Raw genomic sequence first — 54007 nt, 5'->3', positions numbered from 1 at the left:
ATTTATGTTTAAATTACATTTTGCGGAAACTCAAGAAACAACTGCTGTATCCAGACAGCTTTAAAATTTCAAGTCAGCTGTATCCAGACAACTGAAATGAAATTTTAGGATTTACACAGATATGCAAAACTTTCTCGACTTTTTGCTTCGCGGCAAGTATAATTGGCTCATACCTGATACAAAAAATATACAGAAACAGAGGTGATTCCCATATGAATCCAAAACAGATTTAAAAAAATGTACACTGCCTGCTGGACTGGAAGCAAAAAATAACTTTTTTGTTTATTATGCTGATTATGATCCTGTCCTCTGTCTTAACGCAGATCACACCTAAAGCAATCGGCTGGCTGACAGATGATATCCTTTCCCAGGCTCAAATTCATTTTTCCGCAATTTTACCCATCCCGTTTTTTATTCTGATCGTCAATGTTGCCAATGAGATCATAAAAATTATAAGAAGAATCCTTGTGGAAGATATTGCAACAAAAACTGAGAAAAAAGCGCGGGGACTTGTGATCTCTTCCCTGCTGAAAGCTCCTCTGGCATACTTTAAGGAGCATATGACAGGAAATATCCATGGAAGATTAAACCGCTGTCTGGAGGGTACTGTCAAACTGGAAAAGCTTATTTTTATGGACTTCGCTCCAGCCATCTTTAACAGTATCGCAGCTATTGTTGTGATCTTCACCACCCTTCCGGTGAAGCTTGCCGTTCTGATGCTCCTTGTTGTCCCCATTGGAATTGCAATTGTTTTCCGGCAAATTCATACACAAAAAGGAATCCGTGTAGAACTTCTGGAATCAAAAGCCCAAATGGACGGAGCCATTGTTGAACTTTTGAACGGCATAGAAGTGATTCGAATCACAGACAGCAATACCCTGGAGGAAAAAAGATTTACGGATAAATCAGAATATTTAAGAAGCAAAGAAATGAGGCACCATTTACAAATGGCAAAATATGACTGTCTCAAATTTATCAACGAAGTGTTTTTTACTGTTCTGATGATCGGTACTTCCGCCTGGCTGGCAGCACAGGGAAAAATCAGTGTGGGAGCTGTTCTGACCTCCTATCTTTGTTTTTCGCAGCTTATCAAACCTCTGGAAGAGCTTCACAGGATTCTGGACGAACTTTCCGAAAGTCTGATTCTGGCAGAAGACTTTTTCAAAATGGCAGATATTCCTCATGATTTTTCCTATACTGAAATTTCAGAGGTATCTTCTCCCAAAAAGGACAGCCCCTATATGATAGATATCCATAACCTGAATTTTTCCTATCATCATGATGAGAAAAATATTATAAAAAATATGGATCTGTGTATCGAAAAAGGCTCCTTCTGGGGAATTGCCGGCCCCAGCGGCTGCGGAAAATCCTCGCTGATAAAAGCAATCTGCAAGCTGGAAAACTGCAGCGGCTCTGTTTTTATCAACAATACAGACATTGGCACTCTGTCAAGAAAACAGCTGTCTCAGATCATTGCTCTGGTTCCCCAGAATCCATTTTTGATTGCCGGAACTATACTGGAAAATATCTGCTATGGACTGGAACAGCAACCCTCTGATAAAGAAGTGGAAGAGGCCCTTCGCAAGGCAAATCTATACGATTTTGTCAACAGTCTGCCAGAGGGTATAAACACCGTGATCAGCGAAGGCGGAGGCAATCTTTCCGGCGGCCAGAAACAACGGATCGCCATTGCCCGTATTTTTTTAAGGAAACCGAAAATCCTGATTTTGGATGAAGCAACCTCAGCTCTGGACAACACCTCTGAACGTTTTATACAAAACGAAATCGAGCAGCTGAAAAAAGAAAACAACATGACCATCCTATCCATTGCCCACAGACTTACCACCCTGAAAAACTGCGACAACATCATTGTTATGGATCATGGACAGGTGGTACAGTCCGGCAAATATGATACCCTGATAAACCAGGAGGGTATTTTCAGCGATATGTATTATGGAAAATTAAAATAAGATTGTGCTGCTGACTTTTTGTTCTTTCATCTATTGTGTATAACAGAATTGCCCTCACCGCAAAGCAGGTAGATTATGTGAAATAAATGCTGTCCCCATGAAAAACATGCAGACAGCATTTATTTATATATCACATATAATACATGATTGCTTCATAGGGTCTGAGCTGCATGATTTCTTCCACAGAATCTCTGTCATAATTGGAAAGAAGAACTCTGCCCTCTTTAAAAGTAATTTCTTCCGTACAGTCACAGGCAACACTATCTCCGGTAAAATTGGCAAGTACCACTAAGGTTCGGTCTTCTGCCTGTCTCTTATATGCAAAAAATCTCCTGTCCTCTTCAAAGAAAAGCTCAAAATCCCCGGTGCTGATAATCTCATACTCTTTTCTCAGACGAATCAGTTTCTGATAAAAATGAAACACAGAATTCTCGTCCTTCAGCGCTTCTTCCACGTTGATTTCTTTATAGTTGGGATTTACTCCAATCCACGGCTCATGATCCGAAAATCCGGCATTGTCTCCTTCATTCCACTGAATCGGTGTTCTGGCATTGTCTCTGCCTTTTGCATAAATGCCTTTCATAATCTTTTCCATGGACCAGCCTGCTTCCTGCTTTTCCTTCACCATATTGATGGTTTCTACATCTTTATATTCCTCCAAAGCGAACTTTACATTGGTCATTCCGATTTCCTCGCCCTGATAAATATAAGGCGTTCCCTGCATTCCATGAAGGATCATTCCCAGCATTTTTGCACTTTCCTTCCGGTAAACCGTGTCATTGCCCATACGGGAAACAATTCTGGGCTGGTCATGATTAGACCAGAACAAGCTGTTCCATCCTTTTTCATGAAGAGCTTTCTGCCATACAAGAAATACCTGTTTCAGTTCATTGACATCCAACGGCTTCAGATCCCACTTGCCGTTACCCTTTACTTCCTCCAGGCCCAAATGTTCAAATCCAAATACCATTGTCAGCTCTTTTCTTTCCTTATCGGAATACAAAGGAGCACTGACCGGAGTTGCAAAAGATGTTTCTCCTACCGTAAATGCTTCTCTTCCTTCAAAGCATTCTCTGTACATTTCCTGCAGGTATTTATGGGATTTTTCACCGTACATGATGCTTTCTTCCGGTATCTTTCCGATCAGGTCAATCACATCCATACGGAATCCGTCGATTCCCTTATCCAGCCACCAGTTGATCAGCCTGTAAACCTCTTTCCTGACCTCTGGATTATCCCAGTTCAGATCCGGCTGTCTTCTGCTGAACAGGTGGTAATAATATTCCTCTGTTTCCTCATTATATTCCCATACAGAACCGCTGAAGAAAGACTGCTGGTCTGTGATTGGACGTTCCTTCCAGATATAATAATCGTGGTATTTACTGTTTTTGTCTTTTCGGGCCTGACGGAACCATTCATGCTCGTCACTGGTATGATTCACTACCAGATCCATAATCAGACGGATTCCTCTTTCATGAAGAGCATCCAGAAGCTGGTCAAACTGCTCCATAGTGCCAAACAGCGGATTAATCTTATAATAATTGCTGATATCGTAGCCATTGTCATCCATAGGAGACTCATAGATGGGGGTCATCCAGACAATGTCTACTCCCAGTTCCTTCAGATAATCTACCTTTTCCAAAACGCCGCCAAGATCCCCCATTCCGTCTCCATTGCTGTCCTTAAAACTCATAGGATAGATCTGGTATACAACTGCTTTTTTCCACCATTCCATAATCTTATCTCCTCGTCAGCTGAAATTCACCATTTTCGTCTCTTGTCATTTCCCACCGGGCTTCTTTTTTCTGAAGCACGATGATCTCATTTATTTCTGCTTTCAGGGTTACAGTCCGTGCGCCTTCAAATTCCTCGCCTGTGAACAGATGCTTCCAGGAACCCCTTGGAATATAGACTTCCCTCTCTGTTTTACCCTCTTCTACCACAGGCGCTACCAGAAGATCATCTCCGAACAGGTACTCGTCATAAATAGTCCCTGCTTTTTTATCCTCCGGATATTCCAACCACAGAGCACGCATCAGCGGCACACCTGTTTTCACAGATTTTTCTGCCTCTTCCATGATATAAGGAAGCAGTGCCATACGAAGCTTCGCGTAATAACGGTAAACATCCAATACCCAGGGAGCATTTCTCCTCTCTGCGATATTCCAGGGCGTACGATCCTGGTTAAATTCCGCCTTACTCTCTGCATGATACTGCATGATCGGGCAAAATGCCGCCATTGCTGCAGACCGGGCAAACAGTTCCGCACTTGGAATCTCACCACTGAAGCCTGCCAGATCCCATCCCCAGAAAGGTACTCCGGAAATTCCGGCATTCAGACCTGCACACAGATTTCTCTTAAAGGCAGAGAAGGTTGATTTTTCATCTCCGGCCCAGTGAGCAGGCATCCGGGAAGCCCCGGTAAATCCAGCCCTGCTGAAAACAATTCCATTCCGTTTTTCGTGAATATACTGATAATGCTCCCTGATATAAAGATTGGGATACTCGTTCCGCATCTCTTTTCCGGTCCTTCCGTCTGCAAACTGTACCTCATCCCCAAAGACAAACTCTCCACCATCTGTCTTAAAGCCGTCAATCTGTACCTCGTCCACCAGATATTTTCTCTTGTCCATCCACCAGGATGCTGCTTCCGAACTGGTGTAGTCCATCAGAAGACTGTCGGTAAACCATCCCTCCGGCATACGGTAGGGAGTTCCGTCTTTCTTTTTAGCGCAGTAGCCATGTTCCAGTGCATAACCCTCATCTCTGTCTTTCTGAATGTGATGAAGCGAATTGATATATTTAATGATCGGAATCTGCCACAAAATACATTTCAAACCATTCTCATGAAGGTATTTCACCATTCCCTTCGGATCCGGCCATTTTCCCCATTCCGGGAACTGGAAATCACTGTAGGAAAATCCGTCTTTTCCGCTGTTTTCCTCATACACCGCATCATTAAAGATATAATAGGTGGCCTCATCGCTCCATGCCTCGATCACAAGCACAGTTGCCGGAATATCGTATTTCTTTGTCAGCTCTACCTGTCTGCGTACTTCAGCCTCACTGTCCCAGTTGTTGCTGGACATCCAGGGACCGAAAGCCCATTCCGGAAGCATTGCTGGTCTTCCTGTAATACCCGTAAACTGTCCGATCATTTCCTTAGGTGTTCCATTGAATCGGTACCAGCAGATTCCTTCTGTCTCTGCTTCCATCTTCCAGCTGTCCTCTTCTGTACTGCACAGGTCAAACTCTGTGTAATGATCTGTAGGAAGAAAAATGCCGTAGCCTTCTGAGCTTAAGAAATACGGCATGGGCATGTATGTGCGGATCCCCTGATCTTTATACTGGTTATACACATACACATCTACCAGATTTCCTCTCTGATTGATATGGTTATAACGCTCTCCAAAGCCATAGAAGCCTTCTCCTTTTTCTGCTTCTGTACAGATACCTGTGGAAAAGATCCTGTCCTTTTCTTTCCAGAAATAAATCTCCCGGATTTCGGAAAGCCCGGTTTCCTCCAGCTCTTCCAACGGTTTCCATTCTGTTTCCCCTACAGCTTTTTCACAGGGACCCGGCAGGATCTGAAACATAGAAACCCCATTGACAACTGTTTTTTTCAGGAGGTATATATTATCCTCTTCGGAACACAGTTCCAGTTCAAAACCATTTTCATTTTCTCTTTTTTCTCCAAATAAACGGATACTGTCTTTTTTCTGTACGGTAAACTGATATTCCTCAGAGGTACAGGTTCCTGCCTGGAAATAATAAGTTACCTGTTCCCCTCCTTTAAAGCTTCCCACCTCAAATCGGTAATTTTCATATTCCGGCTGATAAATTCCCTGTTCGCTTCCGGATCTGCCTTTGTCTGTTTTCCAGTAAACAAAAATCTCTTCCGGATACTTTACCGGCCAGGCGGCAACGTTTAAAGCAACCTTTTCTCCTGCTTTTGGAAACCATGGATCACGCTCGTAATTCTGATGTTCATATCGGTTAAAATTACCAGTCGGCACATGAATTAAAGGTTCTTCGCTGAGCATACCTGCAATCTTAAGCTTTGCCTCTATAATCTCCTCTATGACTTCAGAGATCTCATCTTTCCCTTCGGCCTCTTTCAGCATTCCCAGATATTTTCTTGCTTTCCTGTAGTCTGCCTTTTCTGCATAATACCATCCCAGCATTCCTAAATCTGCAGGGTCTGTTGTTTCCTTCATAGACTGGACTGCTGCCACAATCACCAGGTCTTCCGGAGTAAAAAGTCCAAAGGGAACACAGACCCAGAGCAGCTGCGGCGTTGCCAGATCTCCGTGTTTTTCATCCGCAAGCCTTCCTGCACAGGTATAATGATCATAGGCATAATTTTTCATCTGATGAATTGCCTCTGCCGTTTTTTCTCTCTTTCCAAACAGATTACTGTTATAAAGAGCGCCGTAAGCCATTCCGAAATTTTCTGCAAAAAATCCATCTTTCTCTCCTGAAATCCGCGCACATGGCTGATATGCTGCCTCTTCTATGTGATCCTGAAGCTTCGCAATCCTCTGCAGCTTTTCCTTATAAAAAAAGTGGTCCCCGGAAATCCTTGTATATTCTCCCACAAGAAATAAAATCAGACACTGGTCATGAAAATCTGTATTTTTTTCTTCCAGAAATTGCTCTAACGGTTCTTTTAAATCCTGTACTTTTTCCTGTATACAGGATTTCAGCATGTTTAATAATTCCAGTTTCCATTTTTTATTTCTCATGAACAAAACCTCCTTTACTGAAATAAGCTGCAGCAAATTCTCCACAAGCCCAGCTTAACGGATTGATCACACATACACCTTCATCATTTGCATCTACCGCTTCCGGCAAAAGCCCGTATGCGTTGCTGTGTTCAGATGCCCACTTCATCTTTCTAATGTATTCTTCTCTGTTTTCTGCCCGTTTGCAGTATTCCGCACAGGCCAGTGTGTTAAAAAGCCACGGTCCATGATGATATTCCTGCTCCGAGTAACCGATCCCGTCCTCAAAGAAAGAAGCGTATTGTCTCAGATAAATGTGAGTATTCTGCATTTTTTCATCGTTGGGATATCCGTACAAAGGTCCAAAATACTGAGGTGTATCATATTTGCGTACTGTATGGTCATGATAGGTCACATAGCCATAGTCAAATCTTCCCAGTTCCTCATTATAGGCAGACTGAATCCCCTCATAAAGCCGATCACAGATCTTCCGGCATTTTTCCGCATATTCCTTATTTCCCAGAATCGCAAAGATCTGTTTTGCTGCCAGGATGCCTCCATAAATAAACATATTGGAAGAGGTGATAAAGGCCGGGCCGAATACACCTTCATTCACTCCGCCTTCCGGCCCCACCATCCCATGTTTTTTTTCCGCTCCGTCTATTACGTCAGTCACTTCCATCAGAAGCGTCTCGTCCGCCAGAAGTTCTCCGGTCTTTTTATAATATTCATAAACGATTCTGCAGAAATAACCAATGGAATCAATCTGATGAAACACACTGTTATTTGCTCCCTCATTTGGCTCACCGTATCCGTCATATCGCTGGAAAAACTCTCCGTTTTCTTTTCGTTTTCTTCCGATCAGGTAGGCAATGATATCCCTGCATTCTCTGAGATGCCCGGAAAGCAGGAAAGCTCTTGCTACCATAATGGAATCCCGGGCATAATAGCAGGGCATTTTGTTGCAGAAATAGTGTCCGGTAAGATCTGCGGGTATATATCCCCCCACACATACTGCTTTAAGCGCAGTCAGGTTCACCAGTGCCTGTTCCTGAAAGTCCGGTTCTTCTAACTTTTCCCCTTCTGCCAGCCAGTTTTTCCAGTACTCTTCAGCTTCAAAAGCTTCCTCCCCAGAAAAACCAAGTTCTTTTTCCAGTTCTTCATAGCTGTCTCCGAATATCAGAGACCAGCACATATGCAGCTTGTCCCCCGGCTTCAGTGTCTTTGTCCTTCCCTGCACATAACCAAGCCTGCAGCTTGTCTTTGTTCTTTGACTGTTCTCTCTTTTTTCCAGTATATCCAGAAAAACCTGGTAGGCAAAGTCTGTCGGAGAGTCTTCCACTGCATAGATTTCTTCTGCCCATGGTGTTTTCATAACCATATATGCATCGCCGGTATGGATTCCAAGGGTACCATTGTGCATTTTTTCCGTTTCAATCTCCATATCGTTACGCACTGCACAGTAGCCGTAGCACCCAATCTCCAGTTCTTCCTCTGAAACGTTTTCCAGTTCCATCTCAAAGCTCAGGCAGTGTTCTCCATAAGAATAGACCACATCTTTTCTTTTTAACCCATGTTCTTCCAGAAGAAATTCATCGCAGTACCTGTAGGTATCTTCCACATACGTCTTTACTGGCTTTATGTGTGTCGGATGGGTATATTTTTTCCAGACCTTATTTCCATAATAAATCGTATCTTTTACTCTGATCAGCGACACTGCCGACTGTATAAGATCATGGGCATAAGTTTTATAAAACAAATGGTAAATCCCAGTCCCGTTAATATCAACGATTCCATTATTCACTGCATAAATTGCAGCAATATTTTCATTTCCAATGAGTCCAATTCCGGTATATTTTCCTGTCTGCATGTTCTGTTTCCACCTGTTCCTTTTTTAAAGAGCCGCAAATTATATTTTACAATGTAGTTTGCGGCTCTGGTTCTAACTTATTTTAAAATATCTGTCACTTTTTTCTGGGCTGCCTGTAAGGCTTCTTCTCCGCTCTGCTCCCCAATGATCGCGCGGTTCAGTTCCTCATTGATCGCATTCTGTACTTCTGAGTAATGATCTACGACAGGAGGCATGATTCCTGTTTCCATTACATCAAAGATTACCTCTCTGCTTTCCGGTTTTTCCTGACTTGTGTATTTTTCCTGTACACTTTCATCATTTACTGCCGGAAGATCCCAGCTGGAATCCAGACGGATCTTTGCCGCTGTGCTGTCTGTGGACATGAATTTTATGAATTTCCATACAGCTTCTTTATTTTTTGCAGCTGCGCTTCCAACTACTGCATCAGCAAAAACATGGTGCGCTTTCTGTGTATTTCCAGGTTCCTGTACAATGTCCCATTCAAACGGTGTATCTGCAAAGGTAGTTACCATCCAGCTTCCGGTACGGATCATTGCGACCTCACCGTTTTTAAACATATCCTCAGGTGATTTTCCGCTCATCTGCTCCGGAGTAGGCTGTACATTATATTCCAGCATTTTATCAAGCATCCACTGGAAAGCTTCTATATTTTCCTCTGAATCAAGAGTCGGAGTTCCGTTTTCATCAAAAAGAGCGCCGCTGTTCTGAACTACGGTTTTATATAATTCATTATAAGTTACCGGTGCATACGTTCCATAGACGCCTTCCTTTGTAAGTGTCTGGGCTGCTTCCAGTTCTTCCTTCCAGGTCCAGTCTTCTGTTGGATAATCGAGGCCTGCTTCATCAAACAGATCTTTGTTATAATACATTACCACATCTGATATTTTCTCGGTAAGTCCGTATAATTTTCCGTCTTTCTGGAAATATTCATAAGAATTTCCGGAAAGCATATCCTCAGAAAACTCCTCGTCCTTTTCTGCCAGTTCTGTAAGATCCAGAAGCACGCCATTGCCTGCATAGGTATTAAAGTTTTCATAGTTCATCTCAAATACGTCCGGCAAAGTTTTGGAAGAAGCCTGGGTCTGCAGTTTGGTAAAATAATCGTCGTATCCGATCACTTCTGTTTCTACCTTGATGTCCGGATTCTGTTTTTCAAATTCTGCCACCATTTTATCCAGATCCTCCAGATGATCCGGGCCCGCTGAATACGTTGCATACTTAATAGTTGTTTTTCCGTCTTTTTTCTCTTCTGCGCCGCCGCATCCTGTCAGGACACCTGCTGCCATAACCGTACAGAGAACCATTGCTGCTGTTTTTTTGTTCATGATTTTTTCCTCTCTTTCATTAAACTTTTTCTTTCTATTTGATACCTGTATTCTGTACCCCTTCAATAAAATATTTCTGGGCAAATAAATATACTGCAAGAATAGGGAGAACACTGATCAGAGTTGCTCCCATCAGAACACTCCAGTCCACATACCAGCGGCCCTGCAACTGTGATAAAAACAGCGGCAGTGTTGTATGCGCCTCGTCAGACGCTACAAGCAGAGGCCACAGGAAATCGTTCCAGGCGCCCATAAAACTGGTCACTGCCAGAACAGCGATACCTGTTTTTGCAAGAGGCAGCATAATCTGGAAGAAAATGCGGACATATCCTGCTCCGTCCAGACAGGCGGCTTCCTCCAGCGCTTTGGGGATTCCCATAAAATACTGGCGCATCAGGAAAGTTCCAAATGCATTGAAAATCCCCGGAAGGAACAAACCTACATAAGTATTGATCAATCCCATTTTGTTGATCAGTATATACTGAGGAATTACGGTAGCCTGTACCGGGATCATCATGGTTGCAAGATACAGAATAAAAATCTTCTCTTTATGCTTAAAATCAATTCTTGCAAACACAAATCCGGACATGGCACAAAGAAGAATCTGCCCTGCTGTTGAGATTACAGAAACAATCACACTGTTCAGCACATATCTTGGCATGTTATATTCTGAAAATAAAGTTCTGAAATTATTCAGCGACAGGGAACTTATAATGTTCTCCAATGTCATCTGATAAGTGATATCCGGCTTTGTAAATGCAACGATCAGCATCCATCCAAATGGCACGATCATAATAAAAGCACCCAGCGCCAGCAAAATATATACAATTATTTTTTTGTTTCTTGTCATGATTCTTTCCTCCTCTCCTTATTCGTAATGCACCCATTTTTTCTGCATCACGTTCTGGAAAATTGTCACACCGATAATGATTGCAAACAGAATCCAGGATAATGCAGTGGCGTATCCCATTTTCTGATACTGGAAACTGTTTTTATAAATCTCGGTCACCATGACCGGAACAAGATCCGCTGTAGGTTCTCCTGCTGTCATGATCCAGATCTGATCAAATACCTGGAAAGAGTTAATAATCGTAATGATCAGAGCATAAAAAGTTGTTGGAGATAACAAAAGCAACGTAATTTTTCTGAACTGCTGCCATTTACTAGCACTGTCGATCTGCGCCGCCTCATAATACTCTGACGAAATTCCCTGAAGTCCCCCAAGAAAGATGATGGAAAGGAATCCCACGTCTTTCCACACACTTACCATAATAACGGAGGGAAGAACAAACGCAGGATTCTGGAGCCATGCCGGTCCTGTTCCTCCAAAAAATTCTATAATTGAATTAATAATTCCAAATTCCGGATTTAACAGTCCTTTCCAGATCATAGATACCGCAACCCAGGAAGTAATTACCGGAAGAAAGAACAGACCTCTGAAAATATTTACACGTTTTACCTTTGAATTCAGCAAAAGCGCAATCCCCATGGAAAGCACCAGCACCACAGGCAGATACCCTGCTATAAAAAGAAGGGTGTTCTTTAAGGATTCATAAAATCTGGGATCCCGAAAAATTGTGATATAATTTTTCAGGCCTACAAATTCCGGTGCGCCAAATAAATTCCATTCTGTAAAACTGATATAGAGAGAATACAGCATCGCTCCCACCTTGAATACCACAAGGCCTAATAAACTAGGAAACAAAAATGTAAAAATTATTTTTTTCTTTGACTTATACATAACATCCTCCGTTAGTTAAACGGTTAACTGACCGTTAAAAAAATATTGTTTCTTTGTTTTTTATTTTATTTTCATCTGGTAGTATCCCTCTCTATGATCTGAAAATCCATATAGTTTTCTTTTTCCACCTGCTGACCACCAATAATTTTCAGAATCAGTTCTCCTGCTTTTTCGCCTCTCTTCAGGATGTTCTGTCCCACGGTGGTGACACGGGGATACATATTTCTTGACTGATAGGTATCGTCAAATCCCATTACCTCATATTCTTCCGGAATCTTCCTGCCATGGTTCTGAAGCTGGTTCAGTATACCATAAGCCAAAATATCCGCTGTTGCCAGGATTTTGTTCACACCCTGTCGTTTCAGGATTTTTTCTGCAGCTTCCATTCCATATTCGTGAGTGATATCCCCCTGATAGATCAGAGACAGATCCACTTCACAGCCGGCTTCACAGAGAGCCCTCTTATAACCGTTTACACGCTGCTGCAAAAGCCTGCTCTTCTCATACTGACCTGTAACCAGTGCAATAGGCTCCTGTTCCCCATGAAGTAGAAATTTCGTCGCCTCATAGCAGGCTTCTTCATCACGGATGTTCATTCTGTGATATCCGGTTTTTGTAATATAGGAGTCTATCAATAAAACCGGAAATCTGTATTTACCAAGAGAATCCAGCATCTTGTCGTTATCAATCCCAAAGACCACGGCACCGTCCAAGTTCCATTTTTTGATCATCTCTTCAAATCCATTGTGCTTATTAATCACGCTTAAGACAACTCCGCATCCTGCTTTTCGCAGATAATACTCCAATCCGGACAAGAATTCGCTGTAAAAAGGATTATCAAATACCAGCTTTTCACCAACATCCATCTGCGGAATGATCACACCAATCAGGTTTGATTCTCTTCCTGCAAGAGATTTCGCACTGAGACTTGGAACATAACCCAGATCTTTTACCGCTTTTTCTACCTTTTCAACCATTTCCTGAGAAACCTTGTTATACCGTCCATTGATCACATAGGATACCGTCGCTTTTGAAGTCTGGCATTCTCTGGCAATATCATTGATTGTTACCCTTCTCACATTTTCCTCCTTCTCTTTAAGTTAACCGGTTAACTGTTAAACTGATAATAACACTTTGCCTGATAAAAGGCAACAGGTTTTTGTATAATTTCTGTAATTTGTGAATATTAAATAAAATCATCTTGGTAAACTTGTATAAAATCACTTAAATCTGTACTTATTCCCCCAACTAAATAATGTCCTCATTTTTTGTCATAACACAAGATTCCCGGTACGCATATCATAACATATAGCATTTTCAGATTTCATCTGAACTGCTGCAGTTATAGATATGGAGGTAATTTCATGAAACCACTTCTGGAAGTAAGAGATGTTTCTCTTTCCTACCATACGCCTTCCGGGGAAACTGCCGCCCTTTCTCATATATCCTTTGATCTGATTCCGGGAGAATTTCTCGCTGTTGTAGGGCCTTCCGGCTGCGGAAAATCCACTCTGCTCAATGTGATCTGCGGGCTTCTGGCTCCTGAGCAGGGTTCTGTTCTTATGAACGGCACATCGGTTTCCCGCGGTGATCCCCGTATGGGCTACATGCTTCAGAAGGATCACCTTCTGGAATGGCGGACCATTTACAAAAATGTACTCCTGGGACTGGAAGTACGCCGGGAGCTTACCCCTGAGAAGCTGTCCTATATTGAAAAAATGCTTCACACCTACGGTTTGGACAAATTCCGTTCTGCCCGTCCCTCTCAGTTATCCGGCGGAATGCGCCAGAGGGCAGCCCTGATACGCACCCTTGCGCTGAAACCGGAGCTTCTGCTTCTTGACGAGCCGTTTTCTGCCCTGGATTACCAGACACGACTGAATGTCAGCGATGATATCGGCAAAATCCTGAAAAAAGAAAACAAGCCCGCCATATTGGTAACTCATGACATTTCAGAGGCGATCAGTATGGCAGACCGGGTGATCATTCTGACAAAGCGCCCTGCATCTGTGGCAAAAATTGTTTCCATTCATCTTGATATAGAAAACCGCACGCCTCTTTCCTCGCGAAATGCGCCGGATTTCAAGTCTTATTTTAATCTGATCTGGAAGGAGCTGAACCAATATGCCTGACCTTTCCTCTGCCCAGACAAAATATCTGTCCCGGCTGAAACGGGAAAAATATTTTGTCAATATTTCCAGACTGGTTCTCTTCGCAGGCTTTCTGGCTCTGTGGGAAGTCTCTGCCCGTATCGGCTGGATCGACTCTTTTATTTTCAGCAGTCCTTCTGCCATAGGGTTAAATTTCCTTGACATGTGCAGAAACCAGTCTCTTTTTACTCATATCGGAATCACTCTTACTGAGACGCTGTTAAGCTTCTTTTTTGTAGTGATCCTTGGAATCGGAACTGCAGTGCTTCTGTGGATGTTTCCAAAGCTTGCAAAAATTCTGGAGCCCTATCTTGTGGTACTGAACAGCCTGCCGAAATCCGCCCTTGCGCCCCTTCTGATCGTATGGCTTGGCGCAAATGTAAGAACTATCATCGTTGCAGGTATGTCTGTGGCGATTTTCGGATCAGTGATCAATCTTTATACAGGCTTTCAGGATGCAGACCCTGATAAACGAAAGCTGATTGCCACCCTTGGAGGAAACAAAAAGGATGAGCTGACAAAAATTGTCCTTCCCTCCTCCGTGCCTTTGATCCTGAGCATCATGAAGGTTAATATCGGTCTTTGTCTTGTAGGTGTCATCATCGGTGAATTTATCGGAGCCAGACAGGGGCTTGGCTATCTGATTATTTATTCCAGCCAGACCTTTAAGCTTACTACTGTTCTGATGGCGATTCTTGTGCTGTGTATCATTGCAATGGGGCTTTACAGCATCCTGAATCTGATCGAGAAACGATATACGAAACAAAGATAGCAAAAAAACTGATCCCGCAAATAAAAAATGCTCCGCGAAAACGCCGCCAGATACATTTGGAATATGACTGCCTGTGGCAGTCTGCATCTGGCGCGCAAAGCGGAGCAAATCTCTTAAGTTTTCTTATATCAATGTGATTTTACCTGGTTCCACAGCTCCCCATAGGTCTGGTCTGCCTCAGTTCCAAGATACTGGAAGGTTTCCAGGTTATCATATTTGGAAAGATCCGGGAAAGCGATCTCGCTGTTTCGGATCGCTTCATCCTCGATCAGTTTCCGGGCTTCGCTATTCGGTGTTGAGTATGTAATATACTCAAAATTCATCAGGGCAATCTCCGGTCTGCAAAGGAAGTTAATAAATTTCTCTGCATTCTCCTTATTGTCGGCGTTTTTGGGGATCACCCAGGAATCGATCCAGATATTGCTTCCTTCTTCCGGGATCACATATTCCAGATCAGGATTTTCCATCTGCGTATAAATAGCCTCTCCGGAATAGATCACTCCGATAGCAGCCTCGTTTCCGATCATCTTATCGCGAACCTGATCGATCACATAAGCCTGCACCAGTGGTTTCTGTTTGATCAGAAGATCTCTTGCCTCAGTCAGCTCATCCAGATCTGTGGAATTCAGAGAATATCCCAGATACTTCAGAGTCACCCCAAAGGCATCTCTCACAGAATCCTGCATAAGGATATTGTCCTTATATTTTTCATCCCACAGAACAGACCAGCTTGTTATAGGTTCATCTACCATGGTTTTGTTGTAAAGAATACCAACGGTTCCCCAGCAGTATGGGACAGAATATTTATTTTCCGGGTCAAACTGTCTGGACTGCTCCATATAATCCTTTCCAATATTCTTCACATTTGGAATATTGTCAAAATTGATTTCTGCAAGAAGATCGTTTTCTATCATTCTCTGGATCATGTAATCACTTGGACAGATCACATCGTAGGCAATGGCGCCGGAGCTGATCTTTGGATAAAGAATCTCGTTTGTCTCGAATTCCTCATACACGACATCAATTCCCGTCTCTTCCTCAAACATGGTAAGAACCTCAGGATCAAGATATTCTCCCCAGTTGTAAACAACCACTTTTTCGGAATTCATCATATTGCTTTCCTGTGCGTAATAAAAGCCGCCGAACACAAAAACTGCGCAGATCACTGCCGGGATCACACGGCGGAACAGTACTTTCTTTACCTTTGACGGCTTTTTCACTCGCTTCTTTCTGGTCTCCTCTTTTTCCTTTGGAGAATAATTGATCAGGATCAGAAGCACAAGGACTGTCACAAACATAATAGTAGACAGCGCATAAATTTCCGGTTTGATTCCTTTTCTCACCTCTGTGTAAATTTTCGTAGAAAGGGTATCGATTCCCGGCCCCTTTGTAAAATGTGTAATTACAAAATCATCCAGAGACATGGTAAATGCCAGCATAAATCCGGAAAGCACCCCAGGTACAATATCCGGAAATACAACCTTAAAAAAAGCATTCAGAGGTGATGCTCCCAGATCCAGAGCCGCCTCATATACATGGCGGTTTGTCTGTTTCAGCTTGGGCGCCACACTGAGGATCACATACGGAATATTAAAGGTAATATGAGCGATCAGGATTGTTCCAAAGCCCAAAGTCATACGACAGGCAATAAAAAGCAGCATCAGGGACACGCCCATTACAATTTCCGCATTCATCATGGGAATATTTGTCACTCCCATATAAAGGGTGCGCCATCTGTTTTTCATTCCCTGAATGGCAATGGCCGCCGCAGTTCCTATAACGGTTGCCGCTGCCGCAGAAAGAAAGGCAATGATCAGCGTAGTATAAAACGCACTCATGATCTGTTCATTCTGAAACAGTTCCTTATACCATTTCAGGGTGAATCCGCCCCATTTTGACCTTGTTTTTGACTGATTAAAGGACAGGACCATCAAGGTGACAATAGGAGCATAAAGTATTATAAAAATCAGAGCCAGATACAGCTTCTGCAAAGATTTTTTTATCAAAACACCGTACCTCCTTCTCCTTTGTCATATTTTGCCACAAGAGCCATGCTGGCAATAATAAATACCATCAGAACCAGGGAAAGTCCGCTTCCCACATGCCAGTTGCTGTTCTGCTTAAAGGACTGCTCGATCACGTTTCCGATAAGAAGGATCTTTCCTCCTCCGAGAAGGTCAGAGATCACAAAGGTTGTCAGCGCCGGCACAAACACCATGGTGATTCCGCTGATCACCCCCGGAATACTTAAAGGAAAGGTTACTTTTACAAAGGTCTGCACCGGATTTGCCCCCAGATCTCTTGCTGCATTCAGCACATTGGAATCAATTTTGATCAGTACATTGTAAATGGGCAGCACCATAAAAGGCAGGAAATTATACACCATTCCAAGAACAATGGCATAAGGAGTATTGATGATCTCCAGAGCCGGCAGATGAAAAAAGCTCAGAATACTGTTTATGACACCATTCTTTTCCAGAAGAGTCTGCCAGGCCATTGTCCTTAAAAGAAAATTCATCCACATGGGCAGAATAAAAATCAATACAATAAAGCTTGTCTGGCTGACCTGCTTCTGGCTTAATATCATTGCCAGAGGATAAGCCAGCACCAGGCACACCAGAGTGCTTATCAGGGATAAAAGCACGGAAATCCCCAGAGCCTTCAGATTTTCCGGCGTTGTGATCTGCGCCAGATTGGCAAAGGTAAAGCCTCCCTCATCTGTAGTAAACGCATAATAAACAATCACCAGAAGAGGGATCACAACAAAGGACACAGACCAGAAAAGATACGGTCCTGCCAGAAGACGTTTATTCTTCAATGTTTACCGCCTCCTCATCCTCAGATTCCGGTTTTTTCATAATCTGGATATCAAAAGGATCTACATGAATGCTGACCTCTGTTCCCACAGGAAACATATCGGTGCTGTGAACCAGCCATTCATAATTATTTGCCATGACTTCCATCTCGTAATGAACACCCTTAAAGATCAGATGTGTCACAACTCCGTCCATGCTTCCCTGTCCGGGCTTGAGAAGATCAATATCCTCCGGTCGGATCACCACATCAACCGGCTTATTCTGTCCGAATCCCTCGTCCACACAGGCAAAATTCACACCCAGGATCTTAACCAGACGGTCTTCCACCATGGTGGCAGGAATGATGTTGCTCTCTCCGATGAAATCCGCAACAAAAGCATTTTCCGGTTCATTGTATATTTTTTCCGGCGTTCCGATCTGCTGGATATATCCCTGATTCATAACTACAATGGTATCAGACATGGTAAGAGCCTCTTCCTGATCGTGAGTTACATACAAAAAGGTAATGCCCAGCTCATTTTTCAGGCGGATCAGCTCATACTGCATATCCTGGCGCAGCTTCAGATCAAGGGCTCCCAGAGGCTCGTCCAGAAGAAGAACTTTTGGCTCATTTACGATTGCCCGGGCAATGGCGATCCTCTGCTGCTGTCCGCCGCTTAAAGAATCCGGCATACGGTTTTCAAAGCCGTCCAGATTTACCAGTTTTAATGCGTATTTTATTTTATCGTGAATATACTGCTTACTTTTATTTTTGATCTTCAGTCCAAAAGCAATGTTATCCGCAATCGTCATATGGGTAAAAAGCGCATATTTCTGAAACACCGTGTTCAGCTGTCTTTTATTTGGCGGCAGATCCGTAATATCCTTTCCGTCAAAGATCACACGGCCGGCATCCGGTGTTTCAAAGCCTCCCAGAATACGAAGTGTGGTTGTTTTTCCGCAGCCGCTGGGTCCCAGAAGTGTCAGGAATTCATTTTCTCTTATGTAAAGATTAAAATCATCCAGAACGGTCTGCATCCCATACGCCTTTGAGATATTCATAAAATCAATCAGTTTATTACTCATGACCATTCCTCCCTAAAAAAATCCCCCTGTTTTTATACAGGGCAACTCTACCTGTATATCACAAAAGCAGGGGGATTTCAATAACTTTTATACGATTTTTAAAATTAACAGAAATTCAGCGCTTTTATCCCTTACGGATGCAGCCAGCTGCTGTCAAGCCTGGCAAGAAGTCTTGCATTGTGATAAGCCATTTTAATGGTCAGGCATGTCCTGCCCAGATATTTTTTTCCGTCTGAGGTTTTTACACAGGCAAGAGCCAGATCTGCCTTTCCCGGATTCTGCAGACAGACAGGGATCAGAAGCTGGATCCCGTGATTGTAATACTGGGGCACTGCTGTGCGGTAATCAGCCTCCAGCATATGTCTGGTCTGGCGCAGGGCTCCGTCAAAAAGCTGTACCTTCATCCTGCTTGTCCTGACATTTTCCGGAAGTCTCTGAATATTTTCCTCATCTCCAAAAATATGCTCATACTGAGGGATGATCTCCAAACGGGAATCAAACACAAGATCCGCAGGATTTTTTACATATTCCGCCCTCTCCGGAAGACTGACGATTCCTGATTTTAATAAATAATACTCTGTGTAAAATCCTTCCAGAAACCACTTCTGCCGGTCCGGAACCAGATTTTTCACAAAAAACGCGTACACAGGCTGATAATAATAATTAAAAAGTCCTGTATTAAAAATCGCATAGCTGTCTTCTTCCAGTACCTTTCCCTCTTCATACACCCTCTGGAAGGTATGCTCCAGATAGCCTTTCAGGATTCCTCTGTCCTCATTCTCGCCAAAGCTCCACTTTTCGGGAACCATTCTGGAAAGATTCTGAATGTGCCGGTTATAATTTCCGCAGTAGGTAAAATCAAATAAATTCATAGCACTCTCCCGCCTCCTTATTTTTCTGTGCAAAAAGGCTTTATTATATTGTATTTTGATTTTTTCCGGACAGAACGTTTTTCTATGTTTTTGTAGTCATCTGTTCCTGAAAATGTTATAATAACACCTGAAACTGATAACGATTTTGTTATCAGAGGCATAAGCACCTTTTCGCAGGATATGCGGAGCTTGCACACAGGCTGCTTATAAAATAAAGCTTACAGAGGAGGCAGCTATTATGACAAAACAGGAATTTCAGAAATTAACAGAAAACCTTCTTTTTCTTGACGGAGCCACCGGTTCCAATCTTATGGCCCAGGGAATGCCCCGGGGCATCTGCACAGAACGTTGGGTGATCGAGCACAAGGATGTGATCCAGAAGCTTCAGAAAGCTTATATAGAAGCAGGAAGCCGGATCATTTATGCCCCCACCTTCGGAGGAAACCGGCTGAACCTGAGGCAGCACGGACTGGAAAATAAAATTCAGGAGATCAACAGTACTCTGGTTTCCTACTCCAGAGAAATTGCGGAAAACAAAGCCTTTGTGGCAGGAGACATTACCACCTCCGGCCAGTTTGTTACTGCTGACGGCGAATATACCTATGAAAATGCCTTTGAAATGTATAAAGAACAGATTACGATTCTGAAAAACGCAGGAGTGGATCTGATCGCAGCAGAAACCATGATCAATATTGAGGAAACTCTGGCCGCTGTGGATGCCGCCAATTCCGTCTGCGATCTTCCCGTTATGTGTACGGTTACGGTAGAAGCTGACGGAAGTATTTTCAGCGGCGGAAATGCCGTAGAAGCCGCTGTTGCCTTTGAGAGCGCAGGAGCCGCGGCTGTTGGGATCAACTGTTCTGTAGGACCGGATCAGCTTGTATCTGTCATCCGGAATATCCGGGAGGCTGTTTCCATTCCGGTTATTGCCAAGCCCAACGCCGGAATGCCTGTTATTGACGATCAGGGAAATGCGGTATACAGCATGAACCCGGCGGACTTTGCAAAACATATGCAGGTTCTTGTGAAAAACGGCGCAGGGATCATCGGAGGCTGCTGCGGAACCACTCCGGATTTCATACGGGAAATGAAAAAACTTCTGGGATAATTTTTTTCACTTTACTTTTATTGCTTTTTCCGGGCACATTTCCTGGCAGCAGAAACACCGGATACATTTTTTATAATTATAAACCGGAGGATGATCTCTTCCGTTTTTAAAATCCACTGCTTTTTCCGGTACCGGACAGCTGTTCACACAGATTCCGCAGCGGATGCATCTGGATTCCTCAATATACGGCTTTTTCTGGAAAAGATTCAAAGCCTTTGCCATTTTTTCCCAGATTCCATATTTTATTATTCTTCTGTCTACATTAAATTCCGGATTTCCGTATTTTTTTACAGCTTCTGCCATGGAGAGCTCTCCTTCCGGGGCCAGAAGCTGTATTTCCTCTTCTTTCCAGGTTCCAAGTCCCATCTTCTCTCCATGATAACAGGTGGGAACCATCTGAGGCTTCAGATGCACCAGACGGCAGAATACACTGTCCAGAGCCACCGGATCTGTAGACATCAGCATAACCTTCATATCAACAGGATCTCCTGAACCAGGGCCGTTTCCCTCCATGGCTGTAATACCGTCCATAATGTAAAGTCTGGGATTTACGCACTGGTTCAGATCGATCAGCATTCTGGCAAAGCTGTCTGCACTTGGAAAAAGAGTATGTCCTTTTGCTTTATGAAGGCCGTAAATAAAACCATAGCTGTTCTTCACCGCTCCCGTGATACGCTCCAGCGCATGGGTTTTCATTTTGCACAGAGAGATCACGCAGCTGCTTTCCAGAAGCTCTTTGCCAAGAATAAACTCTTTTGCCTGAACGCCTTCCTCATAGGGAGTCCGGATGCCTTCCGAAAAATCAACGGCCGGGATGCCAAGTTCCTGAAGATACGTGTCCATTCCTGTTCCGGCAATGACTTTTGTGGTATTTCCATGTCCGCAGGAATCTGCCAGTGTCACCTTTTCATAGCCCTCTTCTTTTAAAAGTTTCCCGAACATTCCCACCACTGCCGGATGAGTGATCACTGCCTTTTCTACCTCTGCCCGCTTCAGAAGGTTGGGCTTTAAAAGAATTTTTTCGTCTTTTAAGATAAGGGCTTCCAGTCCGCCCAGAAGCTTTAATCCCTTTTTTAAACTATCATAAACAAGTTCTTCCCTGTAGGAATTACAGGGAAGAAGAATTACTTTACTTTTATTTTTCATGAGCTGCCTTTCTTACTTAAATGCAATGCTGCGTTCTGCCTCCAAAGCCTTACCGACGCTTAGATCAGTGTCTCTGAGAGCCTTTCTTACCGGAAGGATGCAGGCAGGAACTACGGACAGGAAATCCACTCCCATTCGGAGAAAGGTTTCTGTCAGCTCGGTATCAGCGGCAATTTCACCGCAGATTCCTGCTTTTTTTCCTTCTGCATGCGCAGCCTCCACCACCATGCGGATCATTCGCAGAATGGCAGGATGATGATCGTCATATTTATTTTTCAAAAGGGGATTCTGCCTGTCCATAGCCAGTGTATACTGAGTAAGGTCATTTGTGCCGATACTTAAAAAATCCACTCTTTTTGCCAGCTCACGGCTGATCATCACTGCAGCCGGAGTTTCGATCATTATGCTTGTCTGAATATCACGGAAAGGAATTTCTTTTTCTTTCAGCCCTTCCTTTACCTCACCAATGATCTCCTCAATTTCATCCATTTCAGACTCTGAGGAAACCATGGGATACATTATGGCAAGATTCCCGTAGGCGCTGGCCCGGTAGATGGCGCGAAGCTGCGCCTTAAACATACGCTTCCGGTCCAGACAGAGACGGATTCCCCGGTTTCCCATAATGGGATTTGTCTCTTCCGGAATGTCCAGATAGGAGGCCTGTTTGTCCGCTCCCAGATCAGAGGTACGTATTACTGTAAGACGGTCTCCCATAGTTTCTGCAAGCTGTTTATATGCCCGGAAAAGCTCGTTTTCTCTTGGATAATTTTCTCTTCCCAGATATTGAAACTCACTGCGGAGAAGTCCGATTCCTGCAGCTCCGTAAAAGAGTACATTGTTCAGATCGCTCATATTTCCGATATTGGCATAAAGCCCGATCTTTTTTCCGTCCGCTGTTTCATCTGTCTGGTTTTTCAGCTTCAGAAGCTCTTCTTTTTCCTTTTTATCCGCCTCCAGACGGATCCGGTATTCTCTCTTGATCTCCGCATCCGGGTTCAGATACAGAGTCCCTGTATAACCGTCCACAATGGCTGTCTGGCCGTCCCACTCATCATCTGCTTCTATATCCACAAGAGCAGGGATTTCCATAGTCTTTGTCATAATAGAAGTATGAGATACTGCTGAACCGTGATGCATGACAACTGCCAGAAGCTTTTGCTTGTCCATTTCCATGATCTCTGTAGGCGCAAGAGATTCTGCCACCACGATCACCGGCTCGTCACCCAGACTGATCCGGGTGCAGGAGCCTCCCAGAATACGGATCAGCCGCGCAGAAATTTCCTGAATATCCTGGATGCGCCGGCGCACCACAGGCTCCTCCAGATTCCGGAAGGTTTCTGTCAGCTCATCCCTGTTTGTCATGATCGCATATGCTGCGTTTACCTTCTCCAGCGAAATGCAGCTTTCAATTGCTTTCTGATAGCTTTCTGATTCCAGAAGTCTGATCTGTCCCAGAAAAACCTTTGCCTCCTGTTCATTCAAACTTCTGTTTTTTTCATAAAGTTCTTCCAGTTCTTTAACAGCCTGCAGTCTGGCTGTATGAAATTCCTGGATTTCTTTTTTTATGTTGCTTACCAGACACTGCCGTATCTGGTATTCACCTCTGCTGTAATACAGTATTTTACCGATGGCAATTCCGGAAAAGGTCGCTGTCCCTTTGTAGATTTCCATCTTGTACCCCCTTATTTCCGTCAGTCGCAGGCTGCCTTGAATTCTGTCCAGTTTTTGCTGTACTGTTCTTCTGCCTCTGCACTTACATTCTGTACGATATCGCCTTTTTTCACTGAATCCGGCACTACCAGATCCGGATTTACCAGCTCGTCTGCCGCTTTATTTGTGCTGTAGTAGCCGATAAAATCTGTACACTGTGCTGCGATCTCCGGCTGAAGGATATAGTCCATAAACTGGTATGCCGCCTCCTTGTTAGGCGCCTCGCTTGGAATGAACATTCCCATAATTCCGAATCCCAGACCTTCTTCCGGATAAACCACTTCAAGCTCCGGATATTCTGCAAGAGCAGCTGTTACCTGTGAAGTATAAAGAAATCCCACGCTTGCCTCTCCGTTCAGAAGCGCATTCTGTGTGTTGTCATCCTGGATCAGACGCACGTTGGGAGCCAGCTCCAGAAGCTTTTCTCCTGTTTCTTTAATGGAATCTACATCTTCTTCATTCATGCTTTTTCCAAGCATCAGATTGGTGATTCCATTGATCACACGGTAGTTGGCAACCAGGGCAATGCTGTCTTCCAGAGACGGATCCCAGAGATCTGCATATCCCTTAATATCAATATCAACCATTTCCGGATCATACACGATCAGGGGGATTCCTGCCCCGTAGGGAACTGTATATGCGTCCTCCGGGTCATAAAACTGGCCCTGATAAAGAGGATTGATATTTTCAAAGCCGGACAGCTTTGATTTATCCAGCTTTTCTGCCAGACCTTCCTGGATCACATTTTCCAGAATGTAATCGTCCGCAATTACAATGTCATAATCTCCGCCCTTTGCCATGGAGAGCTTTTCCAGCATGGTTTCATCTGTGTCAAAGTTGGAATATATGATCTTTACGCCTGTTTCTTTTTCAAATCCGTCCAGTACCTCCTGGGGGAACATATTTTCCCAGGTAAACAGTACCAGCTCCTTATCAGAATCTGCGCTGACCGGAACCGCTGCCGCAGTTACTGTCAGAGCTGCACATAACGCCATTACAAATGATTTTTTCATGTTGTCCTCCTCTATCTGTTATTTTAATCTGTACTATTTTAGTATAACCTATTTTTGTTTTGTTGAAAAGAGTCTGTTTTTCCCTTTTACCAGTCTGGTGATCAGCGTATACACCAGAAGCACTGCCAGGGTAAATGCAAGCATCAGGGTACAGAGTGCATTGATCTCAGGCGTCACTCCTGTTTTCAGCTGTGTGTAAACCTTTACGGGCAGGGTGGAGATCCGGGGTCCGTTTACAAAAATACTGATCACCACATCATCCATGGACATGGCAAATGCCAGAAGGGAGCCTGACATAACTGCCGGCATAATAAGAGGCAGCGTAATATCCCAGAAAGCCCGGAAGCTTCCTGCGCCAAGATCACGGGCCGCCTCTTCCAGAGACGGATCCATTCCTGCAAGTCTTGCTTTTACCTCCATCAGAATATAGGGAACACAGAAAACCGTGTGGCCCAGAAGAAGGGTCAGCATTCCGAACGGCATATCCAGAAGATAAAAGAATGCCATCAGTACCATTCCCAGAATGATTTCCGGGATCATCAGCGGAAGAATGGATATATATTCCAGAGCCCCTTTTGTTTTCCAGTGTATTCTGGAAAGTCCCACTGCTCCCAGAGTTCCGATCACTGCGGAAACAAGACAGCTTGCTGCGCCCAGTACCAGACTGTTTTCCAGAGCCTCGATCATGGCTCTGTCATTTAAAAGCTCCTGATACCATTTCAGGGAAAATCCCGTAAACCGCACAGGAAGCCTGGACTCGTTAAAGGAAAAAATGATCACCACTGCCACCGGCAGATACATCAGAAAAAACACAATTCCAAGATACAGCCCGGAGAGCTTCGTATTTTTTTTCATCCGATTCCCTCCAATTCTTTTACATTTGTTATTTTACGGTAAAGACCGATCATCAGTGAGGTAAGGATCATCAGCACCACTGCAAGAGCTGCCGCAAAGGGCCAGTTATTTCCCCTTGTCATCTGCTCCTGGATCAGACTTCCTACCAGAACGATCTTATTTCCTCCCAGGATGTCCGCTATAAAGAACAGTCCCATAGACGGAATAAAGGTAAGGATCACTCCTGACAGAAGTCCCGGAAGGGTCAGCTTAAAGGAAACGGTCCAGAATGCCTTTATTTTTCCCGCCCCAAGGTCACGGGCTGCCTCCACAAGAGACCAGTCCAGCTTTTCCGCACTGGAATATACGGAAAGGATCATAAAGGGCAGAAGTACATAAACCATACCCACTACAATAGCCGGATAGCTGTACAGGATTTTCAGCGGCTTATCAATGATACCCAGCCCCTTTAAAATATAATTCAGCACACCCTTGTTCTGAAGGATGATGATCCATCCGTAAAGACGGATCAGGGAATTGATCCAGAAGGGCAGCATCAGAAGAAGCATGGCTCTTTTTTTCCAGGTATCAGACATTTTTGCCATAAAATACCCGAAAGGATATCCCACCAGACAGATGATCACCGTACTGGTCAGGGCAAGCTGAAAGGATTCCCGGAAGGTCTGAAGATAAACCGGATCCAGGATTTTTCTGTAATTTTCCAGGGTCAGGTTCCACTCCACGGAGGTTCCGCTTCCCGGCTGGGCGAAGCTAAGAGCCACCATATAAATAAGAGGTCCTGCCACAAACACCAGCGTAAAAAAATACAGAGGCAGGATCATCCACACTGAGGTAGTTTTCTTTTTTGCTTTTGTTCCTTTCATCCTCAGGCCTCCCCGCCTTCCCGGACAGCATCCCGGTCTACAAGAACCGCATCCTCCGGCGCAAAGCACACGCTGACTGTCTGCCCCTGCTGCACTCTGGCGTCTATGCCATAGCGGCTTGCCACAAGCTCTGTCCCGTCTGTAAGCTTCAGAACAACCCGAAGAAGTCCTCCTGCAAAGGTTTTTTCCGTTACCACTGCCGAAAGGCCGCAGGAACATTCCTCGTCAATTCTTATGTTTTCGCTCCGCACTGCCAGAGTCACTTTTTCTCCGGGCCGGATTATCTCATTGTGAGAATCCGCCTGAATATGGCCTCCTGAAATATTAACAGCTACCTTTCCGTTTTCTGTGGCTCCTGCCACTCCTTTCAGGATATTCGCATTTCCCACAAAGGTTGCCACATAGCTTGTGCGGGGATGATTGTAGATTTCATCCGGAATTCCGATCTGTTCAAAGGTTCCGTGATTCATTACCGCGATCCGGTCGGACATGTTAATAGCCTCCTCCTGATCGTGAGTAATATAAATAAACGTAATGCCAAGCTTTTTCTGGAGCCGCTTTAATTCCACCTGCATGGCCCGTCTCAGCTGAAGGTCAAGGGCTCCCAGAGGCTCGTCAAGAAGAAGCACCCTCGGATTATTAATAAGGGCTCTGGCAATGGCAACTCTTTGCTTCTGACCGCCCGAAAGCTCAGAGGGCTTTCTTTTTTCATAGCCGGGAAGCTGCACCAGCTCCAGCATTTCCTTTACTCTTCTGCGGATTTCAGTCCTGGGAACCTTTTTCAGCCTCAGACCGTAACCGATATTGTCTGCCACATTCATATGAGGAAAAAGAGCATAGTTCTGAAATACCGTATTTACATCCCGGTCCTCCGGATTCAGAGCAGTTACATCCTTTCCATCCAGAAACACCTGTCCCGCATCCGGCATTTCAAGGCCTGCAATAATACGCAGCGTTGTTGTCTTTCCGCATCCGGAAGATCCCAGAAGGGTAATAAACTCACCTTTTTCAATAGCAAGACTGATGCCCTTTAAAACTTCCTCCTCATCTGAAAATCCTTTTCTGATATTTTTTAATTCCAAACACTTTTCTGTCATCTCTGTTTTTTATACTGCCTCCTTACTGTTTCTGTCCCGCACACATTTTCTGTCCGGGATGCTTTTATTTATATCGTTACTGTCTGCACCTCACTGTCCCGGAAGGTGTTCTGATATATATTCCAAAGTTCCGGGACATACGGGGCAAAATACCATCAACGAAAGCGATTTGAAATGCGTTTTGACCAGATTTCTGTGAACGGAGTGATCAGTAACTCTATATATTTACATTTGCTTTTCAATATACTCTATATATTGTTTTTTGTCAAAAACCGGAGTGAAATCATCCACGATCTTTTTTGCCTCCCGGGCATCGTTTCTCAAAAGCCGGTAAATGGTAAGCGCCATAAGCTTTGCCGGAAGAATATATGCCTTTTCTTCATCTGTGATCCGAAAATCTTCTCCGTGAAGCCGGCCTTCAAAGCCCCGGAAGGTAAAATTTACTACCGGAAACAGCTGGGTAAGATCTCCCATATCCGTACATGCATTGTTAAAGTCTCCCGGCTTCACAGTACGAAAAGAAACTCCCAACGCCTCTGCCGCCTGAACCAGCGCCGAATCCGCCTCCCTTGGACGGACAGGCATGTAGCCGGGAATCCTTTCTCTTTCAATTTTTCCGCCGAAAGCATAGGCAGCTCCGTCATAGGCCCGGTCGATCATCTCCTGTACTTCCTGAATCCGTTCCAGAGAAGATGCTCTGATCTTTGTTTCCACAACCGCCTCATCCGGCACACTGTTTACCACATCTCCGGCTTTTCGAATTACATTGTGAAGCCGCACATGATCCTCCTCCCGGAAGGTTTCCCGCATCAGTCCCATCATCTGAATGGCGCTTGAGGCAATACTTAGCGCGTTGACGCCATTCCAGGGATCAATGGCTGCATGGGCTGCTTTTCCCCGGACGGTCACTCGTTCTGCTGCAAAACCATTGCAGGCAGGATTCCCCAGATAAAAGTCCTCTTCAACCGGAACCATATGTACATGAGTCGTCATCACAAGATCCGTATTGTCAAACTCTCCTCTTCGGATCATTTCACTTTTGCCGGAACCGAAACAGATTCCCTGTTTCCGAAGGGCTGTTCTTTTATCTGCATCAATGTATTCTTCTGCAGGCACAGCCAAAAACGTCAGAGAGCCTGTAATCTGTTTTCTGATCTCAGGATCTGCAAAAGCCATTGCCGCCCCGGCCAGCACAGCCATCTGAGCATGGTGGCCGCAGGCGTGGGCTGTGCCGTTCTGCGCATCTGCCATCGGGTGAGCTTTGCATCCAATGGCATCCATCTCCCCGATCACTGAAATATTCGGAAACTTTCCCGTACTTTTTCCTGAAGCGTTTTTTCCTGCTCCGGATATCCGTTCCAGACCTCCGTCCTGGCTGTTCCAGTCGCCCCGGACTCCGGTCAGGGCAATTCCCTCCTGAACCTCATATCCATATTTTTTCAGAAGCTCTGCTGTTTTTTTCGCTGTTCGTACTTCCTGAAAGCCAGGCTCCGGATGCCCTTCAATATCCCTGGCAAAATACAGAATCTCCTGTCTGTGCTCTTCTATAAGATCAATGATCCGCTGTTCTGTTTCATCCATAACGGTTCTCCTCATAAATAAGTATATCGCCAATAAAAAGGACGTTTTTTCGTTTATCCTTTCTGTCAGTTTATACATGATCTGAAACACCTTACTGATATTTAATCATACCATAATCTCTGTCTATTGCAAGTGTCAGCAAAACCAAAATTCATCTGCAAAAGCAGCATTTCCGTTTTCCTGAACAATCTTCCTGCCCCTGATTTTTCCTGTAAAAACAAAAAACTGTTCTCTCATTTTCTGAAAGAACAGTCATTTTATTTGGATCGTATATATCACTTACTGATATCTGTATCATAAAAGCTGGAAATGAGACTCGAACTCACGACCCCTTCATTACGAGTGAAGTGCTCTACCGACTGAGCTATTCCAGCCTGTGACAACGGAAATCAAAGATTTTCCTTTATTTCCGCATGTTATAAGGGTTTTTAGCAGATTTTCCAACTGGTTAAGTATTACTTCGCTGTATCTTATAATACCATCTAATGTTATTCTGACTATGGTAAAACTATGGTAATTTCTTTCCTGCTTTTACCCTATTTACTTTTACCATAGTTTTCATTATAGTTATGGTAAAAGTACAACGTGTTCTCCAAACACATTTATTATCTTAATGCACAAATATAAGATTGTCAAGTAAAATTAAAAAACTAATCAACTATTGCGAACATACGTTTCGAATGATTGGAGGTATGATGCAATGGCAAGTCGAAGAAAAAATGGAGAAGGTTCATGGGGAACCAAAACAATTAATGGAATCAAATATAAATTCTACAAAGATGTAAACGGTAACTATTTCTACGGAAAAACCAATGCAGAAATCAACGCTAAAAAGGATGCTTATTACGAAAAGTATAAAGATGCTAAGAAAAGTCTTAAAAAACAAACTATTGTAGACAAAAGCAAAGAAGTAAAATCTCAGACATTCGGCGGTGGAATACTTAAATGGCTCAAAAAGGAAAAATTTTCGGAAGAAAAAGATCTACTTATGATGGATACGAAGATTGTATTATGGGGGAAATTATAGGATATGATGGTTATAGATTGACTGATAAGCAAATTGGAACTATAAACTTAGAAATTATCAACAAATACTACGCCTCTCTTGCAACTATATATTCAGCTGGGACGATAAAAAAAGAACAAGATAAAACCTGTTCTTTTTGAAAACTTTTATAAATTTGCTTTTAATCCCAGTTAATCTCGTTATGAGAAATTGTCGGAGATGTATCTGCTTTTGCTTCTAATATTGCTTCTATTTCGTCCGGAAGTGGTTCTGTCTCAGGAACAAAACGCACTAAAACTCTATAAATTGTATCAATGTCTTTTTCGGGGATCATATCAATCAAATATTTTATAGTCTCTCTGCTCATTTTTTCCTCCTATAATTTTTTATATACTTGACCTCTGGGCTTTATATCGTTAATAGTTACAATATCATTTTCAATCGTAAATCTCCAACTCTTAAACGATATTCATTGTCGAAACCTATTAGTTTTTTGATGTCACCAAATGGTATTTTTTCAATAGCTTCCCGTAAACGTCTTTTTGTAGGACTGTCCGCTGAATTAATATATTTTACAGCTTTCTTTTTGTATTTTATCTGCATTATATTCTCCTCTTTTAAATATATTATACCATTTTATACTATATGTGACTAATATATTTTTAATGGTTTCGGTATTCCTAAAATTTCATTTTAGGATTTAATAAAGCGGTCAAAATATTTTTGAATGACTTTAGAGAATGAATGTATAATTAAAATACGGAAGTCAAATTTATTGCCCTTATTATAAAAATAAATAGTCGGTTGTATGAAATTTATAATCGTTCAAATAATATCACATGAAATGTAAAATTATATCAGGTGATGTTATGAAGATAGAACGAGATGAACGACAATTTGATTTTCACGATACAGGGCTTGCTATCAAGCGGGCTCGGGAGGCCAGCGAGATGACACAGGAGCAACTGGCCTATATTGTTGACCGGGTTCCCCGTACCATTATATATCATGAGAATGATGGCCAGCACCCGAGTTTTAATACATTTTATCAGCTGGTTACAATGTTCGATATATCGGTAGATCAATACTTTTACCCGCCCAAAAATAAATGGAGCGAGTGCAGAAAGCAGTCTATGTAGAACCGCTGTCACTTCGGGTCAGGCTGGCCCGAAGGCACGAAAAAAGCAGGACATTTTTCATGTCCTGCCTGATATGTATCCTTATTCTGTTGGTTCCTCGGATGGAGCAATCAGAAGTGAATCGTCGATTACAATGTCTTCTGATGGTTTTAATAATTCTGTCAAAAATTCAGTGCCTTAAAATATTTTCTCTCCAAAAGATCAAGCCATCATCCATGCGGATCATCATTTTTAACATGAAAGCGGCCTCCTTTTTTATTATATCATCAGAAAACAGGGGCTACAATCTTGAAAGTCCAAATTTTTCGCCACCTTCTTTTTTTCAGGCCGCAGGCTTTTTGGATGTTTTTTTTGCTGTTGATCTTTTGCGGGCAGCCGGCTTTTTCAGCGGCTTCTTTTCTGCTTTTTCTGCCAGTGTACAGGACAGCACTACGGCTCCAAAAGCCGGAATCCGTATCTTCAGAGAATTTTCTCTCTCATCACATTCCTCTGCCTTACTGGATTTTGCCCTTGGATTTCCGGTACCCAGACCTCCGTATTCTTTTCGGTCGCTGTTAAAGATTTCTTTGTATTTGCCCTTAAAAGGAACGCCGATCTGGTAGTTTTCATAGGGCACTGCCGCAAAATTCACCACCGCTACAAGGGTTTCTTCCGGTTTTTCTGTTTTCCTCATAAAGGTCAGTACGTTTTCTTCATACTTCATCAGTTGGATCCATTCAAAGCCTTCATATTCATGGTCTTTCTGCCACAGTGCGGGATGAGAACAGTAAAGCTCATTCAGATCATGTAAAAATGTTTCCATTTCCCGGGAAAGCTCTTTACCCGGAGAAGTCATTTTAATTCCCGGATGAAGCATCTGATACGTATAGGCAGCTCTTATCTGGGCAAGCTTCTGTTTCTCATCGCCCGGAAGCTTATCCATAAATTCACTGATCTCCCCGGCACTTCTTGTTCCCAGTGTCAGTACATAATGCTCGCAGTAGGCATAGAGCATGGACAAAGTAAGCTGATCATGGTCATACTGACGCTGAACGGGATCCAGCTCCAGATAATGAATAAAATCACTGGTCCAGTTATTGTTCCATTTATAGTCAAAACCAATATGATCGTTTTCCACATCATCTGTAAGCTCCGGCCACAGTCCGTCCTCCTGAGCGATCATAAGAACACCGGGGTGCTTTTTCTTCATAACTGAATTCAGATGCTTCAGAAATTCTACTGACGCCAGGTTTTCGTTGGTTCCGTAAAGATTTGGCCGCCAGCTTTCGCCCTCTCTTCCATAATCCAGATAAAGCATGGAATCCACATCATCCACACGGAATCCGTCCACATGGTACACCTCTGTCCAGTAAAACGCATTGGCGATCAGGAAATCCTTTACCATTGGACTTTCATAATTATAAAGAAGGGTTCCCCACATAGGATGAACTGCCATTGCAGGATCCGGAACCTCATAAAGAGGTGTTCCGTCAAAGCACTCCAGTCCTTCTCCATGGCGCGGAAAATGAGCCGGAGTCCAGTCCAGTATCACACCGATATTTTCTTTATGGAGCTCATTGACCAGACGGGCAAAATCCTCCGGCACACCATATCTACGGTCAGGTGCATAGTAAGAAAATGTAGAATAAGGCCCTGACTCTTCGTCCAGGTATCCCATAACCGGATGAAGCTCCACATGGGTATAGCCCAGTTTTTTTACAAAGGAAACAAGTTCTTCCCCGTTTTTCCATTGAGTCAGGTCTGTTTCGTAAATAGATACCGGCTGATTCCTGTCCGCATATTTTTTGCGCTCCGCCATCCAGAAATCATCTGTCCAGGTAATGTCTCCGGCAGCTTTGTCCACTATGGATGCTGTGGCGGGAAAAGCCTCTGTGCAGGTTCCATAGGGATCCGCTTTCAGGAGCTTCTGACCTCCCCGGATTCTGACCTCATACTTATAAAGATCTCCTTTTTTTACTCCTGGAATAAAAAGCTCAAAAATACCGGACATGGGCCGTCTGTGCATCAGATGACCTCTGCCGTCCCAGCCGTTAAAATCTCCCACAACACTTACGCTTACCGCATTTGGAGCCCACACGGCAAAGCTGGTTCCTTCTGTTCCGTCTATGGTCATCACATGGGCGCCCATTTTTTCATAGGCATGATAATATACTCCTGCACAAAAAGCCTTTTCCTCTTCCTCTGTCATCTGCCCAGAAAAGGCATAAGGGTCTTCAAACTCCTTTGTTTCTCCGTTTTTTGTTACACGGAAAGAATAGGAAGGAATTTTTCTTCCGGACACAAGAACTGCAAAATATCCTGCCTCATCTTCCTTTTCCATAGAATATGCCTTTTTCTCTATCACCGCCTCGGCCTTTTCTGCCTCCGGGAAAAAGCCCTGCAGCAGTATCCCGTCCGGAGTGAGCCTTGGAGCCATAATATCTTTTGGAGATACTTCCTCCCCGTATATGATTGCTTCAATTCCTGGCCAGTCCATATAGTCATACGCTTTTCCGTTCATCTTCTCCAACCTCCTGACTGATTCCTCCGGCAAAAAGGGCTCTCCATTATCTAAAACAAATGGATTCTCCCCTGCAAAAGAATCTGTAATATTGTTATTTTACCATTTTTACTGTAAAAAATAAAGATTTGTCCGAATTTTGTTTGACAAAATTGATTCCCTACGCTAAATTGATAATAGCGAAAACATACAGATTGCCGGTCTGTTCCTGCCAGCTCAGGAGTCTGTGTGGATCACAAGATACTTAGGAGGTTTATTATGAAAAACAGAAAATACGATGTAACAGCACTTGGCGAACTGCTGATCGATTTTACCGAAAACGGCGACAGCGCTCAGGGGAATCCTCTGATGGAGGCAAATCCGGGCGGCGCTCCCTGCAATGTCCTTGCCATGCTGCAGAAGCTTGGCAAAAAAACAGCCTTTATTGGCAAAGTCGGAAACGATATGTTCGGAAATCAGTTAAAAAAGGCTGTAGAGGAAGTTGGAATTGATACACGCAACCTGATCATGGACCATAAGCATCATACTACGCTTGCTTTTGTCCATACTTATCCGGACGGGGACAGAGATTTTTCTTTTTATCGTGATCCCGGCGCAGATATGATGCTCACAAAGGAAGAGGTTCAGAAAGAACTGATTGAAGATTCCCGTATTTTCCATTTCGGTACTCTTTCTTCCACCCATGAAGGTGTCAGAGAAGCGACCCGTCATGCCATTGAACTGGCAAAAGAGGCCGGCTGTATCATTACTTTTGATCCGAATCTCCGCCCTCCTCTGTGGAATTCTCTGGACGATGCACGCAGAGAGATCGAATACGGAATGGGAAAATGCGATGTACTGAAAATTTCTGACAATGAAGTAGAATTTCTTTTCGGAACCACTGATTACGACAAAGGCGCTGCCCTGATCCGCGAAAAATACAACATTCCTCTGGTGCTTATCACTATGGGAAAAGACGGAAGCCGCGCTTATTACAAGGATCTCAGAGTGGAGGCTGCTCCTTTCCTTCAGGAAAACACCATTGAAACTACCGGCGCCGGAGATACTTTCTGCGCAAGCGCTCTCAACTATGTTCTGGAGCATGGTCTGGAGAATCTGACTGCTGAAAACTTAAAAGAGCTTCTGACCTTTGCCAACGCAGCCGCTTCTCTGATCACCACCAGAAAAGGCGCGCTTCGCGTTATGCCGTCCAGAGAAGAAGTTCTGGAATTTATCGCATCCAGACAGTAATTTTTCCGTGGAACAGATTATGAATAAATCTTCCAGAGAAAGGCACACCATAAAAAAAGCAGCCCGGTGTGCCTTTCCTCACACCATACCTATTCTGACAGGTTTTTTGTTTCTGGGCATGACCTATGGTATTTACATGAATGCTTCAGGATTCAGCTTCTGGTATCCCATGCTCATGAGCCTGACAATTTTTGCCGGATCCATTGAATTTGTTACCGTAAATCTTCTTCTGGGCGCCTTCCATCCTGTTCAGGCACTGGCCATGGCTCTGATGATTAACGCCCGTCATCTTTTTTACGGTATTTCCATGCTGGAAAAATACCAGGGAGCCGGTCTGAAAAAATTCTATCTGATCTTCGGTATGTGCGATGAAAGTTTTTCCATAAACTATGCCGCAGAAATCCCTGAAGATGTGGATCGAAGCTGGTTCATGTTTTTTGTAACCCTGTACAATCACATTTACTGGGTAACCGGCGCCACTCTGGGAGGCATCTTCGGCTCTCTGATTCACTTCAGTACAGAGGGACTGGATTTTGTCATGACAGCCATGTTTGTGGTAATCTTTATGGAACAATGGATGAAAGAAAAGAGCCATACCTGTTCTATTCTTGGGCTTTTGCTTTCTCTTATCTGCCTGATTATTTTCGGTCCGGACCGTTTCATCATTCCCGCCATGCTGATGCTCCTTGCCATGCTGACCTTTCTCCGGGTGCCTCTGACCAGAGGAGGTGAAAACCAATGACTCTTACAGAACAGATCATTACCATTGCAATGGTAGTGCTTGGGACTGTCCTGACACGTTTTCTGCCCTTTCTTCTTTTCCCGGCAGGAAAAGCCACTCCCAAATACATTCAGTATCTGGGAAAGGTTCTCCCTCCGGCTGTGTTTGGACTGCTTGTGGTCTACTGTCTGAAAAACGTAAGCATTTTTACCGGCAGCCATGGTATCCCTGAATTTCTGTCCATTCTTGCAGTGGTGTTTCTCCACCTGTGGAAACGACAGATGCTGCTGTCCATTGCCGGAGGGACAATTCTATACATGGTCCTGGTACAGCTTGTTTTTTAAATCTGATCAAAAAAAGGCCCCACTTTTTCAGTAAGACCCTTTTCTGCAAGTCAATTTTATTTTACCACACGAACCTTGGATACTCCCTCTACGGCACGAAGTTCTTCAAGCGCCTCTCTTGAAACTGTGCTCTCCAGATCAATAAGAGTATAGGCATACTCGCCCTTACTCTTATTTGTCATATCCGCAATATTCACGCCCTCTCCGCCAAGGATCTTGGTAAACTGGCTGATCATATTGGGGATATTTTTATGACAGATAGCAATACGTCCCACTGCCACACAGATTCCCATGTCGCAGTTGGGGAAATTCACAGAATTTTTAATGTTTCCGTTTTCAAGGAAATTCCGAAGCTCTTTTACTGCCATTTCTGCACAGTTTTCTTCTGATTCCTCTGTGGAAGCTCCCAGATGAGGAGTTACCAGTATCCCTTCCCGGCCTGCCACAAGAGGATTTGCAAAATCTGTCACATATTTTTTCACTTTTCCGCTTTCCAGTGCATTGATCAGCGCTTCTTCATCAACAAGAAGATCTCTGGCAAAGTTTAAAAGAACCACTCCGTCTTTCATTTTGTCAAAGGCTTCTTTGTTGATCATTTTGCGTGTGCTGTCAAGAAGCGGCACATGAATGGTAATGTAATCGCACTGGCTGTAGATCTCATCAAGGGATTTGCTGTGTTTGATGGTTCTGGAAAGATTCCATGCAGCGTCAATGGAAATATACGGATCATAGCCGTAAACCTCCATTCCCAGATGAGTAGCAGAATTGGCAACCATGGCTCCAATGGCTCCCAGGCCGATGATTCCAAGCTTTTTGCCGCTGATCTCGCAGCCTGCAAACTGCTTTTTCTGCTTCTCCGCAAGCTTATCAATGTTTTCCTTGTCCTTCTGACCGGCTACCCACTCAATACCGCCCACAATGTCGCGGGAGGCAAGGAGCATTCCTGCAATTACCAGCTCCTTTACACCGTTGGCATTGGCCCCCGGGGTGTTAAAAACAACGATTCCCTGTTCCGCGCAGGCATCAACAGGAATATTATTTACACCGGCGCCGGCGCGGGCAATAGCCTTTACAGAATCGCCAAGCTCCATATCATGCATCTTGGCGCTTCTTACAAGAACAGCATCCGCTTCATTGATATTTTCTGTTTTTGTGTAATCCTCACTGAACATGTTCAGGCCTCTTTCGGCAATGGGATTCAGGCAGTGATACTGAAACATTACGCATTCTCCTCCTCAAATTTTTTCATAAAAGCAACAAGGGCTTCCACTCCCTCTTTCGGCATTGCGTTGTAAATGCTGGCGCGCATGCCGCCCACGGTTCTGTGACCTTTCAGATTTACAAAGCCTGCTGCCTTTGCTTCTTTTACAAATTTCGCATCCAGATCTTTATCGCCTGTAACAAACGGAACATTCATCAGTGAGCGGGATTCCGGCTCCACCGTTCCTTTAAACAGCTTACTTTCATCCAGGAAATCATAAAGGCTCTTTGCTTTTTCTTCGTTTCTTCGTTTCATCTCCTCAAGTCCGCCCATGGACTTCAGCCACTTAAATACCTTTCCGCACACATAGATGCAGTAAGCGTTTGGAGTATTATAAAGGGAGCCTGCGTCTGCATGAGTCTTGTAGGTAAGCATGGTAGGTGTACCTGGAAGGACATCCTCAGTGATCAGATCTTCACGGATGATCACGATCACCATTCCCGCAGGTCCGATATTTTTCTGGACTCCGCCGTAAATGATTCCGTATTTACTTACGTCAACAGGCTCGGAAAGGAAGCAGGAGGAAACGTCTGCCACCAGAGTTTTGCCCTTTGTATTGGGAAGAGTTTTAAATTTTGTTCCATAAATGGTATTGTTTTCGCAGATGTACACATAATCGGCATCAGGACTGATATCCAGATCACTGCAGTCCGGAATATAGGAAAAGGTCTTATCCTCAGAAGATGCGATCTTATTGACCTTGCCGTACTTCTGCGCTTCCTGATAAGCTTTTTTGGCCCACTGTCCGGTGACAATATAATCTGCCACCCCGTTTTTCATCAGGTTCATGGGAATCATTGCAAACTGCTGTGATGCCCCTCCCTGCAAAAAAAGCACCTTATAGTTGTCCGGAATGTTCATCAGATCTCTCAGATCCTGCTCCGCCTCATCAATGATTTTCTGAAATTCAGGGCTTCTGTGACTCATTTCCATCACAGACATGCCACAGCCCTGATAATCCATCATTTCTTCTGCCAGTTCTTTCAGTACCGGTTCCGGCAGTACAGCCGGTCCGGCGGAAAAGTTATACACTCTGCTCATTTTTCATATCCTCCTCGTCAAAGACATCATCAATATTTGCCCCGGCAGGCACCATTGGAAATACACTTAAATCCTGATCGATCCAACAGTCCAAAACCACCGGACCATCAGAAGACAGAGCTTCTTTAAGCGCAGGTTCCACTTCCTCCATTTTTGTGACACGGATGGCCTTTGCCCCCATGCCCTCGGAGATCTTCACAAAATCCACTGCATCATTTAATACAGTATGCGAATATCTGTGATCGTAGAATAAAGTCTGCCACTGGCGCACCATTCCCAGAACATGGTTGTTCAGAACGATCTGCACAAGTGGTTTTCCACAGCGCACTGCTGTTGCAATCTCATTCATGTTCATCCGGAAACATCCGTCACCTGCGATATTTACCACAGTTTTTTCCGGTCTTCCCATTTTTGCTCCGATAGCTGCCCCCAGACCAAATCCCATGGTTCCCAGGCCGCCGGAGCTTAAAAATGTTCTCGGTTCTTTGTATTTATAATACTGAGCCGCCCACATCTGATGCTGTCCCACATCTGTAGTGATAATTGCATCTCCGTCGGTCAGTTCATAAAGTTTTTCAATGATATACGGTCCGGTAAGCTGGGTATGATCGTAATTCAGAGGATATTTTGCCTTCATCTCCTGAATATGTTCCATCCACTGAGGATGCTTTTTCTCCGGGATTTCCTCCAGAAGCCTTCTTAAAACTTCTTTGATGTCGCCTTCTATATAAGCATCCACCAGAACGTTTTTATTGATTTCCGCAGCGTCAATATCTATCTGAAGAATCTTTGCTTTATTGGCAAAGGTTTTTGCATTTCCGGTTACACGGTCACTGAACCGGGCTCCCAGAACAATCAGAAGATCGCACTGACTGACTCCCAGATTGGAGGTTTTTGTTCCATGCATTCCCAGCATTCCCGTATAATATGGATCTTCTCCTGAGAATCCGCCTTTCCCCATAAGGCTGTCGCAGACCGGAGCCTGAATCCTGTGAGAAAGCTCTGCGATTTCTTCCGATGCGCCGGAGATCACAGAACCGCCGCCAACAAAAATAAACGGTTTCTGCGCCTTGCAGATCATGTTTACTGCCTGTTCCACATTCTCCCTGTGGATCTCGCTTGTCTCACGGTTTACGGTTGCCGGACGGCGGGGAGAATAATCATAAAGCGCCCCTGTCACATCCTTTGTCACATCCACCAGAACCGGCCCCGGACGTCCGCTCTTTGCAATATAAAAAGCCTTTCGTATGGTGTCCGCAAGCTTGGTGATATCCTTTACAATATAACTGTGCTTGGTGATCGGCATAACGATTCCTGCAATATCCACTTCCTGGAAGGAATCTTTTCCCAGAAGAGGCTTTCCTACGTTTGCAGTGATCGCCACTACCGGAACAGAATCCATATATGCAGTGGCGATTCCGGTTACCAGGTTTGTGGCTCCCGGTCCTGAAGTTGCCATACACACTCCTACTTTTCCGGTTGCACGTGCATAGCCGTCTGCCGCATGAGCCGCTCCCTGCTCATGGGAGGTCAGAACATGATGAATCTCATCTCTGTATTTATAAAGTGCATCATAGACGTTCAGGATAGCCCCGCCCGGATAGCCAAAAACGGTATCCACGCCCTGTTCCTTCAGACATTCTATGATAATTTCCGCGCCTGTCAGCTGCATATCGTCTCCTCCTTATTCCCTCTGTATTTTCCGGTGTATCTCTTCAATCTTATATTGATTCCCTGTAAAACTGTTGCTGTTTTATGATACCTGTAAAATGTTTTTCAGGCTTCTTTATATAACAGATCATTTTTTTCATTATTTCTGGATCTTCGGTACCTCAAGGATCGCTCCGCGGTTTCCGGAGGTTACCATAGACGCATATCTTGCCAGATATCCTGTGGTTACTTTTGGTTCTCTGGGCTGCCATCTCTCTTTTCTTGCCTGCATTTCCTCATCGGAAACCTTTACTTCCAGTTTCAGTGCCGGAATATCAATACTGATGATATCTCCTTCTTCGATCAGAGCAATGGGTCCTCCTACTGCCGCTTCCGGAGAAACATGTCCGATGGAGGCTCCTCTGGACGCGCCGCTGAACCTTCCGTCCGTAATAAGAGCCACTGAAGAGCCAAGTCCCATGCCTGCAATTGCGGAAGTAGGATTCAGCATTTCTCTCATTCCCGGTCCGCCTTTCGGGCCTTCGTAACGGATTACAACTACGTCTCCCGGTACAATTTTTCCGCCCTTGATGGCGTCAATGGCATCCTCTTCACAGTCAAACACTCTGGCCGGTCCTTCATGAACCATCATCTCTTCCACAACCGCAGAACGTTTTACCACTCCTCCGTCAGGAGCAAGGTTTCCTTTCAGGACTGCAAGTCCTCCTGTCTGGCTGTATGGATTGTCAATGGGGCGTATTACCTCAGGATTCAGGTTTACACAGTTTTTAATGTTTTCTCCCACAGTCTTTCCTGTGACAGTCATACACTCTGTATGAAGAAGTCCTTTTTTATCCAGCTCGTTCATAACTGCATAAACGCCGCCTGCTGCGTTTAAATCTTCCATATAAGTAGGTCCTGCCGGAGCAAGGTGACAGAGGTTTGGAGTTTTTTCACTGATGCTGTTCGCAAAGCTGATATCAAAATCCATGCCGATCTCATGGGCAATAGCCGGAAGATGAAGCATACTGTTTGTGGAACAGCCAAGAGCCATATCCACTGTCAGAGCGTTGAGAATGGCTTCCTCTGTCATAATATCTCTTGGGCGGATATTTCTTCTGTACATTTCCATAACCTGCATTCCTGCATGTTTGGCAAGACGGATCCTTTCAGAATAAACGGCCGGAATCGTTCCGTTTCCGCCAAGCCCCATACCCAGAACCTCTGTAAGACAGTTCATGGAGTTTGCAGTATACATACCGGAACAGGATCCGCAGGTAGGGCAGGTTTTGTTTTCGTATTCTGTCAGCTCATCCTCAGAAATATTTCCTGCCGCATAAGCGCCCACTGCTTCAAACATACTGGAAAGACTGGTTTTGTGTCCGTGGATACGTCCTGCAAGCATAGGACCTCCGCTTACAAATACCGTTGGCACATTGATCCTGGCAGCTGCCATCAGAAGGCCCGGAACATTCTTGTCACAGTTCGGAACCATCACCAGGGCGTCAAACTGATGAGCCATTGCCATTGCCTCAGTGGAATCCGCGATCAGATCTCTTGTAACAAGAGAATATTTCATTCCTGTATGTCCCATGGCAATGCCGTCGCAGACTGCAATGGCCGGGAATACAACAGGGGTTCCGCCAGCCACGGCAACTCCCTGTTTTACTGCATCCACTATTTTGTCAAGATTCATATGTCCGGGAACAATTTCATTGTAAGAGCTTACAATTCCTACCATGGGACGTTCCATTTCTTCCTTTGTAAATCCAAGAGCATTAAACAGGGACCTGTGCGGAGCCTGCTGGGAACCTTTTTTTACTGCATCACTTCTCATGTATATGTCTCTCCCTTCTGTATCGTAAGACAGATCATCCTGCCTGATGTTTGCTGTAAATTGAAAAGCCGGTAATTGCAACTGATCCTTTCTGTAAATTCAGTGCCCGGCAAATAATTTCTGATTCTTGTCCGTTTCCTTTCTGTCACACCGCTGCTGCGATCAGATCACCCATCTCAGCGGTTCCCACTTGCCTGCAGCCCTCTGACATAATATCGCCTGTCCGGCAGCCATCTTTAAGAACCTTCTGCACTGCTGCCTCCACTGCGTCTGCTTCTCTGTCAAGGTCAAGTGAATAGCGGAGCATCATCGCCGCTGACAAAATGGTTGCAATAGGATTTGCCTTATTCTGTCCTGCAATATCCGGCGCCGAACCGTGACTGGGCTCATAAAGCCCAAATTTTGTATCATTCAGACTTGCCGAAGAAAGCATTCCGATAGAGCCTGTTACCATGCTCGCCTCATCAGAAAGAATATCGCCAAACATATTCTCTGTAAGGATCACGTCAAACTGTCCCGGATTGTGAACAAGCTGCATAGCGCAGTTGTCAACCAGCATATGCTCCAGAGTCACCTCCGGGTAATCCTTTGCCACTTCTTCCACAACCTTTCTCCAGAGCCGGGAAGAGTCCAGCACATTGGCCTTATCTACGCTTGTCACCTTTTTCTTTCTCTTCATGGCAATGTCAAAAGCCTTTACTGCAATGCGGCGGATTTCATTTTCATTATAGGAAAGTGTGTCAACTGCTGTTTTTACACCGTTCTCTTCGACAGTCCTTCTTTCTCCGAAATAAAGTCCTCCGGTAAGCTCCCTGACAATGATCATGTCAAAGCCGTTCCCAATGATCTCCTCTTTCAGAGGACAGGCAGCCTTAAGCTCCTGATAAAGATATGCCGGACGAAGGTTTGCAAAAAGATTCAGGGCCTTACGGATTGCCAGAAGGCCAGCCTCCGGGCGTCTGGATGGTTCCAGCCGGTACCAGGGAGAGGTCTTTGCATCCCCTCCAATGGAGCCCATCAGAACTGCGTCGGAAGCCTTTGCAGTTTCTACTGCTTCCTCTGTCAAAGGCACCCCATGCACATCAATGGAAGCGCCGCCTAACAAAACCTCTGAGTAAATAAACTTATGACCATATTTGCTGCAGACAGCGTCCAGAACCTTTCTGGCCTCCCTTACAATTTCCGGTCCAATCCCGTCGCCGGGAATCAAAGCAATTTTATATTCCATTTTCTTATTTCCTTTTTCCGCAGGAAACCACCCTGCAGATCCCTTTCCTTTTTGGATTGTTACTATAATAACGCACTTTGCGGAAGATTTCAACCTGTTAAAGCGAAAAAGCCATCAAAAAAAGAGTTGTACATGATCATACATTGCACAACTCTCCTTAGACTAAGTCATATACCACAAGCTACCCCAACTGTTTTTTTAGAAAAAAGGGCCTCAGTTCTCACCAACACCTAGTGTATTTTTATCTTTATTCTCTATAGCAAAATACTGAATTTCTCGTGTACTCAATTCATTTATGATTGCTTTCCATATGGAGTTTTTTCTTCTGCTACCATCGACAGCGTTTCCTGACCATCCAAATCATATACCACTGTTTTATGCTCTGGCTCTGTAAAGGCAGACGAACCTCCGATGCCAAAATACTTTTCAAAGAAGGTTTTCAGCTTTTCAATAACTCCCTGTTTTTTCTTGGTTCTTCCACCACCACCAAAACGGGATATAGGCGGCATAAGTTTATCTATGTCAGTTCCGACTGTTCTAATTTCGCCGTCCCGAAACGCATTTTCTATGAACTTTCGGGTATCCTCTGGCTTCAGTTTTTCTTCCTTAATGATAACATCAAGGTCATGATCACGCTGTGCCACCACAAATTCATGCCACTCATTCATGACATCATCCACATCATTGATTCCTGCAATAAAAGTTTCAATGAGCTGTTTCTTACTGCGCAACTCTGGGCTCGCATCAATCGCCTTATTGATGGTTATCAGCACTTCCTTGTCTTCGCAGTGTGTATCATGATACTTCTTTACAAGCATGAGGATATAATCAATGTTAATTTCTATCTGCCGGATCAGTTCAATTTCAAATACCACATCATCTGTAATATCTGTACTTTCCTGACGCTTGCGTTTCCACTCATCACGCAAGTCCTGATAACGACCGAGGTAATCCTGTAAATCACGCTCAGAAATCAGCTCATTGCCCTTGAACTCATCAAAAGAAAGCAAAAGATTTCTCATGCGGAGAATTGCACCAAACAGAGCAATAAAGTCCTTTTGATTCTGTTCTCCGATAATCTGCGGTTCTGATAACGGAAATTTATGATTCAAGTCCTCCATCATATCCACATAACCCGGCATCGGTTTACCATCTATAGACTCATATCCATAATAATAATCTTTAAAACTCTGTAGCAGTACAATACCTCCGGCATTCTTATCCCCAAACAGGGAAATGGCACTATCCACACGCTTTTGCAGATTTCGGAAACACACAATATTTCCAAAGGTCTTAATAGAATTCAGAATACGGTTGGTACGAGAAAATGCCTGTATCAGTCCGTGCATTTTCAGATTTTTATCTACCCATAGCGTATTCATGGTTGTGGCATCAAAACCTGTAAGGAACATATTTACTACGATCAAGATATCCAATTCCTTATTTTTCATGCGAAGCGACACATCTTTATAATAATTCTGGAATTTATCACTTGAGGTATCGTAATTCGTATGGAACATTTCATTATAATCCTTAATGGCTTCTTCCAGAAATTCTCTGGACGGCTGATCAAGTGCAGAGGTATCTTCAGAATTTTCTTCATCCAGAATACCATCCGATTCTTCTTCGTTTGCACCATAACTGAAAATGGTTGCAACACGCAATTTCTTGGTCGGATCTGCTGCCATTTGCTTTTTGAATTCCTGATAATATAATTTTGCCATCGGAACACTCGATACCGCAAAAATAGAATTAAAACCACTAATACGCTGTTTCTGCTTGATTTCCTCTACCTCATCCCGCTTGGCAGAAGCTACCTCTGAAATATTAGTAAGCGCATTATATATGTATGTTTTATCCCCACGATACGTCTTCTGGTCAAAATGTTCCAGTATGTACTGTGTCACAATGCGAATACGCTCAGGAGCCATCATAACCTTTTCACGGTTAATGTCCCAGACCATCTCATCTGTGATTTCTTCCTCCACATCCATCGTTTTAATATAATCAACCCGGAATGGAAGAACATTTTTATCGTTAATAGCATCCACAATCGTATAACTGTGAAGCTGATCTCCAAAGATCTGACCTGTAGTAAAGAATTCTGGATTCTTGGCTCTGCCAGAATTAACAGAGAAGATTGGTGTTCCTGTAAATCCAAACAGATGATATTTCTTAAAATTTTTTACAATAGCAGTGTGCATATCCCCAAACTGGCTGCGATGGCACTCGTCAAAAATAATAACGATATGTTTCAGATAAACTTCATGTCCCGGATTCTTTTTTATAAAGGTAGCCAGTTTCTGAATTGTGGTAATGATGATATGCGCATCTGGGTCTTCCAACTGCCGTTTTAATATGGTAGTCGATGTATTGCTGTTGGCTGCACCTTTTTCAAAACGGTCATATTCTTTCATAGTCTGGTAATCCAGATCTTTACGGTCAACCACAAACAGTACCTTATCAATATACGGCAGCTTCGATGCCAGTCTTGCCGTCTTAAATGAAGTCAGTGTCTTGCCAGAACCTGTGGTATGCCAGATATAACCACCACCCTCGACACTGCCGTACTTCTTATAATTATTGGCAATTTCGATACGATTGAGAATTCGCTCCGTAGCTGTAATTTGATACGGGCGCATAACCATTAGCATATCTTCCGATGTAAAAATACAATATTTCGTAAGAATATTCAGAATCGTATGCTTTGCGAAGAAGGTCTTTGTAAAGTCAATCAAATCTGGAATCACACGGTTATTGGCATCTGCCCAGAAGCAGGTAAACTCAAAGCTATTACTGGTCTTAGTCTTACTTGCTCCCCGCTTCTCATGTTCCTTTTCTGCATTCCGTCTGGTGCTGTTGGAATAATACTTTGTATTTGTTCCATTGGATATAACAAAAATCTGGATATACTCATACAGTCCGCACCCCGCCCAAAAAGAATCCCTCTGGTAACGGTTGATCTGGTTGAATGCCTCACGGATGGCAACACCTCTACGCTTCAGCTCAATATGCACAAGCGGCAGACCATTGACTAATACTGTAACATCATAGCGGTTATCATGCTTTGCACCATTCTCTGTACCAATCACACAGCCCAGGCTGCCCTCTCTGCTGCCTGAGGCAGCATTCACCTTGTATTGATTGATGACCTGCAACCTGTTATTATGAATGTTCTTTTTATCTATAAGCGTAATGTTCTTGGAAGAACCATCATCACGAGTCAGAACTTGGACATTATCCTCCTGTATCTTACGAGTCTTTTCCACAATATGTTCATTGGGATTCGCAACAGCATTTTTGAAAAAAGCATCCCACTCTGTGTCTGAAAACTGATAATTATTCAGTTCCTCTAATTTTTTACGGAGATTGGAAATCAGATCTTTCTCCGTGTGAATAGGCAGATACTCATATCCCTGTTCGCAGAGCAGACGGATAAATTCCTGTTCCAGTTCTGCTTCGCTCTGATAACTGTCAGAACGTTTTTTCACTGGCTCATATTCTGTGACAACGGTATTCTCCGATGTCTCCGCTACAATATTAAAGTATGGCACATCCTCGCCTCCTTACTTTGGTAATTCTTTAAAAGATAACAGCTTATCCCTGTAATATTCATATTGCTTCTGACGTGCTTCGATTTCTGCCGGAAGTCCTGTGGCCAGATCATTGCAGAGAGTATCAAAACGGTCGAGAATATCGGTAATACGATTTTGTTCCTGTAATAAAGGAATTTGTAATTCAATACTATTGAGCATTTCGCCACTTACATGAGGAACTCCTGCACCACGTTTCATAGCATTTAGTTCTGACTCCATGTTTTTCAAAACATAATATAAAAATTTTGTGGTAATTAATTCGCTTTTTTCTTCGTAACCAAATCCATCTGTAACAAAAATTTTCTGATTCCAATAGGAAACAAATCCTGCTGATGCACCACTTCGTGCAACCACCACTATTTCCCCATCATGATTGTGCTTGTCAATATAATACGCTGGTTCTTGTCCTCCAAGAATTACAGGGATAGATCCTGCCTTTGTATTTTTCTTTGTGATGTATTCTCCTCTGAATACATTTGCAACTTTTCCCAACGGTAGCATAACATAACCAAACACATACTGGATGAGCTTAATTGCGCTCAGCTCTGTCTGTCTGTCTGTCTGTCTGTCTGTCTGTCTGTCTGTCATGAGCATGCTACCTGTTTCAGCAAATGTCAAGAGCAAATCACGATAATATTCATATTGTTTCTGACGTGCTTCAATTTCAGCTGGCAAACCAATATTCAGATCAGTACAAATGGCTTCAAAATTATCAAGAACATTAACAAGCCTTTTCTGTACATCCAATGCCGGAACAGGAACAGGGAATTGATTTAGCATCGGTCTTCGAATAGATGCCACAGACCCCTGAAACATAGTTTTCTGTATATATGGCAAAAATGCCGATCTCATATAGTGAAAATAATACCTCGGTAATACATCTGGAGTATTTATATGAATTCGGTATGCTCTTTGATGCAAAGCATATTTTCCTTCAACATAATGAAATACCTTTCCTACACCGACTCCATCGCCAGCAGTAATAATGGCAGTTTCATCATATTCATATTCATTTTTTCGCAACGGTTCCTGTGAGCGGACATAAAAAGGATATTTACCTTCTTCAACTCCTTCATTAGTGTTACTACTACCAGTACCAATATCAGCAATATCAGCTAATGGAACAATTTTAACATTGTTATCAAATGTCAGCAGTTTATTGCGATAAAATTCATACTGTTTCTTCCGAGCTGTAAGCTCGGCTGTAAGCTCGGCTGTAAGTAACGTGAAAGAGTCCAAAATATGGACTATTTCACGTTGTACCTCCAGAGGAGGTACAGGAAGCTTAATAGCTTTAATTGATGGTACGCTGGAATGGACAACTTTACTTTTTACCTTTCCAGAGCTTTTTTGTTTTTGTGCATCTACAGTTGATAAAGCGTAACTTATGTATTTGGGATCTTCTTTATGTTTCAGTACAACAATATCTCCACCCGCTAAACATTTCTCATTTCCTATATATGCGCAACACTTTGCAATATCTTCAACACTTTCTCCAGTTATTGCAAACAAAATATCTCCATATTCAAAATACTTTGGCGATTTTACATACTCCAATTTTGTATGAGACTTGCATTTTTCAAACCAGACACCGTACGTTGTATAAATTTCCCCATAACGCACACACGGTATCCCTTCCTCCGTTACCTGGTCCCTTTTAATACCAGAGCCTCTGTATATATCCACTGCTATTTCATCAATCGTTTTATATTCCACACCGTTTGGGCAAAACTCCGCAATCAATTCATCTAATCTGCTCATGCTTCAGTCTCCTTGCTCAAAACAGCCCGTAATCTTTTTGTAAGTTTTTGTTTCAAATCATTATCGTTTTCATAAAGAACAATGTTATCACCACTTACATCAAAATGAACTCTTTCATTTTCAAAAAAGCTTCGTTTACAAGTTAGAATTAATTTAATTGGATGATTACATAATTGTAGACCTCTAGCAATTCCAGCTTCATAATAAACACCGCCACGATTTCCTGTTAAATCTGCAATCAAAGCAACAGAATCTGTTATTTCAGCAGTAATTTCTCCGATAATAGATCCATTGAATTGTTTCTCATCAATTCTCATAGCTGAATAATTCAACGATTGAATAACAGGCTTATATACCTGTTCGTATGTAGAAGCAGTTTCCTCCGCAAACATCATAGCAACAAATATTTGATTTCTTTTCGTTATTGGTGGAATAGACACTTTATCATATTTTTTCTTATAAAGTTGGCGTAATAATGCCACCAAATTTTCGCAACGCTGAAAAGCATCCCCTTGCTTTTTTATGCCATCAATAAGTATCCTCGCTTCTTCGTTATTTTCATTAATTTCTTCTAAAAACGCCTCGACCTCATAAACCCATTCACTAACATTAGGCTGCTTGGGATTATCAATCAATTTTTTTAACGCTTCTTTTTCATCCATAATTACACCTCGATTTCTGCGATGATTTTATCAATCTCATCACGGAGTACCTGCTCACGAGCAACAATTTCCTTAATTTCTGCATTCAGCTTCACAATATCAATTTTCTCTCTGGTATCTTCGACTTCAACATATGTAGACACAGACAAATTATAATCATTTCCGGATATTTCCTCATAGCCCGCCAGATGTGCAAAATGCTCCACTTCTTCACGCTTGGCAAACACATCCACAATCCGCTCGATATTCTCTGGTGTCAGTTTATTATTGTTGGTAACCTTCACACACTCGCTTGTAGCATCAATAAACAGGGTCTTGTTATCTGCCTTGTTCTTTTTCATTACCATGATACAGGTTGCAATCGAAGTGCCAAAGAACAAGTTACTCGGCAACTGAATAATGCAGTCCACATAGTTATTATCCACAAGATATTTACGGATTTTCTGCTCTGCGCCACCACGATACATAATTCCCGGAAAGCATACGATGGCAGCAGTTCCATTCGACGCAAGCCACGACAAACTGTGCATGATAAATGCCATATCTGCCTTACTTTTCGGTGCAAGAACTCCGGCAGGAGAAAATCTTGGGTCATTAATCAACAATGGATTATCTGTTCCTGCCCATTTTATAGAATATGGTGGATTGGATACTATTAATTCAAACGGTTCATCATCCCAGTGCTGTGGTGCAAGCAATGTATCCTCACATGCAATGTTAAATTTATCGAATCCAACATCATGCAAAAACATATTGATACGACACAGGTTGTAAGTTGTGATATTGATTTCCTGACCGTAAAATCCATTACGAATAGCGTCCTTGCCAAGAATTTTCTCAGCTTTCAAAAGTAGTGAACCAGATCCACACGCCGGATCATATACTTTATTGATTTCTGTTTTTCCTACAGTACCAAGTCGTGTGAGTAATTCAGACACATCTGCCGGAGTAAAGAATTCCCCACCAGATTTTCCGGCATTCGAGGCATACATGGTCATAAGGTACTCATATGCATCACCAAACGCATCAATAGAGTGGTCTTTCACATCTCCCAGATTCATTTCACCCACACCATTCAGAAGTTTCACGAGTTTTTCATTACGTTTTGCAACTGTAGCACCCAATTTATTGCTGTTTACATCATAATCATCGAATAATCCGGCAAAATCACTTTCCGACTCGCTTCCTTGTGCAGATTCTTCTATATGTCGGAACACACGCTCCAATGTTTCGTTTAAATTTTCGTCATTCGCAGCATCCGCACGTACATTGCAGAACAGCTCACTGGGCAGAATGAAGAATCCTTTTTCTTCAACCAATCCTTCTCTAGCTTCTTCTGCATCCTCATCTGATATTTTCGCAAAATCAAATCCAATGTTACCTGCATCAGCCTCACCGCTGTTTATGTAATTACACAGGTTTTCGGAAATATAGCGATAAAACATCGTACCAAGAACGTAATTTTTAAAGTCCCAACCATCGACTGCTCCACGCAGTTCATCTGCAATCGCCCATATTGCACGGTGCAATTCATCACGTTCCTGTTCCTTTTTGGTATCAACCATTTTCTCTTCCTCCATTATCCTCTGGTAAAAATTCCAGAATATCGTCAACGCCACAGTTCAGAACACGACATATACTTTCTATACTTTCGAGAGAAACATACCCATTGCGTTTCAGCCGTGTGATAATATTGGCTGAGAAGCCAGCCTCCTGCTGCAACTGTGCGTTTGTCATATTTTTTTCTATCAGTAAATGAAATAATTTTTTGTAGCTGACCGCCATGCCATCCCTCCACTATTTTTAATAAATATAGATAAAATATATCACGAAAAAGTGAATTTTTCAATCTACACAAAACACAGAAGTTTGACAGTTGTAAAATAAATAATCCTTCACCAAGCCTTATAAACTACTGGTTGTAGCTTTTTTATTTCTCAAATTGTAAAAGATGGGATATCTTTTTATCATTTACAATTTAATTTAGTCATTTTCAATAAAAAGACTAAATTAAAATTCTTTATGACGAAGATAACACCAAATATTCACATATATGTATCAGGAAATTTTTCCAAAAAAATAAGCACCGGTCACCCGGTGCCTATTTTTCGTTATGCAGTTGCCTGCTCAGCTTTCTCTACTTCTGCAATTGCCTGTTTTCTCATAGGAATACGGCAGTTTTTGTTGTTTCCAAACTCTACAATAACGTCTTCTTCTGTCATGTCAATAACAACACCGTAGAAACCGCTTGTTGTTACAACGCTGTCGCCTACTTCCATACTGTTCAGCATAGCCTGAAGTCTTTTCTGCTCTTTTTTCTGAGGGCGGATCATCAGGAAATACATAATTCCAAAGATGATTACCATCCAAATGATCATCATGCCCATACTTGCAGCTCCGCTTGCTTCCATTTTGTTTCCTCCTGTTTCCTGACTGTCTTACCTGCTTCCCTGTCCGGAAGCATTATAACACATCATACACAAAAATAAGAATTTCTTCAAGTGTTTTTGTTGCTTTTTTTCTATTTCTGTATTTTATTTATACAGTTTTTATTCTCCTCTGAGGAAGCCTTCCAGTCGCATTTTCTTATATTCTGCAAATCTGCCTTCATCAAGAGCTTCTCTGATCTCCTCCATCATGTGATTATAAAAATACAGATTATGGAGAACGCAGAGGCGCATTCCCAGCATCTCCTTTGCTTTCAGAAGATGACGGATATAGGCTCTGCTGTAATGACGGCAGGCCGGACACTGACAGCCTTCTTCTATCGGTCTTGTATCCAGTTCATATTTTGCATTGAACATGTTCATTTTTCCATGATTGGTATACACATGGCCATGACGTCCGTTTCGGCTTGGATATACGCAGTCAAAGAAATCCACGCCTCTGTCTACGCCTTCAATGATATTGGCAGGTGTTCCCACCCCCATAAGATAGGTGGGTTTGTTCTGAGGCAGATACGGAACCACTGCATCCAGGATCCGATACATTTCTTCATGAGTTTCTCCTACTGCAAGTCCGCCTACTGCATAACCGTCCAGATCCATTTTTGCAATTTCTTTTGCATGCTCAATACGGATATCTTCATAAATGGCGCCCTGATTGATGCCAAAAAGAAGCTGATTCTTATTGATGGTATCCGGCAGACTGTTCAGCCTTGCCATTTCTGTTTTGCATCTGGCAAGCCAGCGGGTAGTCCTCTCTACGGATTTCTGCACATAATCTCTGTCTGCAACACTGCTTGGACATTCGTCAAAGGCCATGGCAATGGTGGATGCAAGATTGGACTGGATCTGCATACTTTCCTCCGGACCCATAAAGATTTTATGTCCGTCAATATGGGACTGGAAATGAACGCCCTCCTCCTTGATCTTGCGGAGCTTGGCAAGGGAAAACACCTGGAAACCACCGGAATCTGTCAGGATCGGTTTGTCCCATACCATAAACTTGTGAAGCCCGCCAAGCTGTTTTACCACTTTATCACCAGGGCGCACATGAAGATGATAGGTATTGGAAAGCTCTACCTGAGTTCCAATCTCATGAAGATCCATGGTGGACACCGCGCCTTTAATGGCGCCGATGGTTCCTACATTCATAAATACAGGGGTCTGTATGGTACCGTGGACCGTATGAAACTCTGCTCTTTTTGCACGCCCCTCTGTTTTCAGCAACTTATATTCTGCCATAGTTCTGCTTCCTCTTTCTGCGGTAATATTTTTACTGTTTTTCAGTATAACTTGTATTGCATAAAAAGTAAAGTACGCAGCCGGAGGAAATCCTGCTGTTTGTACTGTGATAGATCGCGCCCTATAAACGACCGATATATTTTCACATATCAAAATCAGATTATTTTTATCTGTTTTTCAGAATCCCACGCCTGTTTACCCTTACAAATTGTGAAAGTTATACATTGTCATTTTAAAAACTTTGTCGTATAATGTTACGGAATCTTTATCTTATCGTTTACTTATAATAAGAAAGAATATTTGACAGATCTACAACAGATACGACACGAGGAGGCTGACTCACATTTTATGAATACATATACATTAGGAATTGATATCGGATCTACCACCGTAAAGATTGCGATTCTTGATGAAAATCAAACCCTGTTGTTTGCCGATTATCAGAGACATTTTGCAAACATTCAGGAAACTCTGGCCGATCTTCTCCAGAAGGCATATGATAAGCTTGGCGAGTGTACCCTTCATCCGGTGATCACCGGTTCCGGAGGTCTGACTCTTGCCAATCATCTGGAGATCCCGTTTGTCCAGGAAGTAATCGCTGTTTCCTCCTCCCTGCAGACAATGGCTCCACAGACAGATGTTGCCATTGAGCTTGGCGGTGAGGATGCCAAGATCATTTATTTTGAAGGCGGAAATATCGAACAGCGTATGAATGGAATCTGTGCCGGAGGTACAGGCTCTTTTATCGATCAGATGGCATCTCTGCTTCAGACAGACGCCCCTGGTCTGAATGAGTATGCAAAAAATTATAAGGCTCTCTATCCCATTGCAGCCCGCTGCGGTGTTTTTGCAAAAACAGATATTCAGCCTCTGATCAATGAGGGCGCCACCAAGGAAGATCTTTCTGCCTCTATTTTTCAGGCAGTTGTCAACCAGACTATTTCCGGTCTTGCCTGCGGCAAGCCCATCAGAGGTCATGTGGCTTTTCTGGGAGGTCCGCTGCACTTTTTATCAGAGCTGAAAGCTGCCTTTATCCGTACTCTGAAGCTGGATGAGGAACACACCATTGTGCCGGAAAATTCTCATCTTTTTGCAGCCATCGGCTCTGCTCTCAATGCAAAGAAGGAAGTGGCAGTTTCTCTCACTGACTTAAAAGACCGTCTCCGCCATTCCATTAAGCTTGATTTTGAAGTAGAGCGTATGGAGCCTCTTTTTTCTTCAGAAGAGGATTACAGGGAATTTACAGAACGCCAGAGCTCTTACCGGGTAGCCACCGGTGATCTCTCCACTTACAGCGGAAACTGTTATCTTGGCATTGACGCCGGAAGCACCACCACAAAAACCGCTCTTGTAGGCGAAGACGGCAGCCTTCTTTATTCTTTTTACAGCAGCAATAACGGAAGCCCTCTGAATACTGCCATCCGCTCTATTCAGGAAATTTATTCACAGCTGCCAGAGGATGTCCATATTGCCTATGCCTGTTCCACAGGATACGGAGAAGCTCTGATCAAAGCAGCCCTTCTCCTTGACGAGGGAGAAGTGGAAACAGTTTCCCATTATTATGCCGCCGCCTTTTTTGACCCTGAGGTAGACTGCATCCTTGATATCGGCGGACAGGATATGAAGTGCATCAAGATCAAAAATCAGACTGTAGACAGTGTGCA

General features: G+C 43.4%; 43 protein-coding genes and 1 tRNA gene. 10 read left to right on the top strand and 34 right to left on the bottom strand.

The annotated features are described in order from the left end of the window. Positions 1–287: 287 nt before the first annotated feature. Entirely contained in the window at positions 288–1970 is a 1683-nt protein-coding gene (locus QVP40_RS01585; protein WP_022066764.1) for an ABC transporter ATP-binding protein, read from the top strand. 130 nt (positions 1971–2100) lie between these two features. Here the strand turns inward: QVP40_RS01585 and QVP40_RS01580 are convergent, their stop codons facing one another. The 7 genes from QVP40_RS01580 to QVP40_RS01550 form a co-directional block, all read right to left on the bottom strand. Then, positions 2101–3705, bottom strand: coding sequence for a glycoside hydrolase family 13 protein (locus tag QVP40_RS01580; RefSeq protein WP_022066763.1), 1605 nt, complete (start codon positions 3703–3705; stop codon positions 2101–2103). 4 nt (positions 3706–3709) lie between these two features. Further along, a complete protein-coding gene (locus QVP40_RS01575) occupies positions 3710–6715 on the bottom strand; it encodes a glycoside hydrolase family 31 protein (protein ID WP_022066762.1) in 3006 nt (1001 codons plus the stop codon). After that, a complete protein-coding gene (locus QVP40_RS01570; RefSeq protein WP_022066761.1) occupies positions 6705–8564 on the bottom strand; it encodes a hypothetical protein in 1860 nt (619 codons plus the stop codon). Before QVP40_RS01570 ends, QVP40_RS01575 begins: the two co-directional genes overlap by 11 nt. Before the next feature lie 77 nt (positions 8565–8641). Next, complete coding sequence (locus tag QVP40_RS01565) at positions 8642–9892, bottom strand: ABC transporter substrate-binding protein (RefSeq protein ID WP_022066760.1); 1251 nt, start codon at positions 9890–9892, stop codon at positions 8642–8644. Positions 9893–9926: 34 nt separating this feature from the next. Further along, positions 9927–10742 carry a carbohydrate ABC transporter permease gene (locus QVP40_RS01560; RefSeq protein WP_022066759.1) on the bottom strand — a complete coding sequence of 272 codons (816 nt, stop codon included), beginning with the start codon at positions 10740–10742 and terminating at the stop codon, positions 9927–9929. Positions 10743–10760: 18 nt separating this feature from the next. Further along, positions 10761–11633 (bottom strand): carbohydrate ABC transporter permease, encoded by an 873-nt coding sequence (locus QVP40_RS01555; RefSeq protein ID WP_022066758.1) that lies wholly within the window; start codon positions 11631–11633, stop codon positions 10761–10763. Between the two features lie 71 nt (positions 11634–11704). After that, entirely contained in the window at positions 11705–12712 is a 1008-nt protein-coding gene (locus tag QVP40_RS01550; protein WP_022066757.1) for a LacI family DNA-binding transcriptional regulator, read from the bottom strand. Positions 12713–12997: 285 nt separating this feature from the next. Here QVP40_RS01550 and QVP40_RS01545 point away from each other — a divergent pair, with 285 nt between their 5' ends. Together QVP40_RS01545 and QVP40_RS01540 are read left to right on the top strand one after the other, a co-directional pair. Further along, positions 12998–13765: an ABC transporter ATP-binding protein gene (locus QVP40_RS01545; protein ID WP_022066756.1), complete on the top strand. Its 768-nt coding sequence runs from the start codon at positions 12998–13000 to the stop codon at positions 13763–13765. Beyond that, positions 13758–14555, top strand: a complete 798-nt coding sequence (locus QVP40_RS01540; protein WP_022066755.1) for an ABC transporter permease — start codon at positions 13758–13760, stop codon at positions 14553–14555. Before QVP40_RS01545 ends, QVP40_RS01540 begins: the two co-directional genes overlap by 8 nt. A 128-nt stretch (positions 14556–14683) precedes the next feature. Here QVP40_RS01540 and QVP40_RS01535 read toward each other — a convergent pair whose 3' ends face one another. The 4 genes from QVP40_RS01535 to QVP40_RS01520 all read right to left on the bottom strand — a co-directional run bounded on the left by QVP40_RS01535 (position 14684) and on the right by QVP40_RS01520 (position 19308). Then, positions 14684–16561 carry an extracellular solute-binding protein gene (locus QVP40_RS01535; RefSeq protein ID WP_022066754.1) on the bottom strand — a complete coding sequence of 626 codons (1878 nt, stop codon included), beginning with the start codon at positions 16559–16561 and terminating at the stop codon, positions 14684–14686. Then, complete coding sequence (locus QVP40_RS01530) at positions 16558–17373, bottom strand: ABC transporter permease (protein ID WP_022066753.1); 816 nt, start codon at positions 17371–17373, stop codon at positions 16558–16560. The genes QVP40_RS01535 and QVP40_RS01530 overlap by 4 nt, the downstream gene beginning before the upstream one ends. Further along, the gene (locus QVP40_RS01525; RefSeq protein WP_022066752.1) at positions 17363–18436 is read right to left on the bottom strand and encodes an ABC transporter ATP-binding protein; all 1074 of its coding nucleotides are present in this window, start codon (positions 18434–18436) and stop codon (positions 17363–17365) included. Before QVP40_RS01525 ends, QVP40_RS01530 begins: the two co-directional genes overlap by 11 nt. A 131-nt stretch (positions 18437–18567) precedes the next feature. Further along, a complete protein-coding gene (locus tag QVP40_RS01520; RefSeq protein WP_022066751.1) occupies positions 18568–19308 on the bottom strand; it encodes a DUF3825 domain-containing protein in 741 nt (246 codons plus the stop codon). Positions 19309–19546: 238 nt separating this feature from the next. Here QVP40_RS01520 and QVP40_RS01515 point away from each other — a divergent pair, with 238 nt between their 5' ends. Further along, positions 19547–20416 (top strand): homocysteine S-methyltransferase family protein, encoded by an 870-nt coding sequence (locus QVP40_RS01515; protein WP_022066750.1) that lies wholly within the window; start codon positions 19547–19549, stop codon positions 20414–20416. A 6-nt stretch (positions 20417–20422) separates the two neighbouring features. On the opposite strand, the gene QVP40_RS01510 is transcribed toward QVP40_RS01515, so the two are convergent. The 8 genes from QVP40_RS01510 to QVP40_RS01475 form a co-directional block, all read right to left on the bottom strand. After that, positions 20423–21562 (bottom strand): DUF362 domain-containing protein, encoded by a 1140-nt coding sequence (locus tag QVP40_RS01510; protein WP_022066749.1) that lies wholly within the window; start codon positions 21560–21562, stop codon positions 20423–20425. A gap of 12 nt (positions 21563–21574) precedes the next feature. Continuing rightward, positions 21575–23233, bottom strand: a complete 1659-nt coding sequence (gene ptsP, locus QVP40_RS01505; protein ID WP_022066748.1) for a phosphoenolpyruvate--protein phosphotransferase — start codon at positions 23231–23233, stop codon at positions 21575–21577. Between the two features lie 20 nt (positions 23234–23253). Continuing rightward, positions 23254–24285, bottom strand: a complete 1032-nt coding sequence (locus tag QVP40_RS01500) for a polyamine ABC transporter substrate-binding protein (RefSeq protein WP_022066747.1) — start codon at positions 24283–24285, stop codon at positions 23254–23256. A gap of 48 nt (positions 24286–24333) precedes the next feature. Next, positions 24334–25140, bottom strand: coding sequence for an ABC transporter permease (locus QVP40_RS01495; protein WP_022066746.1), 807 nt, complete (start codon positions 25138–25140; stop codon positions 24334–24336). Further along, entirely contained in the window at positions 25137–26003 is an 867-nt protein-coding gene (locus tag QVP40_RS01490) for an ABC transporter permease (protein WP_022066745.1), read from the bottom strand. The genes QVP40_RS01495 and QVP40_RS01490 overlap by 4 nt, the downstream gene beginning before the upstream one ends. 2 nt (positions 26004–26005) lie before the next feature. After that, positions 26006–27100 carry an ABC transporter ATP-binding protein gene (locus QVP40_RS01485; protein ID WP_022066744.1) on the bottom strand — a complete coding sequence of 365 codons (1095 nt, stop codon included), beginning with the start codon at positions 27098–27100 and terminating at the stop codon, positions 26006–26008. A 225-nt stretch (positions 27101–27325) separates the two neighbouring features. Continuing rightward, a complete protein-coding gene (locus QVP40_RS01480) occupies positions 27326–28681 on the bottom strand; it encodes an amidohydrolase (protein WP_022066743.1) in 1356 nt (451 codons plus the stop codon). Positions 28682–28982: 301 nt separating this feature from the next. Continuing rightward, positions 28983–29055: transfer RNA gene (locus QVP40_RS01475), tRNA-Thr, on the bottom strand. A 326-nt stretch (positions 29056–29381) separates the two neighbouring features. Here QVP40_RS01475 and QVP40_RS01470 point away from each other — a divergent pair. Next, complete coding sequence (locus tag QVP40_RS01470; protein WP_022066742.1) at positions 29382–29708, top strand: hypothetical protein; 327 nt, start codon at positions 29382–29384, stop codon at positions 29706–29708. A gap of 160 nt (positions 29709–29868) precedes the next feature. Here QVP40_RS01470 and QVP40_RS01465 read toward each other — a convergent pair whose 3' ends face one another. Further along, positions 29869–30054, bottom strand: a complete 186-nt coding sequence (locus QVP40_RS01465; RefSeq protein ID WP_022066741.1) for a hypothetical protein — start codon at positions 30052–30054, stop codon at positions 29869–29871. Positions 30055–30110: 56 nt separating this feature from the next. Then, positions 30111–30290: a type II toxin-antitoxin system RelE family toxin gene (locus QVP40_RS01460; RefSeq protein ID WP_022066740.1), complete on the bottom strand. Its 180-nt coding sequence runs from the start codon at positions 30288–30290 to the stop codon at positions 30111–30113. 347 nt (positions 30291–30637) lie between these two features. On the opposite strand from QVP40_RS01460, the gene QVP40_RS01455 reads away from it, so the two are divergent. Further along, positions 30638–30826: a hypothetical protein gene (locus QVP40_RS01455; RefSeq protein WP_330361875.1), complete on the top strand. Its 189-nt coding sequence runs from the start codon at positions 30638–30640 to the stop codon at positions 30824–30826. Positions 30827–31148: 322 nt separating this feature from the next. On the opposite strand, the gene glgB is transcribed toward QVP40_RS01455, so the two are convergent. Next, positions 31149–33326 carry a 1,4-alpha-glucan branching enzyme gene (gene glgB / locus QVP40_RS01450; protein WP_022066738.1) on the bottom strand — a complete coding sequence of 726 codons (2178 nt, stop codon included), beginning with the start codon at positions 33324–33326 and terminating at the stop codon, positions 31149–31151. A gap of 258 nt (positions 33327–33584) precedes the next feature. Between glgB and QVP40_RS01445 the strand changes: the two genes are divergently transcribed. Genes QVP40_RS01445 through QVP40_RS01435 form a run of 3 tightly spaced genes read left to right on the top strand, consistent with a single transcriptional unit; the run spans position 33585 to position 35621 of the window. After that, positions 33585–34556 carry a carbohydrate kinase family protein gene (locus QVP40_RS01445; RefSeq protein WP_022066737.1) on the top strand — a complete coding sequence of 324 codons (972 nt, stop codon included), beginning with the start codon at positions 33585–33587 and terminating at the stop codon, positions 34554–34556. 19 nt (positions 34557–34575) lie between these two features. After that, positions 34576–35298 (top strand): AzlC family ABC transporter permease, encoded by a 723-nt coding sequence (locus QVP40_RS01440; protein WP_022066736.1) that lies wholly within the window; start codon positions 34576–34578, stop codon positions 35296–35298. Continuing rightward, entirely contained in the window at positions 35295–35621 is a 327-nt protein-coding gene (locus QVP40_RS01435) for a branched-chain amino acid transporter permease (protein WP_022066735.1), read from the top strand. The genes QVP40_RS01440 and QVP40_RS01435 overlap by 4 nt, the downstream gene beginning before the upstream one ends. A 56-nt stretch (positions 35622–35677) precedes the next feature. Here QVP40_RS01435 and QVP40_RS01430 read toward each other — a convergent pair whose 3' ends face one another. From QVP40_RS01430 to tgt, 12 genes are all read right to left on the bottom strand, one after another. After that, positions 35678–36841 (bottom strand): phosphoglycerate dehydrogenase, encoded by a 1164-nt coding sequence (locus QVP40_RS01430; protein ID WP_022066734.1) that lies wholly within the window; start codon positions 36839–36841, stop codon positions 35678–35680. Further along, complete coding sequence (gene serC / locus QVP40_RS01425) at positions 36841–37923, bottom strand: 3-phosphoserine/phosphohydroxythreonine transaminase (RefSeq protein WP_022066733.1); 1083 nt, start codon at positions 37921–37923, stop codon at positions 36841–36843. Before serC ends, QVP40_RS01430 begins: the two co-directional genes overlap by 1 nt. Then, on the bottom strand, positions 37907–39595 hold the full coding sequence (ilvB, locus tag QVP40_RS01420) for a biosynthetic-type acetolactate synthase large subunit (RefSeq protein ID WP_022066732.1): 1689 nt from the start codon (positions 39593–39595) through the stop codon (positions 37907–37909). Before ilvB ends, serC begins: the two co-directional genes overlap by 17 nt. Before the next feature lie 138 nt (positions 39596–39733). After that, complete coding sequence (gene ilvD, locus QVP40_RS01415; RefSeq protein ID WP_022066731.1) at positions 39734–41410, bottom strand: dihydroxy-acid dehydratase; 1677 nt, start codon at positions 41408–41410, stop codon at positions 39734–39736. A gap of 145 nt (positions 41411–41555) precedes the next feature. Then, positions 41556–42638 (bottom strand): 3-isopropylmalate dehydrogenase, encoded by a 1083-nt coding sequence (gene leuB / locus QVP40_RS01410; RefSeq protein WP_022066730.1) that lies wholly within the window; start codon positions 42636–42638, stop codon positions 41556–41558. Between the two features lie 293 nt (positions 42639–42931). Beyond that, a complete protein-coding gene (locus QVP40_RS01405) occupies positions 42932–46192 on the bottom strand; it encodes a type I restriction endonuclease subunit R (RefSeq protein WP_022066729.1) in 3261 nt (1086 codons plus the stop codon). Between the two features lie 12 nt (positions 46193–46204). Continuing rightward, positions 46205–47995, bottom strand: a complete 1791-nt coding sequence (locus QVP40_RS01400) for a restriction endonuclease subunit S (protein ID WP_022066728.1) — start codon at positions 47993–47995, stop codon at positions 46205–46207. Next, entirely contained in the window at positions 47992–48657 is a 666-nt protein-coding gene (locus tag QVP40_RS01395; RefSeq protein WP_022066727.1) for a hypothetical protein, read from the bottom strand. The genes QVP40_RS01400 and QVP40_RS01395 overlap by 4 nt, the downstream gene beginning before the upstream one ends. A gap of 2 nt (positions 48658–48659) precedes the next feature. Further along, positions 48660–50222, bottom strand: coding sequence for a type I restriction-modification system subunit M (locus QVP40_RS01390; RefSeq protein WP_022066726.1), 1563 nt, complete (start codon positions 50220–50222; stop codon positions 48660–48662). Then, a complete protein-coding gene (locus QVP40_RS01385; RefSeq protein ID WP_022066725.1) occupies positions 50215–50442 on the bottom strand; it encodes a helix-turn-helix domain-containing protein in 228 nt (75 codons plus the stop codon). The genes QVP40_RS01390 and QVP40_RS01385 overlap by 8 nt, the downstream gene beginning before the upstream one ends. A 326-nt stretch (positions 50443–50768) precedes the next feature. Continuing rightward, a complete protein-coding gene (gene yajC, locus QVP40_RS01380) occupies positions 50769–51068 on the bottom strand; it encodes a preprotein translocase subunit YajC (protein ID WP_022066724.1) in 300 nt (99 codons plus the stop codon). A gap of 138 nt (positions 51069–51206) precedes the next feature. Continuing rightward, positions 51207–52343: a tRNA guanosine(34) transglycosylase Tgt gene (gene tgt, locus QVP40_RS01375; protein ID WP_022066723.1), complete on the bottom strand. Its 1137-nt coding sequence runs from the start codon at positions 52341–52343 to the stop codon at positions 51207–51209. A 348-nt stretch (positions 52344–52691) separates the two neighbouring features. On the opposite strand from tgt, the gene QVP40_RS01370 reads away from it, so the two are divergent. After that, positions 52692–54007: BadF/BadG/BcrA/BcrD ATPase family protein (locus QVP40_RS01370; RefSeq protein WP_288200128.1), on the top strand; the 1316-nt coding region annotated here is incomplete at its 3' end.

Origin of the sequence: Blautia sp. CAG:257, assembly GCF_000433815.1 — a bacterium.
Taxonomy (GTDB): domain Bacteria; phylum Bacillota; class Clostridia; order Lachnospirales; family Lachnospiraceae; genus Blautia_A; species Blautia_A caecimuris.
The sequence above is the reverse complement of the archived record's forward strand: the minus strand, read 5'-3'. Positions and strand labels throughout refer to the sequence as shown.

What these genes read in the sequence shown, in the direction of transcription:
- QVP40_RS01585 (WP_022066764.1), top strand. Translation starts at nt 288, where the DNA reads ATGCTGATTATGATCCTGTCCTCTGTCTTAACGCAGATCACACCTAAA.
- QVP40_RS01580 (WP_022066763.1), bottom strand. Translation starts at nt 3,705, where the DNA reads ATGGAATGGTGGAAAAAAGCAGTTGTATACCAGATCTATCCTATGAGT.
- QVP40_RS01575 (WP_022066762.1), bottom strand. Translation starts at nt 6,715, where the DNA reads ATGAGAAATAAAAAATGGAAACTGGAATTATTAAACATGCTGAAATCC.
- QVP40_RS01570 (WP_022066761.1), bottom strand. Translation starts at nt 8,564, where the DNA reads ATGCAGACAGGAAAATATACCGGAATTGGACTCATTGGAAATGAAAAT.
- QVP40_RS01565 (WP_022066760.1), bottom strand. Translation starts at nt 9,892, where the DNA reads ATGAACAAAAAAACAGCAGCAATGGTTCTCTGTACGGTTATGGCAGCA.
- QVP40_RS01560 (WP_022066759.1), bottom strand. Translation starts at nt 10,742, where the DNA reads ATGACAAGAAACAAAAAAATAATTGTATATATTTTGCTGGCGCTGGGT.
- QVP40_RS01555 (WP_022066758.1), bottom strand. Translation starts at nt 11,633, where the DNA reads ATGTATAAGTCAAAGAAAAAAATAATTTTTACATTTTTGTTTCCTAGT.
- QVP40_RS01545 (WP_022066756.1), top strand. Translation starts at nt 12,998, where the DNA reads ATGAAACCACTTCTGGAAGTAAGAGATGTTTCTCTTTCCTACCATACG.
- QVP40_RS01540 (WP_022066755.1), top strand. Translation starts at nt 13,758, where the DNA reads ATGCCTGACCTTTCCTCTGCCCAGACAAAATATCTGTCCCGGCTGAAA.
- QVP40_RS01525 (WP_022066752.1), bottom strand. Translation starts at nt 18,436, where the DNA reads ATGAGTAATAAACTGATTGATTTTATGAATATCTCAAAGGCGTATGGG.
- QVP40_RS01520 (WP_022066751.1), bottom strand. Translation starts at nt 19,308, where the DNA reads ATGAATTTATTTGATTTTACCTACTGCGGAAATTATAACCGGCACATT.
- QVP40_RS01515 (WP_022066750.1), top strand. Translation starts at nt 19,547, where the DNA reads ATGACAAAACAGGAATTTCAGAAATTAACAGAAAACCTTCTTTTTCTT.
- QVP40_RS01510 (WP_022066749.1), bottom strand. Translation starts at nt 21,562, where the DNA reads ATGAAAAATAAAAGTAAAGTAATTCTTCTTCCCTGTAATTCCTACAGG.
- ptsP (WP_022066748.1), bottom strand. Translation starts at nt 23,233, where the DNA reads ATGGAAATCTACAAAGGGACAGCGACCTTTTCCGGAATTGCCATCGGT.
- QVP40_RS01500 (WP_022066747.1), bottom strand. Translation starts at nt 24,285, where the DNA reads ATGAAAAAATCATTTGTAATGGCGTTATGTGCAGCTCTGACAGTAACT.
- QVP40_RS01495 (WP_022066746.1), bottom strand. Translation starts at nt 25,140, where the DNA reads ATGAAAAAAAATACGAAGCTCTCCGGGCTGTATCTTGGAATTGTGTTT.
- QVP40_RS01490 (WP_022066745.1), bottom strand. Translation starts at nt 26,003, where the DNA reads ATGAAAGGAACAAAAGCAAAAAAGAAAACTACCTCAGTGTGGATGATC.
- QVP40_RS01485 (WP_022066744.1), bottom strand. Translation starts at nt 27,100, where the DNA reads ATGACAGAAAAGTGTTTGGAATTAAAAAATATCAGAAAAGGATTTTCA.
- QVP40_RS01480 (WP_022066743.1), bottom strand. Translation starts at nt 28,681, where the DNA reads ATGGATGAAACAGAACAGCGGATCATTGATCTTATAGAAGAGCACAGA.
- QVP40_RS01470 (WP_022066742.1), top strand. Translation starts at nt 29,382, where the DNA reads ATGGCAAGTCGAAGAAAAAATGGAGAAGGTTCATGGGGAACCAAAACA.
- QVP40_RS01465 (WP_022066741.1), bottom strand. Translation starts at nt 30,054, where the DNA reads ATGAGCAGAGAGACTATAAAATATTTGATTGATATGATCCCCGAAAAA.
- QVP40_RS01460 (WP_022066740.1), bottom strand. Translation starts at nt 30,290, where the DNA reads ATGCAGATAAAATACAAAAAGAAAGCTGTAAAATATATTAATTCAGCG.
- QVP40_RS01455 (WP_330361875.1), top strand. Translation starts at nt 30,638, where the DNA reads ATGACACAGGAGCAACTGGCCTATATTGTTGACCGGGTTCCCCGTACC.
- glgB (WP_022066738.1), bottom strand. Translation starts at nt 33,326, where the DNA reads ATGAACGGAAAAGCGTATGACTATATGGACTGGCCAGGAATTGAAGCA.
- QVP40_RS01445 (WP_022066737.1), top strand. Translation starts at nt 33,585, where the DNA reads ATGAAAAACAGAAAATACGATGTAACAGCACTTGGCGAACTGCTGATC.
- QVP40_RS01440 (WP_022066736.1), top strand. Translation starts at nt 34,576, where the DNA reads ATGAATAAATCTTCCAGAGAAAGGCACACCATAAAAAAAGCAGCCCGG.
- QVP40_RS01435 (WP_022066735.1), top strand. Translation starts at nt 35,295, where the DNA reads ATGACTCTTACAGAACAGATCATTACCATTGCAATGGTAGTGCTTGGG.
- QVP40_RS01430 (WP_022066734.1), bottom strand. Translation starts at nt 36,841, where the DNA reads ATGTTTCAGTATCACTGCCTGAATCCCATTGCCGAAAGAGGCCTGAAC.
- serC (WP_022066733.1), bottom strand. Translation starts at nt 37,923, where the DNA reads ATGAGCAGAGTGTATAACTTTTCCGCCGGACCGGCTGTACTGCCGGAA.
- ilvB (WP_022066732.1), bottom strand. Translation starts at nt 39,595, where the DNA reads ATGCAGCTGACAGGCGCGGAAATTATCATAGAATGTCTGAAGGAACAG.
- ilvD (WP_022066731.1), bottom strand. Translation starts at nt 41,410, where the DNA reads ATGAGAAGTGATGCAGTAAAAAAAGGTTCCCAGCAGGCTCCGCACAGG.
- leuB (WP_022066730.1), bottom strand. Translation starts at nt 42,638, where the DNA reads ATGGAATATAAAATTGCTTTGATTCCCGGCGACGGGATTGGACCGGAA.
- QVP40_RS01400 (WP_022066728.1), bottom strand. Translation starts at nt 47,995, where the DNA reads ATGAGCAGATTAGATGAATTGATTGCGGAGTTTTGCCCAAACGGTGTG.
- QVP40_RS01395 (WP_022066727.1), bottom strand. Translation starts at nt 48,657, where the DNA reads ATGGATGAAAAAGAAGCGTTAAAAAAATTGATTGATAATCCCAAGCAG.
- QVP40_RS01390 (WP_022066726.1), bottom strand. Translation starts at nt 50,222, where the DNA reads ATGGTTGATACCAAAAAGGAACAGGAACGTGATGAATTGCACCGTGCA.
- QVP40_RS01385 (WP_022066725.1), bottom strand. Translation starts at nt 50,442, where the DNA reads ATGGCGGTCAGCTACAAAAAATTATTTCATTTACTGATAGAAAAAAAT.
- yajC (WP_022066724.1), bottom strand. Translation starts at nt 51,068, where the DNA reads ATGGAAGCAAGCGGAGCTGCAAGTATGGGCATGATGATCATTTGGATG.
- tgt (WP_022066723.1), bottom strand. Translation starts at nt 52,343, where the DNA reads ATGGCAGAATATAAGTTGCTGAAAACAGAGGGGCGTGCAAAAAGAGCA.